Here is a 56390-nt window from a genome sequence, read left to right as displayed (position 1 = left end):
TGGCCGCCGTGGACGCGGTGTTCGCCGAGCCGGCCCTGGCCCGCGCCCTCAGCCCCGGCCGGGGCGAGGCGGGCGAGGACGCCGCCGCCCTGATCCGGCATCAGGCCGCGCGCGCCGACGGGCTGGCGGGGACCATCGACCTGTGGCCGCCGCTGCAGGACGAGACCGACGAAGAGCGCCGCGCCTGGGACGAACCGCTGGACGCCTCGACCGCGCGGGGCGCGCGCCGCCGGGTGGCCGAGCGCATCGCCGACGAGATCAGGACCTCGGTGGAGGCCGGGCACGCGGTGCACGACAAGAAGGCCGGCCTCCGCCCGATGGACTGGGGCGATGTGCTCATTCTGGTGCGCAAGCGCGGACCCATGTTCGAGGAGGTGCTGCGGGCGCTGAAGCAGCGGGGCGTGCCGGTAGCGGGAGCCGATCGGCTGACCCTGTCGGCCCATCCGGTGTTCCAGGACCTGCTGGCGCTGGGGCGGGTGGCCCTGCAGCCCGCCGACGGTCTGACGCTGGCGGGGGTGTTGCGTTCGCCCCTGTGCGACCTGTCGGAAGACGCGCTGTTCGATCTGGCTCATGGCCGCGAGGGCTCGCTGTGGGGCGTGCTGAACGCGCGGGCCGGGCAGGATCCGACGCTGGCGGAGGCGCGGGACCTGATCGCCGATTTCCGCGAGGCGGCGCGCGTCATGACGCCGTTCGACCTTTACGGCCGCCTGCTGAACCGGCTGGACGGGCGGGGCCTGAGCGTGCGGCAGCGGTTCCTGACCCGGCTGGGGTCCGAGGCGGCGGACGCCATGGACGCCTTCCTTGATCAGGCGCGCGCGGCGGAGGGGCGAGGTCCGGCCGATCTGGAACGGTTCTGCCACCTGCTGGCCTCGCTGGACCAGACCATCAAGCGCGAGATGGATGAGCCGCGCGGCGAGGTGCGGGTGATGACAGCGCATTCGTCCAAGGGGCTGGAGGCGCCGGTGGTGATCCTGCCCGACGTGATCTTCGAGGAGCCCCGGGGCGACGCCCTGCTGGAGACGGAAGGCGGCGCCTTCCTGTGGTGCGGCTCGTCCGGCGAGGACTGCGCCGCGTCGCAAATGGCGCGGGACGCGCGCAAGCGGCGGGGCGAGGAGGAGTCGCTGCGACTGCTCTACGTGGGCCTGACCCGGGCGCGGGACCGGCTGATCGTCACGGGACGCTACGCCTCCAACCGCAAGCTAGAGAACCTGAAGGCGTGGTGGGCGCCGATCCTGTCCGCCTTCGAGCGGCTGGAGGGGGTGCGCGAGGTGAAGACCGCCACGGGCGAGGCCCGGCGGTACGGCGCTGATCCGGTGGCCATGGCGCGGACCGCCGCGCCGGCCGACGCCGTCCCGCCGCCGCCGGCCTGGCTGACCACCGCGCCTCGGGCCGAGGCGCCGGAGCGTCGCATGGCCCCGGGCCGGATGGAGGACGCCGCGCGCACGCCCGCGCCATCGCCCCTGTCGCGGGTCGGCGGCGGGCTGGGCCGCTGGCGGCGCGGGGAGCTGATACACCGCCTGCTGGAGCGGTTGCCCGACGTGGCGCCCGATCGGCGGGGCGCGGCGGCAGTCGCCCTGCTGGCGGGGGAGCCCGATCTGGAGGCGGCGCAGAAGGCCGAGATGGCCGCGGCGGCGCTGGGGGTCCTGGACGATGCCCGCTTCGCCGAGGTATTCGGCCCGGCCTCCCGGGCGGAGGTGGCGCTGTCCGGTTCGGCGCCGGAGCTGCCTGCGGGCGTGGTGGTGTCGGCACGGCTGGACCGGCTGGTGGTGACGCCCCGGCGGGTGCTGGTGATCGATTTCAAGACCAACCGCCCGGCGCCGGACCGCGTCGAGGACGCCGATCCGGCCTATGTGCGCCAGTTGGCGATCTACTGGGCCGTGCTGCGGCGGCTGTATCCCGAGCGGACGGTCGAGGCCGCGCTGGTGTGGACCGACGGGCCACGCCTGACGCCGGTTCCCGAAAGCCTGATGCGGCAGGCGCTTCACGCGCTTGTGCCCGCCCTGTAGTCTTCACCTTGAACGGGACGGGATTCGTCCCACATCCGATAGCCGAGGGGCGCCCGCCGCCCCGCCTGCAGAGAGCCTCCCCATGACGACGATCAAGGTCACCGACGACAGCTTCGAGACCGATGTGCTGAAGGCCTCCACCCCCGTGCTGGTCGACTTCTGGGCGGAATGGTGCGGCCCCTGCAAACAGATCGGCCCGGCCCTGGAACAGATCGCCGACGAGATGGCCGGTCAGGTCACCGTCGCCAAGCTGAACATCGACGACAGCCCCATGACCCCGTCGAAACTGGGCGTGAAGGGCATCCCGACCCTGATGCTGTTCAAGGACGGCCAGATGACCTCGATGAAGGTCGGCGCCATCCCCAAGGGCAAGATCGCCGAATGGCTGGCCGAACAGGGCATCGGCACCGCCGCAGCCTGAGGGCTAGACCGGCCAGGTGTCCTCGGACGCGGCCAGCACTTCCCCCGCCAGGTAGAGCGAGCCGCAGATGATGATGCGGCCGGCGCCGAGGTCGAGCGCGCGGCGGACCGCCTCGTCCACGCTGTCGGCGGGCAGCGCGCCCAGCCCCTGACCCCGGGCCACAGCCGCCAGCGCTTCGGCGGGGACGGCCGCGCCCTCGAAATCGACGGTGATGACTGGTGCATCCAGCAGGCGCAGGGTCTGGAAAAAGCCGCCCGCATCCTTTGAGGCCAGCAGGGCGACGATCAGGGCCATGGGCCGGGGATCCCGACGCTGACGCTCCAGCAGGGCCTCGGACAGGGCGCGGCCTGCGTGGGGATTGTGACCGCCGTCCAGCCACAACTCGGCCCCTGCAGCCTCTGCGCGGGTGCCATAGGGCCCGGCCTTCAGCCGCTGCATGCGGGCGGGCCAGACGGCCGAGGTCAGGCCGGCTTCGATGGCATCCACGGTCAGACCGAGGTCCAGGGCAGCGGCCACGGCCAGCCCGGCATTGTCGATCTGATGCGGCCCGCTGAGGTTCGGCAAGGGCAGGTCCAGCAGCCGGTCGGCGCCCTGGAAGACCAGCCGCCCGTGTTCGACAAAGGCGTCGATGTCCTCGCCCATGACCGACAGGGCGACGCCATTACGGGCCGCGACCCGGCCGATGACGTCGCGGGCGACCTCGGGCTGGCGGGCGACCACGGCGCGGCCCCCCCGCTTCAGAATGCCGGCCTTTTCACCCGCAATCTTTGCCAGATCGGTGCCGAGGAACTCCGCATGGTCATGGTCCACCGGGGTGATGACGGCCAGCTGCGGCACCGGCAGGACATTGGTGGCGTCCAGCGATCCGCCCAGCCCGACCTCGATCAGGGCCAGATCGGCGGGCACCTCGCTCATGGCGACAAAGGCTGCAGCCGTGGTGCTTTCGAACACGGTCGCCTCGCCCGGGATGGCCTCGATCCGGTCGAGGATGGCCTCCAGCGCCGCATCGCTGATGAGCGCCCCGGCCAGCCGGATACGCTCATTGAACCGCACCAGATGCGGCGAGGAATAGACGTGGACGCGCAAGCCCGCCGCCTCGGCCATGGCGCGCAGGAAGGCGATGGTCGAGCCCTTGCCATTGGTCCCGGCCACATGGACCACGGGCGGCAGTCTCAGCTGCGGGTCGCCCAGCGCCGCGCACAGGGCGGTCATCCGCTCCAGCGACAGGTCGATCCGTTGGGGATGCCGGGCCCGCAGTCGCGCGGAGATCGGGTCCACGGCGGTCAGGCCGCCTTGCGGCCGTCCATCAGCATGGACAGGATCTGGCCCAGCACGCGGGGCAGGTCGGCGCGGGGGACGACCCGGTCGACCATGCCTTTTTCCTGCAGATATTCGGCGCGCTGGAAGCCGGGGGGCAGTTTCTCGCGGATGGTGGCCTCGATTACGCGCGGACCGGCAAAGCCGATCAGGGCGCCCGGCTCGGCCAGATGGACATCGCCCAGCATGGCATAGCTGGCCGTCACCCCGCCGGTGGTGGGGTCGGTCAGCACGACGATGAAGGGCAAGCGCTGGGCCTTCAGGTCCTGGATGGCCAGGGTGGTGCGGGCCATCTGCATCAGGCTGAGCGCGCCCTCCTGCATGCGGGCGCCGCCGGCGGCGGTGTAGCAGACCAGCGGCACCTTGCGTTCGATGGCGGCCTCGGCGGCGGCGATAAACGCCTCGCCCGCGGCCATGCCCAGTGAACCGCCCATAAAGGTAAAGTCCTGAACGATGACCACGGCGGGGCTGCCCCCGACCTCGCCATAGCCGATGGCCATGGTGTCCCGTCGGCCCGAGGCCTTGCGCGCCGCAGCCAGACGCTCGCGGTAGGGCTTGCCGTCCGAGAAGTTCAGCGGATCTTCGGGCACTTCGGGCGTGTCGATCGGCTCATACTCGCCATCATCGAAGGTGAAGCGCAGCCGCGTCGGCGCATTGATGCGCATGTGACGGCCCGACGGCGTGACCCACAGACTGGTTTCCAGCTCCGAGCGATAGAGCATCTCGCCTGTGTCCGGGTCCTTGACCCAGAGATTGTCGGGCGTGTCGCGGCGGCCGACGATCTTGCGCACGCCGGGGGCGAAGCGGCTCAGCCAGCCTCCCCGGTTTGGGGTCTGGGGACGGGCGGGCGGTTGCGGACGGTCTGGGGTCTTGCGGTCAGCCATGGGCGGTCTTCTACACGATTTCGGCGGCGTGGGCGTTATGCACAGCGTGCGACAGGTCCCGCGCAAGGGACAGAACGTCGGCCACCGGGTCACGGTTCTCGGTCACGGCGGCCTCGATGCGGTCGACCAGCGCCGAGCCGACCACCACCGCATCGGCGACGCGGGCGATCTCGGCGGCACGTTCGGGGGTCTTGACGCCAAAGCCGACCGCGACGGGCAGGCCGGTGGCAGAGCGCACGCGGTCCACGGCAGGCGCGACATCGCCGGCCACGGCTTCCTTGACCCCGGTCACACCGGCGACCGAGACATAATAGACAAAGCCCGACGTGCCGCGCGCAATGACCTTCAGCCGGTCATCGTCCGAGGTCGGGGTGGCCAGCCGGATCATCGACAGGCGCGCGGCATCCAGCGCTTCGACCAGATCGGCGGATTCCTCGGGCGGACAATCGACGATGATCACGCCATCCACGCCTGCCGCATCGGCCGCCTCGGCGAACGCCGGATAGCCCATCTGTTCGACCGGATTCAGATACCCCATCAGGATCAGGGGGGTGTCGGCATTCCCCTCGCGGAACCGGCGCGCCAGCTCCAGCGTGCCCTTCAGCGTCAGGCCCGACTTCAGCCCGCGCAGGGCGGCGCGCTGGATGGTCGGCCCCTCGGCCATGGGATCGGAGAAGGGAAAGCCCAGCTCCAGCACATCGGCCCCGGCCTCGACCAGACCGTTCAGGATGTCGAGCGTGGCCTCGGGCGACGGATCCCCCGCCATGACATAGGCGACAAAACCCGCCCGACCCTCGACCTTCAGCGAAGCAAATCGGGCGTCAATACGGGCGGTGGTCATTGGGCCTCCGCCACTGGAAATTCTATGCGGACACGAAGCGTGCTCAGCGGCACGACGACCAGCAACACCACTGCTGCGACAAGCGTCAAAGCCAGCAGCGGACGTCGGGATGCGAACTCACGAAACGCCCTCACAGCTCCACCCCCAGGTGCTTGGCGACCGAGAAGATGTCCTTGTCGCCGCGACCGCACAGGTTGAGCACGACGTTGCCGCCCTTGCCGACCTCGGCTGCGATCTCGCCGACGCGGGCCAGGGCATGGCTGGGTTCCAGCGCGGGGATGATGCCCTCCAGCTTGGAGCACAGCTGGAAGGCCTCCAGCGCCTCGGCGTCGGTGGCGGCGCGGTATTCGGCGCGGCCGGTCTGGTGCAGCCAGGCGTGCTCGGGCCCGATGCCCGGATAGTCGAGGCCCGCCGAGATCGAGTGCCCCTCCAGGATCTGGCCGTCGTCGTCCTGCAGAAGGTATGTGCGGTTGCCGTGCAGCACGCCGGGGCGACCGCCCTGCAGCGAGGCCGCGTGGGAATTGCCTTCCAGCCCGTGGCCGGCGGCCTCGATGCCGATCAGGCGCACGCCTTCGTCACCGATGAAGGGGTGGAACAGGCCAATCGCGTTCGAACCGCCGCCGATGGCCGCCACGCAGGCGTCGGGCAGGCGACCGGTGCGGGCCAGCATCTGTTCCCTCGCCTCGCGCCCGATGACGCTCTGGAAGTCGCGAACCATGGCCGGATAGGGGTGCGGACCCGCGGCCGTGCCGATGATGTAGAAGGTGTCGCCGACGTTCGAGACCCAGTCGCGCATGGCCTCGTTCATGGCCTCCTTCAGCGTCGCGCGGCCATTGGTGACGGGCCGCACCTCGGCCCCCAGCAGCTTCATGCGGAAGACATTGGGCGCCTGACGCTCGATGTCGGCGGCGCCCATATAGACGATGCAGGGCAGGCCGAAGCGGGCACAGACGGTGGCGGTCGCCACCCCGTGCTGGCCGGCGCCGGTCTCGGCGATGATGCGGGTCTTGCCCATGCGGCGGGCCAGCAGGATCTGGCCCATGCAGTTGTTGATTTTGTGCGCGCCGGTGTGATTCAGCTCATCGCGCTTGAACCAGATGTTGGCGCCACCGTGATGCTCGGTCAGCCGCTCGGCGAAATAGAGGGGGCTGGGCCGCCCGACATAGTGGGTCAGGAAGTCGTCCAGCTCGGCCTGGAACGACGGATCGGCGCGCGCAGCGTCCCAGGCCGCTTCCAGCTCGTGGACGGCGGGCATCAGGGTCTCGGCGACGAACCGGCCGCCGAACGGACCGAACCGGCCCTCGGCGTCGGGCCAAGCGTAAGCGTTTGAGAGCGAAGCGTTCACGATGACTGTTTCCCGGGGAGGGTACCTACGGCCTCAAGAAAGGCACGGATGAGGGCGGGTTCCTTAACACCCGGCGCGCGCTCGACGCCAGAGGACACATCGACCATGGGTGCGCCGGACAGCCGCACCGCCTCAGTGACATTGTCGGGGGTAAGCCCCCCCGCGAGGAACCACGGACGCGGCAGATCCACCCCCCTGAGCAGCGTCCAGTCAAAGCTCAATCCCATCCCGCCGGGCAGGGCGGCGTCGGCCGGGGTACGGGCGTCGAACATCAGGTGATCCGCCACCCCCGCCCAGTCGGTGACCCGCTTCAGGTCATCGGGGCCGGAGACCGGCAGGCATTTGATGATCCCGGCCCCGGTGCGTGCTCGCACCGCCTCCGCCCGCTCGGGCGTCTCATGGCCGTGCAGCTGGATGAAGTCGGGCGCCACATGCCGGGTCAGGGCGTCCAGCAGGGCGTCATCCGGATCAACCGTCACCACCACGACCTTCGCGCGGCGGCTCTCGACCATGCCGGTCTGATCCAGCAGGCGGCGAGCGTCTTCGGGTGCGAGGTGGCGCGGGCTTTTCTCGAACGCCACCAGACCGACGAAGGCTGCGCCGGCTTCGACAGCGACGGTCAGGGATTCGGGGGTCGTCAGCCCGCAGATCTTGGCGAGGGTCATGGCGGTCAGGTGAACCGGCCGGCCCCGACGGTCAAGCGAAGATCAGGGCGACCTGATCCGGCGTCAGCAGCCGCCATTCGCCGGGGGGCAGGTCGTCGGGCAGGGTCAGGGCGCCGACCCGTTCCCGGTGCAGGGCCTCGACGTGATTGCCGACCGCCGCGAACATGCGTCGCACCTGATGATAGCGCCCCTCGGTCACCGTCAGGGTCGCCTCGGTCGGGGTGATGACCTCGAGGATGGCGGGCGACAGGGGCTTGTCCTCGCCCTCCAGCACCAGTTCGCCCGAGGCGAACAGGGCGGCCTCCCCGCCTTCCAGCGGCCGGGCCAGGGTGGCGCGATAGACCTTGGCCACATGGCGCTTGGGGCTGATGATCCGGTGCAGCAGGGCGCCGTCGTCGGTCAGCAGCAACAGGCCGGTGGTCTGCTTGTCCAGCCGGCCGACGGTCGAAATGGCCGGGTCCCGCCGGCGCCAGCGCCCGGGCAGAAGGTCGAACACCAGCGCCCCGTCCTCCTTGTGCGAACAGGTCATGCCCAGCGGCTTGTGCATCATCATCACCAGCCCCGGCAGGGGATCGAGCGGTTCGCCGTCGATCTCCATCCGCGACGGCAGGTCGGGCGAAAGCGCGATCCGCTTCGACACATCGGTCAGGTCCGCGCCGTCCAGCACGATGCCGCCGGCCTTGGCCATCCGCGCCATTTCGGTGCGCGAGCCATAGCCCAGCGAGGACAGCAGGCGATCGACGCGGGCGGTGGGGGTCTTCACTTCTTCGCCTCGATGATCTTGTAGCCCTCGCCTTCGACCACAGCCCGCACTGCCTTGAAAGCCGACTTCAGCCCGGCCTCGTACGGCAGGTGGCGGTTGGCGACCATCCACAGGGTGCCGCCGGTACGCAGCGACTTCGCCGCCCGGTCGATGAAGGCCTGACCCAGCGCCCGGTCTTCGGCTCCGCCGTCGTGGAAGGGCGGATTGGCGACGACAAAGTCCAGATCGGTCAGGCTGTCCAGCGTGCGCACATCGGCCCACAGGTGCCGGGCGCGCGGGTCGGTCAGGTTGCGTCGCGCCGCCTCGACCGCGCGCCGATCCAGATCGATCAGGGTCAGTTCGGAGACCGTCTCCTGCGCCAGGACCACCCGGCCCAGCGCCCCATAGCCACAGCCAAAGTCCGCGCCCCGCCCCTTCAGACTCTCCAGGTGCCGGATCAGCAGGGCCGTGCCCGGATCGACCCGGTCCCAGGCGAACAGGCCCGGCTGAGTCCAGATGCCGGACTCCGGATCCTGTCGCAGGGCACCCGCCTTGATCGACACCTCGATCCCGGTCAGCGCGTCCGGTCGCGTCGCCAGACACCGCTTGTGGTGGGCCTTGGAGACGACCTTGCAGTCGACCCCGAAGCCCTTCAGCTCCTTCGCCAGCCGGGCGCCGCCCCTGATCTTGGGCGCCATGACATCGAGGCGACCGCCCGGCTTCAGGGCCCGCAGCACCAACGCCAGCGTATAGCGCCGCTCTATGGCACCGGCGGGGGCATGGACCACGGCCTGATCCGCGCTTTCGGGCGCCAGATCTTCCAGCACGGCCGCGCCGGGCACGCGGGGCGAGACCTGCACCGCATCGGTGGGCGGATCGAAGACGAGCGGCGGGCGACCGAAGATCAGGCTGTTCATAAGGCGGCCTATAGCGGCAATTGTCGCCCCGGGCACGGGTGACACGTCCGGCCCCATCCGGCAGAACTGGGCATGGCCTGTGATTCGTCCGCCAGCCGGAGCCTTCCGGACACCCGCGCCCTCCTGCAGCGTATCTGGGGCCATGACGACTTTCGCGGCCTGCAGGCCCCGGCGATCCAGGCGGTTCTGGACGGGCGCGATGTGCTGGCCGTCCTGCCGACCGGCGGCGGCAAGAGCCTGTGCTATCAGATTCCGGCCCTGATGAGGCCCGGGCTGGCGCTGGTGGTCTCGCCCCTCATCGCCCTGATGAGCGATCAGGTGGCGGCGCTGGACCAGCTGGGCGTGCCGGCGGCGCGGCTGGATTCCTCGCTCGATTCCGACGCCCGCGCGGCGCTGTGGGGCCGGATACGGGCAGGCGAGATCAAGCTGCTGTACGTCTCGCCCGAAGGCTTGGCCTCGTCCTGGCTGCTGGACCGGCTGGCCGAGCTGGACCTGTCGCTGATCGCGGTCGATGAGGCCCACTGCGTCTCCCAATGGGGCCATGATTTCCGTCCCGACTATCGCAATCTGGGGCGGCTGAAGGCGCGCTTTCCCCATGTGCCGACCGTGGCGCTGACCGCGACCGCCGATGCCCGCACCCGCGCCGACATCCTGCAGTCGCTGAACATCGGGGCGGCCGAGGTGTTCGTCGACAGTTTCGCCCGTCCGAACCTGCGCCTTTCAGCCCTGCCCAAGGCGGGCGGACAGGCGAAAACCGAGGCCCAGGTGGTCGAGCTGGTCGAGGCCCGGCGCGGCGTATCCGGCGTCGTCTATTGCGGATCGAGGAAGGGCTGCGAGCGGCTGGCCGAGGCGCTGGCTGGCGCCGGTCACGACGCGGTCGCCTATCATGCGGGCCTTGAGACGCGCGAGCGCCATGACCGGCTGACCCGATTCCTCGAGGCCGATCAGGGGGTGATGGTGGCAACCATCGCCTTTGGCATGGGGGTCGACAAGCCGGACGTCCGCTATGTGCTGCACGCCGACCCGCCCGGCTCGCTTGAGGCCTACTGGCAGGAGGTCGGACGCGCCGGGCGCGACGGCGATCCGGCCGAGGGGATCACCCTTTACGGTTCGGCCGATGTGGCATGGTCGCTGAAGCGACTGGACGGCAGCCCCATGGACGCCGAGGTCATGGCCGCCCAGCGCCGCAAGGTCTGGCAGCTGTATGGCATGCTGGACGGGGCCGTCTGCCGGCCGCAGGCGGTGCGCCACTACTTCGGGGAAGAGAGCGCCGAGCCCTGCGGTGTCTGCGACCTGTGCCGCAGCCCGCCCGAACAGGTCGCCATGACGACCGAGGCGCAAAAGGCCCTGGCCGCCGTCCACCGGCTGGAGGGCCGCTATGGCCGGGGCCGGGTCATCGACCATCTGACCGGACGCCAGAAGGACGGGGAGAGTCTGGGTCAGGGCCTGTCGACCTGGGGCATAGGGCGCGACCTGCCGGTCAGCGAATGGCGCCGCATTCTGGATCATCTGGTGTTCGAGGGCCTTCTGATCGAGGACCCGAACGACGGACGTCCCCTGATCGGCCTCGGCGATCCGGAGGCCGTGCGGGCCGTCTATCGCGGCGCCCATGAGGTGCGGCTAAGGCGCGAAGCCCCGCAGGCGGCGCGATCCGCCGGTAGGCGGGCCCCGGCGACCGACCTTGTGGCGCGGCTGCCCGCCGGGGCACGTGAGCGGTTCGAGGCGCTCCGCGCCTGGCGTCGCGAAGTGGCCCATGCCCAGGGTGTGCCGCCCTATGTCATCTTTCAGGACCGCACCCTGCTGGCGCTGGCCGAAGCGCGACCGGCCAGTCTGGATGCCCTGTCGAGCGTGCCCGGGATCGGCAAGTCCAAGCTGACCACCTATGGCCGGGCCGTGCTGGAGGTTCTGGCCCGGGCGCACGACGTCGAGGCCGCCTGAGCTCCGGATCAGGCTCAGGGGTTGCCTAAGAACTCGTCGACCGCCGCCATGAAGCGCACCGGCTGGTCGATCATCACCATGTGTTCGGCCCCCTCGATCGGCACCAGCCGCGCCGGCCGCCTGAGGCCCCGGTAGGCCTGTTGCCAGGACGATTGCAGCTGATAGCGGGGCGAGTCCTCGCGACGGCTCCAGCCATAGACCACGGTCACCGGCACATTGATGCGCGCCAGATTGGGGCGCAGATCGACGGTCATGACTTCATACAGGCTTTGCGCCAGCACCCGCGCATCGCCCCCCTGCCAGCCGACCCAGGCCTCCAGCGCGCCAGCGGTAGAGCCCATGCCCTCGGCCCAGGGCTGACGGGCCAGGGCGTCGTCGCCGAGGAACAGCACGGCCTGATAGGCGACGGCGGCGATCGGCTCCAGATCCTGTCCGGTGGCCCGGTCATCGACCAGCGATGGAAAGAAGGGCGCGGCGTCGACGATCATGATCCGTCCCAGGTCGACCCCCGGATCGGACGCCAGTCTGAGGGCGATCTGCCCCCCCATGGAATGGCCGATGACGGCCGGGTCGCGTAGACCCCGGGTGCGGATATAGCGGGCCACCTCGGCGGCGACCGGGCCTGCGACCAAGCCGCGTCCGTTGTCGCCCGCCCCCAGCTCTCCAAAGCCACGCACCGACACCAGATGCACCCGGTGCGTCCGGCTGAGCCGCTCGGCCACCGGCTCCCAGACCAGGGCAGTCGAGGCGAGGCCCGGAATCAGGATCACGTCGCACACCGGCTGTTTCGGATCAGCGGGCGTGCGAACCTCGACGACGATCCGGTCCGAGGTGAACCGCGCCTGCTGAGCGGCAGTTCTGACAGGCTGGCCGGGCACTTCGGTCGCGGGCGCAAACCGGCCAGGCGCAGGTGCCAGTTCGGGGCCGGTCGCCAGCGCAAGCATCAGACTGGTCAGGGCAAGCAGGGAGATCATGAAGCCATCCTCATCAGGAACGCGGCCCGGATGAGGCAGATCATCCGGCTCTTGCCAAATTTGCGTGATCGGCCTCTTCTGTCACCGGATCTTCTTGGGGGAGACACCGATGCTGACTTCGATCCTCACTGCCCTGGCCCTCGGCCTGATGCCCGTTGCCGACCAGGACCCGCCGATTTCAACCGCGCCCGTCACCGACTGGCATCCCTTTTCCCGCAACGCCACCACGGCCTATCTGGCCGATGCCGGCCAGATCGTGACGACCGAAGGAGGCACCCGCGTGCGGATGGCCCGCGTCCCGCTGACTGGCAGCGATTTCAGCCACGAGATCGACACCTACGCCTTCCGCTGTGGCAGCCGCGAAATCCGCTTCATCGCCACCGACACCTATGACGGCACCGGTGCGCTGACCGACCGCTATGAGGAAACCATAGAGGAGTGGGACACGGTCAATGAGGGCACCAACTATGGCTTCCTCTATGAGGTGGTCTGCAATGAAAAGCGCTCCACCCAGGGATCCTACCCGACCGTGACCGCCTTCATCGGCCAGACCCGCTAACGCCTAGACGTCGACGGCGGCGTCAAGGGCGTTTTCCTGAATGAACTCGCGGCGCGGCTCGACGACATCGCCCATCAGCTTGGCGAACAGGTCGTCGGCCTCGTCGGCCTGATTGACCTGCACCTTCAGCAGGGTGCGGGCATTGGCGTCCAGCGTGGTTTCCCACAACTGGTCCGGGTTCATTTCGCCCAAGCCCTTGTAGCGCTGGATCGACAGGCCCTTGCGGCCCGCTTCCAGCACCACCGAAAACAGGTCTAGCGGGCCCCGCACGGTCGCCGTCCGCTCCTTGCGGCGGTAGGTGGCGGGCACGTCAAAGACCCCGTCAAAGGCGTGGGCGCGCTCGCCCAGACGACGCGCATCCAGCGAACGGATCAGTGCCTCTTCCAGCACAATGGTCTCAGCTACGGCGCGGCGGACGCGATTGAAGACCACAGCCCCCTGATCCCCTGGCGCCCCGCTCCACGGGCCGTCGCCCTCTTCGGCATAGCGGTCCAGCCCGGTCGAGACCCGGTCCAGCAGGGCCTGATCCAGCGGCGCGTTCTCGTCGAACAGGCCGCCCAGCGCCGCCTGTTCGATGGCGAAGGCCGGGGCGCGCTGCGACAGGCGATCCACGCTGGCCTTGAAGGCCTTGGCCTCGCGCGTCAGTCCCTGCAGGTCCATGCCGGTACGACGTTCGCCACCTTCCAGATCGAGAGTGGCCTCGCTGACGCCCTCCTCGATCAGATAGGCGTCCATCTCGGACTGGTCCTTCAGATAACGGCCGTGCTTGCCCTTGGTCACCTTGTAGAGCGGCGGCTGGGCGATGAAGACATGGCCGCGCTCGATCAGTTCGGGCATCTGGCGATAGAAGAAAGTCAGCAGCAGGGTCCGGATGTGGGCGCCGTCGACGTCGGCGTCGGCCATCAGGATGATCTTGTGATAGCGCAGCTTGTCGGCGTTGAAATCATCGCGACCGATGCCGGTGCCCAGCGCCAGGATCAGCGTCCCGATCAGGTCGGACGACAGCATCCGGTCAAAGCGTGCCCGCTCGACATTCAGGATCTTGCCGCGCAGGGGCAGGACGGCCTGGTTCTCGCGGTTGCGCGCCTGTTTGGCCGAGCCGCCGGCGGAGTCGCCCTCGACGATGAACAGTTCGGACTTGGCCGGATCGCGTTCCTGACAGTCGGCCAGCTTGCCGGGCAGGCTGGAGATTTCCAGCGCCGACTTGCGCCGGGTCAGGTCGCGGGCCTTGCGCGCGGCTTCGCGGGCAGCAGCGGCCTCGACGATCTTGGCGACCACCAGCTTGGCCTCGACCGGATGCTCCTCGAACCAGGTCGACAACCCTTCCGAGCACAGGCCCTCGACCGCCGGACGCACCTCGGACGAGACCAGCTTGTCCTTGGTCTGGCTGGAGAATTTGGGATCGGGCACCTTGACCGACAGGACGCAGGTCAGACCTTCGCGCGCGTCCTCGCCCGAGACCGAGACCTTTTCCTTCTTCGCCTGTCCCGAGCTTTCGATATAGGCGCCCATGACGCGCGTCAGGCTGGCGCGGAAAGCCGACAGATGGGTGCCTCCATCCCGCTGGGGGATGTTGTTGGTGAAGCACAGCATGGTCTCGTGGTAGCTGTCGTTCCACCACAGGGCGAGATCGATCTCGATCCCTTCCTTCTTGCCGCGGATGACGATGACGTCGCTGAGGATCGGCGATTTCGACTTGTCGAGGTGACGGACAAAGGCCCCGACCCCGCCCTCATAGTGCAACAGGATCTCGACCGGCTCGGGATGGCGGCGGTCGATCAGCTTGATGACCACGCCCGAGTTGAGGAAGGCCAGCTCGCGCAGGCGGTGTTCCAGCGTCTTCAGGTCGAAATCGATGTGCGAAAAGGTCGTGACCGACGGATAGAAGGTGACCTCGGTGCCGGTCAGGGGCTTGCCGGTGTCCTCGCGGATCGGGGCCTCGCCGGTGACCACCAGCGGCTTGACCGTATCGCCGCGCTCAAAGCGCATCTCATGCGATTTGCCATGACGATAGATCTTCAGCTGCAGCCAGTCCGACAGGGCGTTGACGACCGACACGCCCACGCCGTGCAGACCGCCCGAGACCTTGTAGGAATTCTGGTCGAACTTCCCGCCCGCGTGCAGCTGGGTCATGATGACCTCGGCCGCCGAGACGCCCTCGCCTTCGTGGATATCGGTCGGAATTCCGCGCCCGTTGTCGGTGACCGTCACCGATCCGTCGGCGTTGAGGATGACCTGGACCAGATCGGCATGGCCGGCCAGGGCCTCGTCGATGGCGTTGTCGACCACCTCATAGACCATATGGTGCAGGCCCGAACCGTCGTCGGTATCGCCGATATACATGCCGGGCCGTTTGCGGACAGCATCCAGCCCCTTGAGAACCTTGATGGAATCGGCGCCGTATTCGGGCATGTCGGCAGTCGGATCGGTCATGAAGTCGGTCGATGAGACGCCCGTCTGGCGGGCCTGGAAAACAGGGGCGGACACGGAAGGTTGGTCAGACGAATCTGCCCCGTGTCGAACCGTCTAAATATATAGGAAATTCGGCAGGAATTGCGAGGAAAAGGGGTGGCGGAAGCTACCCTGGATTCACTCCGCGACGAGGGCGCCCCCGGCCACGCGCACGAACCGCGCCCGCCCCTCCAGACCCTCGAACAGCACGCGTTCTGTGCCGGTCATGAAGGCCTGCAGACCGCGCTCGCGGCCCAGCGCCTCGATCTCGTCGAACAGGGCGGCGCGGCGGTCGGCGTCGAGGTGGGCGGGAGCCTCGTCCAGCAGCAGCAGGGGCCGCGCCGTCTGGTCGGCCAGACGGGTGATCTGGGCCAGGATCAGGTTCAGTACCAGCGCCTTTTGCTCGCCCGACGACCCCTCGGCGGCCGGTCGGTTCTTTTCGCGGTGAAGGGCGGTCAGGTCGGTCCGGTGCGGGCCGAACAGCGAGCGGCCAGCCGCCCCGTCACGGGTACGGGCCGCCCGGAAACCGTCGCGCAAAAAACCCTCGACCGTCTCCGCCTCCTCACCCGCCCCTGTGCGCCGCTCGGCCTCACCTGCCAGACCCAGATCGGCCTGGGGGAAGGGTCGCCCGGCACGGGCATCAATGGCGTCTTGCAGCGCCGACAGGGCCGCCACCCGCGCCCCGGCCATGCGGGCCCCCGCCTCGGCCAGCCGGGCCTCCAGCGCGTCCAGCCACAGGGGGTCGGCCTCACCCCCCTCGGCCGCCTGCAGCAACAGGCGCAGCCGCTCGCGCAGGGCCTTGTCATAGGCGGCGACCGCGGCCGCATGGTCGGGCACGGCGGCGAACACCAGCCGGTCAAAAAAGCGCAGCCGGTCGGCCCGCGCATCGGAAAACAGCCGGTCCTGCTCCGGCGTGGCCCAGACGGGCCTGAGATACTCCAGCAGCCGGCCCGGCTGGGCCGTCTCGCCATTGATGCGCACAATGCGCCGCGCGGCGCCATTGCCGGGGACGCCCGTGCCCAGCCGGGTGTCGTCGTCCAACTCGACCGCCACGGCCCAGGGCCGGCCCGAGGCCTCGCCCGGTTCGCGCCGCCCCATCTCGGCCGCCGTCGCCCCACGCAACCCCTTGCCGGGCGTCAGCAGGCTCAGTGCTTCCAGCAGATTGGTCTTGCCCGCCCCGTTCGGCCCATGCAGCACCACGGGCCCCGCCCCCGGCTCCAGCCGCGCGGTCCCGTACGAACGGAAATCAGTGAGGGTGAGGGTGGTGATCACGGCTGCGCCAGTGGCGAGTGGCGAGTGGCGAGTGGCGAGAACACACGCCTGCCCAGCGAGCAGGCTGCGCGGTAGGAAATCAGTGCGGCGACGAAGGTGCGCTCGTCACTCGCCACTCGCCACTCGCCACTCAGGCTCACACCCTCAGCGGCATCAGCACATACTGGACGCCGGGGTCGCCGGGATCGAGGACCAGGGTGGGGCTGGCCGGGTCGGCGAATTTAAAGGCGGCGGTCTCGCCGGTGATCTGGCCGCAGACGTCCAGCAGATAGCGGGCGTTGAAGCCGATCTCGAACGGCTCTTCGGAATAGCCGATCTCGACCTCCTCGACGCCCTGCCCGGCCTCCATATTGCGCACCGTCAGGGTCACGCGGTCCAGCTCGAAGGCCAGCTTCACGCTGCGGCTCTTTTCGGCCGAGATGGTGGCCACCCGGTCGACGGCGGCGGCAAAGACGGCGCGGTCGATGTCGGCCTGTTTGTCATTCCCCTTGGGGATGACGCGCATATAGTCGGGGAAGGCGCCGTCGATGACCTTGGAGGTCAGGGCGGCCTGGCCGAATTCGAAGCGGATCTTCTGCGGCGAGACGATTACCTCGACTGCGCCCGAGCCGTCGTCCAGCAGGCGGCGGACCTGATCGATGGTCTTGCGCGGCACGATCACACCGGGGCTGCCGGCCGCGCCCTCGGGGGCCGGGGTCTCGGCCAGGGCCAGACGGTGGCCGTCGGTGGCCACGGTGCGCAGCAGGGGCACGCCGTCCTCGGCCACCGTGTGCAGGTAGAGGCCGTTCAGATAATAGCGGGTTTCCTCGGTCGAGACGGCGAACCGGGTCTTGTCGATCAGCCGGATCAGGTCTTCCTTGGCCAGCGAATAGCGCGACCCGCCCGCCTCGGTCGACATGACCGGAAAGTCGCCCGCCGGCAGCACCGGCAGGTTGAACTTCGACCGGCCCGCCTGGACCGTCAGGCGCGGATCGTCGCCCGAATAGACCAGCGACACCTCGGCCCCTTCGGGCAGTTTGCGGGCGATTTCGTACAGGGTGTGGGCGGGGGCGGTGATCTGCCCCTCGACCTGGACGACAGCCTCGGCCTCATCGACCATTTCCATGTCGAGGTCGGTGGCCGAGAACGACAGCCGGTCCCGGCCTGCGCTGAGCAGCACATTGGCCAGGATCGGAATGGTGTTGCGGCGTTCGACAACGCTCTGGACGTGGCTGAGAGCCCTGAGGAGCGCGGATCGTTCGATAGTCAGCTGCATGTCGTCTCGCCCGGACGCGGCGACTCACGGACGCCACGAGAAAGAAGGGCCTTGGACACTAGCGTATCGCGCGGCCAGAGCAAGAAAGGGCTTGAACATCAGACCCCGCCCCCCCGGCCAAGCCGGACGGCAGGTGTGGATAAGGGTGTGGACGGACCACACCTCGCGCCCCGCGGGCCCTAGCCGCGCAGTTTGCGGGTCAGGGTCTCGACGTCGCGGGCGATCTGTTCATCGGTGGCCAAGAGGCTGTCGATCTTGCGCACGCCGTGCAGCACCGTAGTGTGATCCCGCCCACCGAAGCGCCGGCCGATGTCGGGATAGGACCGGGTCGTATGCTGCTTGCACAGATACATGGCGATCTGGCGCGGACGGGCAACCGAACGGGTGCGGCGCTCGCTCAGCAGGTCGGCCTGTTTAAGGTTAAAGTGTTCGGACACCGTCTTCTGGATTTCGTCGACGGTGATGCGGCGCTCGGGTCCGCCGCGCAGGGCCGCTCCCAGCAGCTTTTGCGTATCTTCGACCGTCAGGGCCGACAGCCGCCCGCCCGAAACGGCGGCCAGCGTCGTGACCGCGCCTTCCAATTCGCGCATCGAGCCCGGGGTCCGGTCCACCAGATGTTCCAGCACCGCATCGCCGATCACGCCATCGACCACTCCGAGACGCGACAGGGCTTCCAGCCGGTTGCGGGCCACGGCCAGCTTCAGCGCCCGGTCACCCGGCTCGATCGGGCAGGTCAGGCCCGAGGCCATGTGCCCGCGCAGGCGCGGTTCAATCTCGGTCAGGGCCAGCGGCGGCCGGTCGGCCGACAGCACCACCCGGCGTCCGTCCTGGATCAGGGCGGTCAGGGTCGACAGCAGTTCTTCCTGGGTCGAGGTCTTGCCGCCGACGAATTGCACATCGTCGATCAGCAGCATGTCGGCATTGCGCAAGCTGTCCTTGAAGGCCGCCGTCTGGCGGTCCTGCATGGCCTTGACGAAGGTCGACAGGAAGCGCTCGGCCGTCAGATAGACCACCCGGGCCTCGGGCCGCAGGCGCTGGGCCTCCCAGGCGATAGCATTCAGCAGGTGGGTCTTGCCGAAGCCGTAAGGGCCACACAGGAAGACCGGATTGAAATGGCCGTCGGCCCAGGCCGCGACCTGTTTGGCGATCGCCAGGGCAAAGGCATTGCCGTGCCCCTCGACAAAGCCGTCAAACGTCAGGCGATCCTGCAAACCGGCGGCGCGCACGGCGCGCGGGCCGTCGGCCACGGGACCGACCGTCGGGGCCGGCATGGGCTGGAACCCGGCCGAGGGTGCGGACGGGGCGGGCGCCCCCTGCACGGCCGAGGCCGGCGGCACCGAGCCCATTTCGGCCCGGCAGCGGACCTCGAGCCTGCGCGACAGGCCGTCCAGGCCCAGCCACAGTTCATTGACGCGACGCAGGGCATTCTTGCGCACCCAGTCGCGGGCATAGGCGGTGGGCGTGACCAGGATCAGCTGGCCTGAGCTGTCCATCCGCACCGCCGAGGGCGCGATATAGGAGCTGAACGGTCCGTCGCCGATTTCCGAACGCAGCCGCACGGCCGCCTCCGTCCAGATCCGGTCCGGATCGGTCATCGCCGTCGTCTCGCTCGCCATCATTGTGCCACCCTGCATCGCGCATCCCAAGCTTCTGCCTCGCACCCCCTCCCCGATGACCCCGGAGGCGCCCCTGACTTCAGGGACGACCCCGCCCGCCCCGAAAAGCTGGTGCTTTTCGGGCCTGGTAAGGCACTCGAACAGACATCTCCCACCGACACGAAACCTTGTTCCGCGCCGCCTTCATCCGTGTTGGGATGGAAGTGCGATGGAGGTCCAAACTACTCCCGGGACGAGGAGCGTCAACGCTGATTCGCGACCCCAAACGCAGTTAAATTTGTTGACTCCGCTAAAGCCATTTCATGCTTGAGAAATTGTCGATTTCGCCACACAGGCGAGCACAGAATTCGTTGCGAACGGTTATCCGCACACATGCAAACGGCGAGACAGGAAACCCTGTCTCGCCGTTGAATTCTATTGGTTTTCGCATGACAGCTGCGTGAAGGGCCGTCAGAGTGCCGCCGAAGCGGTCGTCGTCAGGCTGCAGAAATTTTCTTCAGCTGGGCGGCCAGACGCGACACCTTGCGCGAGCCCGTATTCTTGTGAACCACGCCCTTGGACACGGCCCGCATCACTTCGGACTGGGCCTCGACGAAAGCGGTCTTGGCGGCGGTGGCGTCACCGGCCGTCACGGCTTCCTGGAACTTGCGCAGGAAGGTGCGAACGCGCGTGCGGCGCGCCTTGTTCACTTCGGTACGGGCCTCGATCTTGCGGATCGCCTTCTTGGCACCGGCGTTGTTGGCCATCAGTCAGAACCTTTGAACAGAAAGCGCCGCGGAACCCGTCCACGGCGCGGAAATCTCAAGAGCGCGCGGCTATAGCGGAAAGCTCTTGAGGGGTCAACGCGAGTCCGCAGACCCGCTCACTTCCCCCTGAACGTCGGCTTCCGCTTTTCGACAAAGGCCGCCATCCCCTCCTTCTGGTCCTCGAAGGCGAACAGGCTGTGGAACAGGCGGCGTTCGAACTGGACGCCCTGGGTCAGGGTCGTCTCCAGCGCGGCGTTGACCATCTCCTTGTTGGCCATGACGGCCAGCGGGCTCTGGGCGGCGATGCGCGCGGCGATCTTGCGGACCTCGTCCAGCAGGGTCTCGTGCGGCACGACACGGCTGGCCAGCCCGGCGCGTTCGGCCTCGGCCGCGTCCATCATGCGGGCGGTCAACACCATGTCCATGGCCTTGGATTTCCCGACCAGCCGGGTCAGGCGCTGGCTGCCACCGATGCCGGGGGCCACGCCCAGATTGATCTCGGGTTGGCCGAACTTCGCCTTGTCACTGGCCACGATGAAGTCGCACAGCATGGCCAGCTCGCAGCCCCCGCCCAGGGCAAAGCCGTTGACCGCCGCGATGATCGGTTTCCTGAACCGGGTGATCCGGTCGTGGCCGAGGGCAAAGAAATTGCCCGTATACATCTGGGCATAGGTCTGGTCGGCCATCTCCTTGATGTCGGCCCCCGCGGCGAACGCCTTGTCGCCCGATCCGGTCAGGATCAGACAGCGCACCGTATCATCGTGCTCGACCGCATCCAGAAACGCCGCCAGATCGCGAAACAGGGCCGAGTTCAGGGCATTCAGCGCCTCCGGCCGGTTCAGCGTCACCACCGCATAGCCGTCATCGTGGCGCTCGATCGCCAGGGTGTCATAGGTGTCGGTCATGGGGACTCCATCTTCTGTGCGGGCGGCTTAGCAAGCCTCGCCACCGCGCGAAAGGCGAAGCGGCCTTCACCGCTTCTGACAGGCCGGGCACCAGAAGGTCGAGCGGCCGCCCTGGACCTGTCTGCGAATGACAGGGTGGTCGGCATTGCGGCGGCAGGGCTGACCTTCGCGGCCATAGACGTCGAAACTGTGCTGGAAATAGCCCTGACCGCCCTCGGCATTGGCAAAGTCGCGCAGGGTCGAGCCGCCGGCCGCAATGGCCTCGGCCAGCACATCGCGCGCCGCAATGGTCAGCCGTTCCAGCCGCGCCTGTGACAGGCTGCCGGCGGCGGCCCCCGGCGAAATGCCGGCCCGCCACAGCGCCTCGCACACATAGATATTGCCCAGCCCCGCCACATGGCGCTGATCCAGCAGGGCCACCTTGACCGGCTGACGGCGGTCTTTGAAGCGCGCCTTCAGATGATCGGCGGAGAAGGCATTGCCCATCGGCTCGGGCCCCAGCCCGGCAAACCAGGGGTGGGCCTCGATCTCATCGGTCGGGATCAGGCCCATGAAGCCGAACCGGCGCGCGTCGGCATAGCCCACCCGCGTGGCGACGCCCTTGCCCGTGGCGTACAGGCTCAGGTGCTCATGCGGCCCCCTCGCCGGGGCGTTGGTCTCAAACTCACCCAGCATCTCGCCGTCCAGGGTGAACCGCCCGGTCATGCCCAGATGGGTCACCCAGGTCTCGCCGGTCGACAGCGGCATCAGCAGATATTTGGCCCGCCGCCCGACCGACAGGACGGTCGCCCCCTCCAGCCGGTCCACGAACCGGTCGGGAAACGCAAAGCGCAGGTCGGCGCGGTTCTGGCGCACCCGGTCGAGGGTGGCGCCGGCCAGCACCGGCTCCAGACCTCGCCTGACGGTTTCAACCTCGGGAAGTTCGGGCATGGCGCTGCTGTAGACCGACGGAACGGCACCGCCAAGCGACCATGGCTGGCCTTTCGTCGCGCGGCCCTGTATGAGGCGCGCGCTCCCCGCACCGTCGCCCTCACCCTGCGGCCCGCCTCTGCCGGCCGCCCTGCACGTCTGATATTCCAATGAACCTTCGCAACGTCGCCATCATCGCCCACGTCGACCACGGCAAGACCACGCTCGTCGACCAGCTGCTGGCCCAGTCCGGTGTCTTCCGAGCCAATGAGGCGACCACCGAACGCGCGATGGACTCCAACGACCAGGAAAAAGAGCGCGGCATCACCATCCTGGCCAAGTGCACCTCGGTGCTCTGGAACGGCAAGGCGGGCGAGACCCGTATCAACATCATCGACACCCCCGGCCACGCCGACTTCGGCGGCGAGGTGGAGCGGATCCTGGGCATGGTGGACGGCTGCGTCATCCTGGTCGATGCCGAAGAGGGGGTCATGCCCCAGACCAAATTCGTGCTGACCAAGGCACTGAAGATGGGCCTGCGTCCCATCCTGTGCATCAACAAGGTCGACCGCGCCCACGCCGATCCCGACCGGGTCCACAACGAGACCTTCGACCTGTTCGCGGCCATCGGCGCGACCGACGAGCAGCTGGACTTCCCCCACATCTACGCCTCGGGCCGCAACGGCTGGGCGACGCTGGATCTGGACAAGCCCAATGACGACCTGTCGCCGCTGTTCGACCTGATCGTCGACCACGTCCCGCCGCCCAAGGTTCAGGAGAACAAGGACAAGCCGTTCCAGATGCTGAACGTGCTGATCGAGTCGGACCCGTTTCTGGGCCGAATCCTGACCGGCCGGATCGAGAGCGGCAAGGCTGTCCCCGGCATGGCGATCCACGCCCTCGACCGCGAAGGCAAGGAAATCGAGCGCGGCCGCATCACCAAGGTTCTGGCCTTCCGCGGCCTGAAGCGGACGGCCCTGGACGAGGGCTCCGAGGCGGGCGACATCGTCGCCATTGCAGGCATGTCCAAGGCGACCGTGGCCGACACCCTGTGCGCCATGGAAGTCACCGACGCCCTGCCCGCCCAGCCGATCGATCCGCCCACCATCTCCATGACCGTGTCGGTCAACGACAGCCCGCTGGCCGGCCGCGAAGGCGACAAGGTCCAGTCGCGCGTCATCCGCGACCGCCTGCTGAAAGAAGCCGAGGCCAATGTCGCCATCCGCGTCACCACCACCCAGGGCGGCGACGCCTATGAAGTGGCCGGCCGCGGCGAACTGCAGCTGGGCGTTCTGATCGAGAACATGCGCCGCGAAGGCTTCGAGGTGTCGATCTCACGTCCGCGCGTGGTCTTCCAGGAAGGTCCGAACGGCGAGAAGCTGGAGCCGATCGAGGACGTCATGATCGACGTCGACGACGAGTTCTCGGGCATCGTCATCGAGAAGCTGTCGGCGCGTAAGGCCGAGATGACCGACATGGGTCCCTCGGGTGCCGGCAAGACCCGCATCCAGCTGAAGTGCCCGTCGCGCTCGCTGATCGGCTATCAGGGCGAATTCCTGACCGATACGCGCGGCTCGGGCGTGCTGAACCGCGTGTTCAGCCACTATGAAGCCTTCAAGGGCGAGATCGCCGGCCGCCTGAAGGGCGTGCTGATCTCGAACTCGGACGGTGAGACCGCCGCCTTCGCCCTGTGGAACCTCGAGGATCGCGGCGTCATGTTCGTCGGCGCCGGCGAAAAGACCTATCAGGGCATGATCATCGGCGAGAACAGCCGCTGGGACGACCTGGACGTCAACCCGATCAAGGGCAAGCAGCTGACCAACGTTCGCGCCTCGGGCAAGGACGAGGCCGTGCGCCTGACGCCGCCGCGCGTCATGTCGCTGGAACAGGCCATCGCCTATATCGACGAGGACGAACTGGTCGAGGTCACGCCCAAGTCGATCCGTCTGCGCAAGCAGACCCTGAACCCCTCATTCCGCAAGAAGCGCATCCGCCCCGAATAGGGTTTGCGCTCAACCGGACATGAAAAAAGGGCGGCCCCGCAAGGAGCCGCCCTTTCTCTTTTCAGTCCGTCACCCGTATCAGGCGCGGCGCTTCACCAGTCCCAGCAGGAACAGCAGGATGATGGCGCCGATGGTGGCGACGATGGTCGAACCGATCCAGCCACCCCAGGCAAAGCCCAGAGCGTTGGCCAGGAAGCCACCGATCACGGCACCGACGATGCCGACGATCAGATTGGTCAGCAGGCCGTGGCTGCGGCCCATGATCTGTTCAGCCAGCCAGCCGGCAATGATACCGACGATGATCCAGAAAATGATGTTCATGTGTGCATCCTTCCATATGTGTCCAAGCTGAACCTTAAATGCGCTCCGTCGCGCCGGGTTGCATGAAGGACGGGATTCCGACGCAATCGCCGAACGCTGTCATTCCCTCGTGACGCGATACCGGCATGAGGTTTGCCGCGTGGAGGGCGAGCCGTTCCGTTTCGGGACAGGTCGCAACACGGGGAAACTGGCCATGGCCACTGACATCGATCTTCACCTGGGGCGCCGTCTGCGCCGCCGCCGCCGCCTTCTGGGCCTGACGCAGCAGCAGCTGGCCACCCAGGTCGGCATCCGCTTTCAGCAGATCCAGAAATACGAATGCGGCGCCAATCGCATCTCGGCCGCCCGCCTGTGGCAGCTGTCCGAGGCGCTGGAGACCCCCGTCAGCTATTTCTATGACGGCCTGACCGAGGCGCTGGAGCGCAGCGAGACCGCCGGGGGTGCGGGGGGTGAGATGTTTTCCCGCAAGGAAACCCTCGACCTGATCCAGGCCTATTACCAGCTGGGCGAGCGGCCGCGCCGTCGCCTTCTGGATCTGGCCAAGTCGCTGCACTCGGAAGGCGACGCCATCGCTTAAATGAGTGACGACGGGCGGCGGCGTCTGTATGCCGCCCACCCATGACCGCACATGAAGCCTTCGCCCTCGAGCTTGCCCGCGTCGCCGCAGGCGTGACCCTGCCCCTGTTCCGCACGGGCGCTGTGGCCGAGGACAAGGGCGAACCGGGCGCCTTCGACCCGGTGACCGAGGCCGACCGGGGGGCCGAGGCGGCCATGCGCCGCCTGATCGAGTCCACCTTTCCCGATCACGGCGTGGTCGGCGAGGAGTATGGCGCCGACCGGCCCGATGCCGAATGGGTCTGGGTTCTGGATCCCGTCGACGGCACCCGCGCCTTCGTCGCCGGCCTGCCGCTGTGGACCACCCTGATCGGCCTGACCCATCAGGGACGCCCGGTCGTGGGCGCCGTCGCCCAGCCGTATCTGGACGAGGTGTTTCTGGGCGGCCCGTCGGGCGCCCGCTGCGTCGCCCGTGGAACAGACACGCCGATCGCCACCCGCGCCTGTCCCAGGCTCAATGACGCCGTGATCTCGACCACGGACCCCGACATCTTCACCGGCGCCGAACTGGGCGCCTGGCGACAGGTGCGCGCCACCGCCCGCCTCGCCCGGCTGGGCTGCGATGCCTATGCCTATGCCATGCTGGCCTCGGGCCATATCGATCTGGTCGCCGAGACCGCGCTCAAGCCCTGGGACTGGACCGCACTGGTCGCCCTGGTCGAGGCCGCGGGCGGCACGGTGACCGACTGGCTGGGCAACACCCCCAAGGACGACGGCCGCATTCTGGCGGTCGGCGATGACGCTTTGACCGAGCAGGCCCTGCTGACCCTTCGCCGCGCGGTCAGCTAGACCGGTTCAGCCTGGGACTCCAGCGCCTTGCGGGCCAGTCGCGCCCGGCGCCAGGCCGCCCACAGGAAGACGGCGGCCCCCAGCCAGATGAAACCGAACGACACCCCACGCAGCCAGGTGAATTCCTCGCCCTGGCTGACCCCGATGACAAAGCTGATGGTCGGGGCGACGAACTGCAGAAAGCCGATGGTGGTCAGGGGCAGGCGCCGCGCCGCCCACGAGAACAGCACCAGCGGCCCGACCGTCACCGGCCCGGCCATGGCCAGCCAGAAGGCGGCATTCGGACTGTCGAAAAACACCCCCGCCCCCTGACTGTGCAGCCAGATCAGCCAAGCCAGGCCGAACGGCGCCATGATCAAACATTCGACGAACAGGCCCGCCTGGGCATCGGCGCGCACGCGTTTGCGGATCACCCCATAGGCGGCGAACGACACTGCCAGCGTCAGGGAGATGATCGGCAACCGCCCCAGCGCCACGGCCTGCAGGGCCACGCCTGTGGCGGCCAGGGCAATGGCCACGAGGCCTGCGCGACTGATCCGCTCGCGGAACAGCCAGGCCCCCAGCGCCATATTGAACAGCGGGTTCAGATAATAGCCGAGGCTGGTCTCCAGCGTGTGGCCGTTGTTGACCGCCCAGACGAACAGGCCCCAGTTCAGGGCGATAAGGCCGGTCGAGAGTATCAGCCAGCCCAGCGTCCGGCGGTCGGCAAAGGCGGCCTTGACCTGGTCCGACTGGCGCGCCCACAGGACCAGCACGGTGGCCCACAGCAGGCCCCAGACTGCCCGGTGGCCCATGATCTCAAAGGCATCCGCCCCCGCCACCCCCATCGGCTGATAGATCAGCGGCGACAGACCCCACAGCACATAACATCCCAGCCCCGCCAGCAGGGCCGCGCGGGCGTCGGGCGCGGAAGCCGTCACCTCAGACCGTCAGGGTGCGATAGCCACCGGCAGGCTTGATCATGCCGGTCTCGTCCAGCAGCTGGGCGATCTGGACGGCGTTCAGCGCCGCGCCCTTCCTCAGATTGTCCGAGACCACCCACAGGTTCAGGCCGTTCTCGACCGTCGGGTCCTTGCGGATGCGGCTGACGAAGACGGCGAATTCGCCCGCTGCGTCGATCGGCGTGACGTAACCGTCGGCCTCGGCCTTGTCGACGACCAGCACACCGGGCGCCTCGCGCAGGATCTCGCGCGCCTCGTCGGGCGAGATCGGACGGTCAAACTCCAGATTGACGGATTCGGAGTGGCCGACGAACACGGGCACCCGCACGCAGGTGACGGTCAGCTGGATGTCCGGATCGAGGATCTTGTGGGTCTCGGCCCACATCTTGGCCTCTTCCTCGGTATAGCCGTCGTCGCGGAAGGCCCCGATCATCGGGATCAGGTTAAAGGCGATCTGCTTGGGGAAATGCTTGGGACGGGCGTCGCCGAGGCCATAGATGGCCTTGGTCTGGGTCCACAGCTCGTCCATGCCCGCCTTGCCCGCGCCGGACACCGACTGATAGGTCGAGACCACCGCCCGCTTGATCTTCGCCGCGTCATGCAGGGGCTTCAGCGCCACCACCAGCTGGGCGGTCGAGCAGTTGGGGTTGGCGATGATGTTCTTCTTCGTCGCCAGCTTGATCGCGTCCGGGTTCACCTCGGGCACGATCAGCGGCACGTCCGGATCCATGCGGAAGGCCGAGGAATTGTCGATCACCATCGGACCGGCCTTGCCGATCTTTTCCGACCATTCGCGGCTGGCATCGCCGCCGGCGCTCATCAGCACCAGATCGACGGTCGAGAAGTCAAAGCTGTCGATGCTCTCGCATTTGACCGTCCGGTCACCAAAGCTGACCTCGATGCCCTTGGACTTGCGCGACGCAACCGCGTGCATCTCCGTCACCGGGAAGTTCAGTTCCTCGAGGATGTTCAGCATTTCCCGGCCGACATTGCCGGTGGCGCCTACGACGGCGACGCGATAGCCCATAATGGTCATGTCCTTCGGACGCCCTACGCTCGCGCCGCGGGCGCTCGCTACTTGAGGGCTGTTGGGGAAAGCGGGTGCAGGCCCTGCATGTAGTCATTCCCCCGGGCCACGCAATCGCTTTTCAGTCGCGGCGACGCCCGCTATCCCCGTCGCATGGTCTCCCGTATCGAACGCGTCCACGCGAAAAAGCTGAAAGACGGCTCCCTGAAGCCCGATCCGGGTCAGGACGCGGCCCTGAAAGCCCTCGCCCGGCTGGAAAAGGATCTGAAGCGGCGCGGCCTGTTCGGCGGCGTGCCCGAGGTGCGCGGCATCTATCTGTATGGCCCGCCCGGACGCGGCAAGTCCATGCTGATGGACCTGTTCTTCGCCAATATTCAGGAGCCGCGAAAGACCCGCGCCCACTTCCACGCCTTCCTGTCGCGCGTTCACATCCTGATGCGCCGCTGGCGTGAGGGCGACAAGCGGGCGCGCAAGGCCACCTTCGGACAGTGGAAGGGCGACGACCCGATCGGCCCCGTCGCCGCCCTGATCGCCTCGGAGGCCCGCCTGTTGTGCTTCGACGAGCTGCAGGTCACCGACATTGCCGACGCCCTGATCCTCGGCCGGCTGTTCCAGGCCCTGTTCGAGCACAAGGTGGTGCTGGCCGTGACCTCGAACCGCCGACCGCAGGACCTCTATCTCAACGGCGTCAACCGCGAGCTGTTCGTGCCCTTCATCGACATTGTCGAGGCCCGTTGCGAGACGGTCGAGGTGGCGGGCTCGAGGGACTGGCGCATCGACACCCTCGCCTCCGCCCCCGCCTGGTATGACTCCACGCGCCCCGACGGTCGCGAGGGATTCGACGCCCTGTGGCAGCGGCTGCGCGGGGACGAACCCGAGGAGCCCGCGACACTGGACGTGCTGGGCCGCGCCATCGAGGTCGAGCGCACCGTGGGCGGCATGGCTCGTGCGCCCTTCGCCGCGCTGTGCCAGAGGGCGCTGGGCGCCAATGACTACCTCGCCCTCGCCGAACGCTTCCACACCCTGTTCCTCGAGGATGTGCCGGTACTCGGCCCCGACGACCACGCCGCCGCCCGCCGTCTGGTGACGCTGATCGATGCCCTGTATGAAGCCCGCACACGGCTGGTGGTTCTGGCCGCCGCCCCGGCCGAGGACCTCTATCCCGAAGGGCAGGAGACCTTCGAATTTGGCCGCACCGTATCGCGCCTCAAGGAAATGACCGGCAAGGCCTGGTTGTCCGCCACAGGATCGCCCCCCTCGCCCCCCACAGATAAATGAACCTCAAAGGGAGATATTGATGTTTCGTCGTTTGAGTGCCCTTGCGCCCCTGATCGCCGCCCCCGCCCTGCTGATGGCGATGCCCGCCCTCGCCGCTGCCGATCCGGGCGCGGCGTCCCTGGCCGTCCCGGTCGCAGCCCCGACGCAGGAGGCCGTCGTTGGCCTGACCCCCGCAGAGGTTCGCGCCTGGCTGATGGAAAAGGGCGCCACGGTCGAGGAGCCGCAGACCATCGAGGGCCAGACCCTGCTGCGGGTCAATGACGGCAGCGCCAACTGGTTGATCTTCTTCTACGGCTGCGACGCTGCGGGCCGCTGTCAGGACATCCAGTTCGCCGCCAACATCGTGGCCGACGGCCTGTCGCTGGACCGGATCAATGCCTGGAATCGCGAGCAGCGCTTTGTGAAGGCTTATCTGCAGTCGAACGTCGATGGCACGCCGTCCGCGGTGCTGCAGTTCGACGTGCTGCTGCTGGCTGGTCTGGGCGTCGATCAGCTGAACGACCCGACGGTCGTCTGGCTGGAACTGCTGGCCCGCTTCATCGAAGGCCTGATCGCCCCCACGACCGAGACCACGGCCCCGGCCCCGGTGACCCTGCCCACGAACTGATCGCGGGCAGGATCACGAGGGATCAGGTTCAGGCCAGCGAGGCGTCGATGTCCTTGCAGGCCTGGATCAGGCCCTGGACGGATTCGACCGACTTCTTGAACATCGCCTTCTCATCGTCATTGGTCGAGAATTCGATGACCTTTTCGACGCCGTTCGCGCCGATCAGGGCCGGCACGCCGACATACAGGTCCGACAGACCGTATTCGCCCGACAACCAGACGGCGCAGGGCAGGACGCGCTTCTGGTCCAGCAGGTACGACCGCGCCATGGCGATGGCCGATTCCGCCGGGGCATAGAAGGCCGAGCCGGTCTTCAGCAGGGCCACGATCTCGCCGCCGCCCTTCCTCGTGCGCTCGACGATGGCGTCCAGCTCGCCCTGCGACAGCATTCCGGCCGACACCGCGTCCGGCAGGGACAGACCGCCGACGGTCGAGTGGCGCACCATCGGCACCATGTCGTCGCCGTGACCGCCCAGGGTCCAGGCGTGGATGTCCTGGATCGACACGCCGGTCTTTTCAGCGAGGAAATAGGCAAAGCGGGCCGAGTCGAGCACGCCGGCCATGCCGACGACCTTCTCCTTGGGCAGGCCCGAGAATTTCTGCAGGGCCCACACCATGGCGTCCAGCGGGTTGGTGATGCAGATGACGAAGGCGTTGGGGGCATGCGCCTTGATGCCCTCACCCACAGCCTTCATGACTTTGAGGTTGATGCCGATTAGGTCGTCGCGGCTCATGCCGGGTTTGCGCGGCACACCGGCGGTGACGATGCAGACGTCGGCGCCGGCGATGTCCTCATAGGCATTGGCGCCCTTCAGCGAGACGTCGGTGCCGATCACGGCGGTGGCCTCGGCGATGTCCAGCGCCTTGCCCTGCGGCATGCCCTCGGCGATGTCGAACAGGATCACGTCGCCCAGCGCCTCGCGCGCCGCAACGTGGGCCAGGGTGCCGCCGATCATTCCGGCACCGATAAGGGCGATCTTGGCGCGAGCCATGGGCAGTCTCCAGTCAGCGATGGGGAGGTAAAAAGTCTGGGCGGCGGTCTAGACCCGGGCGCACCGCACTGCAAGGCTGGGGCATGACCGCCTTTGCTGCCGACCCGGCCTTTGACGCCGGATCCCTTGCCGTCACCGACTGGCCGCTGTGTCAGGTGCGGCTGCAGGACGACGCGCGCTTTCCGTGGCTGATCCTGATCCCGCGCGTGCCCGGCAGGGTCGAGATCGAGGACCTGTCGCCGGAGGACCGGACCCGGTTTCTGGACGAGGGGCTGCGCGCCGGGGCGCTGGTCCGGCAGATGGGCGAGGTGCTGGAGCGACCGGTCGACAAGTTGAACCTGGCGGCGCTCGGCAATGTCACGGCCCAGCTGCATCTGCATGTCATCGGGCGCAGGCGCGATGATCCGGTCTGGCCCGATCCGGTCTGGGGACGCGGCACACCTCAGCCGTGGCCAGATGTCGAGCGCGAGACCCTGATGGCGATCATCCGCGCAGCCTAGTCCGGTTTCGGGACCAGGCTGACTCTCAGGCGACGGCGCTCGCCCTGAAGCGTGCCGGACCAGCCGCGCCCGACCCGTTGCAACTCCAGCCGCCCGCCCTCGGTCGGCCCCTCCCCGATCAGCAGCAGGCTGACGGTGTCTCCGTCCCGGCTTCCGGACGTCAGGGTGCCCGCCGCGGGTGTGGTGCGCGACATCCATGCCCCCTCGATCGGCTGCCCCGGCCCATAATCGACCAGCACGATCGACATCAGCACACCACCCTCGGGATCGACCAGCTGCCAGGCGCCGTCCATCGGGCCCATGCGCTGATCCATGCGCATCTCGGCCGAGATCACGCCCTGGTCATAGGCCAGCGCCGCATCGGTCGGTCCGGCCTCGAACTGACCTTCATAGGCATTGATCGTCACCATGCCGCGGATCGGTCCGCGCCAGGTACCGGTGCTGTTGTCACCCTCCGCACCGTCATCTCCGAAGCCCGCAGGTGGCTCGAACGGGCGGATGGCCGGGGCCTCATACAGGGACTGGCTGGGCAGGGGCACCGGATCCTGCAGCGGCGGGCCGGGATCCTGCAGGCCGGACAGGACGATCAGAAAAGCAGGGACAGTCGCGATCATGGTCCAACCCTAACGCGCGACTGCGGCAGATGGCCACCCCGCCTGCCCGGCGCGTTTCCGGTCTCGTAACTTCCCCTGTGACACGGCGTTTCGTTGACAGGGGCTCGCGCGGCTCTCTAAAGCCTTGGCCGTTCCCGTCCGTTGATTTGTCCCGGGTTTTTTGAGAACCATTCGCATGTCGGAACCCCTTTCGGGCAGCCCCGCCGATCAGGCCGGACCGCCCCAGTTCTACACTCCCCAGCCGAACGGCCGCGTCCGTCCGACTTCGCCCCACCTGCAGATCTGGCGCTGGCATGTGACCATGCTGGGATCGATCCTGCACCGCATCACCGGCTCGGGTCTGGCAGGCGGCGTCGTGCTGGTGGCCCTGTGGCTGGGGGCGCTGGCCTTCGGGCCCGAGGCCTATGAGACCTTTGTCGGACTGGCCGGGTCGCCGCTGGGGCTGATCGTCTGGTTCGCCCTGTCGCTGGCGGGCTTCTATCATCTGGCGTCCGGGGTCCGGCACCTGATCTGGGACACCGGCGCGGGCCTGTCGCCCAAGGGCGCCTCGACCCTGACGACGATCACCCTGGTGTTCGCCGTCGTCGCCACCCTGACCTTCTGGGGCTGGCTGTTCGCTTCCGGAAAGGTGACGCTGTGAGCGCGCACAGGTCTGTCTATCGCAAGAACGTCAAGGTCGCCGAGCGCAAGGGCGCGGGCGGCTGGCTGGCCGAGCGGCTGTCGTCGCTGGTGCTGGTGCCCCTGACCCTGTGGGCCCTGTGGTCCGCCGCCATGATCGCCGGCACCGGCTATGAAGGCGCGCTCGACTGGTTCGTCCAGCCCTTGAACGCCTGGCTGCTGGCCGCCACCTGGCTGGTCACCCTGTGGCACATGAATATGGGCATTACGGTCATCGTCGAGGACTACATCCACAAGCGCTCGACCCTGGGCCTGCTGCTCGGCCTCAACACCCTGCTGTGCCTGTCTCTGGCCGTCATCGGCCTGCTGTTCATCACACGACTGGCACTGGGCTCTGACCCGCTGCCGGCCGGCTTCGGAGTCTAGTCGTTTGGCCTCTTACGAATTCGTCGATCACGAATATGACGTCGTTGTCGTGGGCGCCGGGGGCTCGGGCCTGCGGGCGGCGCTGGGTGCCGCGCGCGAGGGGCTGAAGGTCGCCTGCGTGACCAAGGTCTTCCCGACCCGCTCGCACACGGTCGCGGCCCAGGGCGGCATCTCCGCCTCGCTCGGCAATATGGGCGAGGACTCGTGGAAATGGCACATGTACGACACCGTCAAGGGGTCGGACTGGCTGGGCGACCAGGACGCCATCGAATACCTGGTCCGCGAGGCCCCCAAGGCCGTCTATGAGCTGGAACACTGGGGCGTGCCCTTCTCGCGCACCGAGGAAGGCAAGATCTACCAGCGCGCCTTTGGCGGCATGACCAAAAACTATGGCGAGGGCCCGGTGCAGCGCACCTGCGCCGCCGCGGACCGCACCGGTCACGCCATCCTGCACACCCTGTACGGCCAGTCGGTGCGCCGCGAGGTGAAGTTCTTCGTCGAATATTTCGCGCTGGACCTGATCATGCAGGACCAGGCCTCGGGCCCCGCCGCCTGCACCGGCGTCACCGCGCTCCAGCTCGACACCGGCCAGCTGCACCGCTTCCGCGCCAAGATGGTCATTCTGGCCACCGGCGGATACGGCCGCGCCTATTTCTCGGCCACCAGCGCCCACACCTGCACGGGTGACGGCAATGCCATGGTGCTGCGCGCCGGCCTGCCGCTGCAGGACATGGAGTTTGTCCAGTTCCACCCGACCGGCATCTATGGCGCCGGTTGCCTGATCACCGAGGGTGCGCGCGGCGAGGGCGGCTATCTGACCAATTCCGAGGGTGAGCGCTTCATGGAGCGCTATGCCCCCTCGGCCAAGGATCTGGCCAGCCGCGACGTGGTCAGCCGCTCCATGACCATCGAAATTCGCGAAGGGCGCGGCGTGGGCCCGAACAAGGACCACATCTTCCTGCACCTCGACCACCTGGACCCCAAGGTCCTGCACCAGCGCCTGCCCGGCATCTCCGAATCGGCCAAGATCTTTGCCGGGGTCGATGTGACCAGGGCCCCGATCCCGGTGCTGCCGACGGTCCACTACAATATGGGCGGCATTCCCACGAACTATCACGGCGAGGTCCTGACCAAGGCCGGCGACGACGGCAGTGTCGTGGTCCCGGGCCTGATGGCCGTGGGCGAGGCCGCCTGCGTCTCGGTGCACGGCGCCAACCGTCTTGGCTCCAATTCCCTGACCGATCTGGTGGTGTTCGGCCGCGCCGCCGGCCTGCGCGCCGGTGAAGTGGTCGACAAGGCCTCGAAGGTGCCCGACGCCCCGGCCTCGGCGACCGACGCCCACGTCGCCCGTCTGGACCGGTTCCGCAACGCCTCGGGCTCGACGCCGACCGCCGAGCTGCGCCTCAGCATGCAGCGCGCCATGCAGTCCGACGCCGCCGTCTTCCGCACCGGCAAGACGCTGGACGAGGGCGTGGCCAAGCTGCGCGCCATCGACGATGCCATCGGCGACATCCGCGTCACCGACCGCGGCATGATCTGGAACACCGACCTGATCGAGACCCTGGAATACGACAATCTGATCGCCCAGGCCGCCGTCACCATCGAAAGCGCGGCCAACCGCAAGGAAAGCCGCGGCGCCCATGCGCGTGAGGACTTCCCCGACCGCGATGACGTGAACTGGATGAAGCACACCCTGGCCTGGAAGACCCCGGGCCAGCGGGTGAAGATCGACTATCGCGCCGTTCACGACTTCACCCTGACCGACGAGATCGACTACATCAAACCCAAGGCGCGGGTGTATTAAGCATGGCTGAACTGACCCTCCCCCGTGCGTCGCAGCCCCAGCGTGGCAAGGTGCACAAGGCCCCCAAGGGGGCGAAGAACGTCAAGACCTACAAGGTCTATCGCTATGATCCCGAGGTGGACGCCAATCCGCGCTGGGACGTGTTCGAGGTCTCGGCCGACGACCACGGCCCGATGCTGCTGGACGCGCTGATCCACATCAAGAACACCATCGACCCGACTCTGGCCTTCCGCCGCTCCTGCCGCGAGGGCATCTGCGGCTCCTGCTCGATGAACATCGACGGGCGCAACACCCTGGCCTGCACCAAGGGCTGGGACGAATGCTCGTCGTCCAACATCTCGATCGGCCCCCTGCCGCACCAGCCCGTGGTCAAGGATCTGGTCACCGACCTGACCCTGTTCTACGCCCAGTACGACTCGATCCAGCCCTACCTGCAATCGGACGAGCCGGACCCGACCACCGAACGGCTGCAGACCCCGGCCGACCGCGAGAAGCTGGATGGCCTGTACGAGTGCATCCTGTGCGCCTGCTGCTCGACCTCCTGCCCCAGCTACTGGTGGAACCAGACCGAATACCTCGGCCCGGCCGCCCTGCTGCAGTCCTACCGCTGGATCGCCGACAGCCGCGATGACGCGACCGACAAGCGCCTCGACGACCTTGAGGACCCGTTCAAACTCTATCGCTGCCACACGATCATGAACTGCGCCCAGGTCTGCCCCAAGGGCCTGAACCCCGCCAAGGCCATCGCCGAAACCAAGAAGCTGATGGTTGCCCCGGGCCGCAAGAAGGCCAAGGCTCCGGCCTGATGGCGAAGATCACCTATATCGAGCATGACGGCACCGAGCATGTCGTGGAGGTCAAGAATGGCCTCAGCGTCATGGAAGGCGCGATCCGCAACAATGTGCCGGGCATTGACGCGGACTGCGGCGGGGCCTGCGCCTGTGCCACCTGTCACGTCTATGTCGATGAGGACTTTGCCGCCGAGACCGGCCGGGCCAGCGCCATGGAGGAATCCATGCTGGACTTTGCCGAGAACGTCGAGCCGAACTCGCGCCTGTCCTGCCAGATCCGGGTGTCGGACGATCTGGACGGGCTGATCGTACGCCTGCCCGAAAACCAGCACTGAGGTGTCCGGTCCCCGGATCGCGCCGGACCTTCTCGCCCTCGTCGGGCGGTTGATCGAGGCGGCACCTGCCGGACGCCCGGCCCGCATCGCCATTGTGGGGGCGCAGGGGTCGGGCAAGACCACGCTCGCCCGTGCCGCCGCCCACGCGTTCAATGCCGCCCAGATCTCCATCGACGATGTCTATCTGACCCGGGCCGAGCGCGAGGCCATGGCCCGCGACGTCCACCCGCTGTTCCTGATGCGGGGGCCGCCCGGCACCCACGACCTCGGCCTGCTGAACGACCTGATGGACCAGCTGTCGGCGGCCGGGCCCGACGACACCACCTGGCTGCCCGATTTCGACAAGCGCGGCGACGACCGCCTGCCCACGGATCGCTGGCGTCCGTTTCGCGGGCGGCCCTCGGCCATCCTGATCGACGCCTGGTGTCTCGGCGTCGTGGCCGAGGATGCAGCGGCGCTTGAGGCGCCCGTCAATGCGTTGGAACAGACCCGCGACGCCGACGGCCGTTGGCGGTCTGCCATCAATGAGTTCGTCGCCGGGCCGTACCGGGCCTTCGCCGACAGCCTCGACGCCATCCTGTTCCTTCAGGCCCCGTCGTTTGACGTCGTGCTGGACTGGCGCTGCCAGCAGGAAGCCGACCTGCTGGGCATCGACCCCGCCGACCTGCCCGACGAAGAGCGCACCCGTCTGGCCGACTTCATCCAGTATTTCGAGCGCATCACCCGGCGCATGCTGGCGGGCGGCGTGACCGCCGATGTCACCGTTAAACTGGATCGAAACCGTGTGCCGGGCCCTATATCGGCATGAGTATCGAGCGTCGACTTGAGCCCCGCAGCGCGATCGAGGGACGCGCCCTGATCGTCGCTCCTGCGGTCGAGCACACCTGCCGGCTGATCGACCAGTCGCGCTCGGGCCTGCGCATCCGGCTGGACCGCTCGGTCAGCCTGCCGCGCGAGGGCTTCATCGTCGACCTGCCGACCGGCATCGCCACCCCGGTCCAGATCGTCTGGCAAAAGGGCATGGAGGCCGGGCTGAAGCGCACCGGCGAGGGCGCCACCCTGCGTGGTCTGGTCCCCTCACGCCTGATCGCCGTCCGCGACGCCTGGCAGCGCGCCGGCGGGCGCTGACCCCTTACGGCTTAAGATGCCGGGCGAGGAAGGCCACCACCTGCGGCCAGGCCTCGGCCCGGGCGGCGGCATTGGCCTCGGGCGTGCCGCCGCTGCGGTGCGCGTCACGCGGGCCGCCGTCGCCGATCAGGTCGTGCCCCGCCTCGGCATAGATGAGCGCGTCGGTCTCCAGACCCGCCGCCTCGCGCGAAGCCACGATGTTGCGGGCCTGACGGGCCGAGTTCCACTGAGCGTCCAGCTCTCCGGCAATCAGCATCAGCGGCCCGGCATAGGCCTCGACCGGGATGCGGGCCGCGGCCTCGCGCTCGGGATGATCGGCCCGCCCGTTCTCATGGATGGCGCGCAGGTCCGCCGCATCCCCGGCCAGCAGCCCATCGACAAAGCCGCGATAGGGCATGAAGGGCAAGGCCTCGCCGTCAAACGAGAACGACGACCGCGTGCCCTCGGACTCGACAACCTCCAGCCCCCAGCCCTCCCAGACCACGTCCGACGGCGTATAGGCGACCACGGCGTCGATCCACGGATAGCGGCTGGCGGCGATCAGGGCGAACTCCGACCCCTTGGACCCGCCGAACAGGGCGAACCGCTCAACATCCACGCCCGGTATCGTCCCCAGCGCCTGACGCAGGTCGTCCAGCTGGTCGACGCGGATGTCGAGGAAGCTGCCCGGCAGATCGGGGAACTGCGGCGGCGGTCCATAGTCGCCCCAGTCCGGCGAATAATAGGGCAGGCCGACGGCCGCATAGCCCAGGCGCGCCAGCACCGGCCCCATCACCCGGCCCGCCTCATCGCCGCCGTCGGCGCCGTGCAGGATGACGACCACGGGCCGCGCCTCAGCCCCCGCCAGCCGCCAGACCTGCGCATGCGGAATGCCGGGCACGGCCATAACCTCGATGGCGGCATCGGCCACCGCCTCCTGTGCCCGGACGGGCGGCGCGGTCACCGTCAGTGCCAGCATGCCGATACAGACGGCGAAAGCCCGCAGAAGGGGGATCAGCATGAGCAACGCTCCAAAAACCGGGCCCGGACGACCACCGCCCGCATACCCTTTCACCCATTAGTCGCCGCCGTAGCCCGGATCGGATGCAGACCCTCAGCCCGCCGGCATGGTCCCGGCGTTGACGGCGATCCGGCCGACCAGTCCCTTGACGATCAGGTCCAGCGGCGAGCCCTCGCGGTAGTCCGCCGCCGCCACGAAATTCACCCGGTCCTCGCTGATCAGCGAATAGATCTTCTGCTGGTCGCGATCCGAATTGCGCGGGTCATAGACAGCGATCGAGAAGCCGCCCTTGGTGTGCATCATCTTCATGGTCGGCACATCGGTATCGCCGTCACCGAGGAAGATCATCCGCTCGAACGGCACCGGGCGCTCGGCGTCCGGGATGAAGCGGTTGATGCGGTCATGCTCATAGTGGTTGAGCACGCCCTTGTTGATGCGGAACAGATACTGGGTCTTGGTCGTGTAGTTGACGCCGACCGCCGGCCAGACGGCCACACCGTCCTTGTCATAGACGAATTTCGACGCGAACACGTGATGGAACTGGTCGCGGATCGGACAGCCGTCGATCATCTCCTCCAGCCCGGCCGAGATGATATAGTGCTCGATATCCAGCCCGTAGTGGCGGCCGAAGGCGTTCATCCGGTCGAACCAGCCGGGGCCGGTCAGATCGGTCTTCAGCCCGTCGAACAGCTTCACATCATGGCCGTGGTCGCGCAGCGTCCGCCGGGTGATCGGCGCATCGTTTTCGCGCGCCCGCTGCAGCATCAGCTGCATATACATCAGGATGCCGTCGCCGTCGGCCTGGCGGGTCAGGGTCTCCGCCTCTTCCCAGAAGGCGCCCTTCTCCATCCCGACCGAGGGGATGAAGCTGACCTCCTGCATGTTTCCACGGGCAAGGGTGCCGTCGAAATCATAGATCAGGGCGGTCTTCAGCAGCGGTCTGGCCATGGTCTTTCCCTCGGCAGCGGTGCCGCGACGGGTTAGTGAGCCGGGCCCGCCGTGTCAAAGCGTTCCAGATCGTCGGCCGGGGCCGCTGCCACCATGCGCGGCAGGTGCAGGCTGAAGGTCGCCCCCTCGCCCGGCACGCTCTCGACCTCGGCCCAGCCGCCGTGCAGCTCAACCAGCGCCTTGGTCAGGGCCAGACCGACGCCCGGCCCCCCGCGCTCGCGTCGCACGAACCGGTCAAACACATGGGGCTGCAGGTGATAGGGGATGCCACGCCCGGTATCGGAAACGCGCAACCGCACCTCGCCCTCGCCGGCCACCGCCTCCAGCGTCACCAGCCCGCCTTCGGAGACCGCCCGGGCGGCATTGTCCAGCAGGTGATCCAGCGCCTGGGCCACGCGGGTGCGATCGGCCTCAATCTCGCCAATGCCGCGCGGGATATTGACCGTCAGCCGCGCCCCGCGTCCCTCGATCCGCGCCCGCACAGCCTCGGCCGCCTCGGTCAACAGGTCCGCCAGACGGATCGGCTGGATCGACAGGTCCATCTCGCCCGCATCGATCTGGGCCATGTCCAGCACATCGTCGATCGAGCGCGCCAGCTGGGTCGCGGCGATGCGGATGGCCCCCGCATGCTGGCGGCTGCGATCCGGCAGCTCGCCCGAGGCCTCCAGCAGCTCGGAATAGCCGACAATGGTCGTCAGCGGCGTCCGCAGTTCGTACGAGACACTGCCGACGAACTCCCGCTTCAGCGCCTGGCTCTCGGCCAGCGCCGCTTCGCGCTCGGCCAGGGCCTGCTCCAGCGCCCGCTGGGCCGTCACATCGGAAAAGGCCACCAGCGTCGCCCCGTCCGGCAGGGGCCGGGTTTGCCAGGCGGCGATGCGCCCGTCGACCGTCCGACCCTCGCCCGAGACGGCCACGCGGCTCTCGGGATCGGGGTCGGCGACGCGCGCCTTCAGCCCCAGCCACAGCCCGGCATCGGGCAGCACCTTGCGACAGGTCTCGGCCACCGTCTCGAAATCGGCCTGCGGGTCGAACCGGTGCGCCGACGGCCCCCAGAAGGTGGAAAAGGCCTCATTGTGCAGCCTCAGCCGCCCGTCCGAGCCGAACACCGCCACCGCATCGTTCAGCTTGTCCAGCGTCGCCCGCTGCACCTGGAGCTGGCCGTTGAAGAGGCTGCGCAGGTTCAGCTCATCGGTGATGTCCGAGAAGATCAGCAATATGCCGCCCAGCGGGTGCGGCTGGCGCACCACCCTGAGCGTCCGCCCGTCGGGCAGGGACCAGCTGTCGTCGGGCGTGGCCTCGGTCGCGCCATAGAATTCCAGCTCGCGCGCCCGCCAGCCGGCATAGTCGATCACCTCGGGCAGCAGCCGACGCTGGCGTAGCCGGTCCAGCAGCTCCGCATGGGTCGGCCGCTCGTCCAGCCACGCCGGGTCCAGATCGAACAGGGTCTGGAAGGCCGTATTGTGAAAGGCCAGCCGCTTGGACGGGCCAAAGATGGCCACCGCATCGGCCAGATGGTTCAGCGTCTCGTCATGGGCCTCGACGTGGCGACGCAGGGTGTCGCGCGTCTCCTCGGCCTCGGTCATTTCGATGGCAAAGGCGGTGACCGCCCCGCCGCCGACGCTGGGCTCGGCCAGCACGCGCCAGGCCTTGCGGCGCCCGTCGGTGGCGGTCCAGCGGAAGCCTTCCTGCCGGGTTCCCTGCCGCAGGGCGTCGGCGACGATGGCGTCGGCCCCCCGGTCAAAGGTCAGTTGCCGTTGCAGGGCGTCTTCCAGACTGCCGGCCTTGACCGCCGCCAGCCAGGCCCGGTTGGCCCAGGCCAGACGTCCGGTGGAGTCCACGACCCAGGTCGGCACCGGTGAGGCATCGGCCAGCAGGCCCGCGGCACTCTCGCCGGTGCCCAGACCGGCCGAAATCTCGGCATCGGTGAACCGCAGCCAGGCCGAGCCGGCCAACGCCCGGCCCTCGATCCGCCAGACTCCGGCGTCGGTCTGAAGCGCCAGATCAAAGGCCACACCCGACTGGACCAGCGCCTTCAGCCGCGCGGCATCGGCGTCCCGCACCCGCGCGATCAACACATCGCCCGCCGCCTGATCGGCCTGGGTCAGGGTCGCGATCAGGTCGGGATCGCCGAACACCTGACCGGCCCGCAGTTCACCGTCGGCATTGCCCAGAATCTGGACCCGGACCTCGCGCATCAGCGCCAGACAGGCATCGCGGGTGGCAATCAGGTCGGCGCGGGCCTCAAGCTCGGCTTCCAGCGCGGCCTCGCTGCGACGGGCGCGGGCATCCAGACGCCACGCCCAGGCACTGACCGCCAGCGCCAGACCGGCAGCCCCCACGGTGGCCACATAGGCGATGTCCGCACCGGCGATCACGCTTGCCATTCCTCCCTCCGCCAAAGACCCGACCCGGCGGCTTGATTCGCTCGTTCACCATACCCCAAGATGGCCCGCTTGCACCGCCATGCCCGTGCGGTCCGGAGACCACCCCCTGTCCCCTGCCAAATCCTCCCCCACCTCGCTCTGGAGCGACAATCCCGTCGCCCCCTCGCTCGACGATTTCGCCGCCGTGGCGCGCGCGGCGCTGGACGCCCTGCCCGAGCCGTTTCGCGGCCTGTCGCAGGACGTCGTCCTCCGGGTCGATGACTTCGCCGATGCCGAAACGCTCGAGGCGCTGGGCATGGAGGAACCCTTCGAGCTGACCGGTCTCTACTTCGGCGTCGATGTCGGACGGCGCGACGAGATGGGACCGGCGGCCGAGCCCTCGCGCATCTTTCTTTACCGGCGGCCCATTCTGGATGAGTGGTGCGAGCGCGGCGACGTCGGCCTCTCCGACCTGATCGCCCATGTGTTGATCCACGAGATCGGCCACCACTTCGGCCTGACCGACGACGACATCGACCGCATCGAGGACGACTGACGGCACCGCGCCCGAAACCGGCTGTCCGTTCGCGTATCGCCAACCGCCGCGCGCGGATTTGACCTGTCCGTTGGCGAAGGCGGCGCGGCGGTTTCCGTAAGTGCAGTGGCGGGCCGGGCAGCACCGGCTCAGGGTCTGGTCATCCACGGAGCGCACCGCTCCTGACCTGACCGGAGAGACCGCCATGAAGATCCGTATCGCCCTGATCGCCGCCGCCCTTGTCAGCACCGCCGCCTTCGCTCCCCAGGCCCGGGCACAGGACTCCAGCGTCACCTTCCAGTTCGAAACCGGTCGCACCGGCGGCACGGTCATGGTGGCCCTGTTCAGTTCTGGCGAAGGCTACAACCGTGACCAGTCCGTCGCCTCCCGGGTGGTGCCTGTCACCGCTGAAACCGTCAGCGTCACCTTCGAAGGGCTGGCACCCGGTTCCTACGCGATGCGGTCGTTCTACGACATCAACGACGATGGTGAAATGAACACCAACCTGTTTGGCATGCCGGTCGAACCCTATGCCTTCTCCAACAATGCGCGCGGCAACATGGGTCCGGCCAGTTGGGACCGTGCCCGCTTCAATGTGAACGGCGCCGTCGTCCAGACCATCAGCCTGCGCTGATCCGAACCCCTGAAATCCGGAGACCCGCCATGATCCCGTCCCGCCGATCCTTCCTGCTGGGTGCCGCCGCCATGGGCAGCAGCGTCCTGACCCCCGATGTGGCCGAGGCCGCCCGCCTGCTGACCGCCCAGGATGCCGTCGCCACCGACTGGGGACTGGTGACCCGTGACGTCGAGGGTGACATCGCCCCCCATCGTCTGACCCGGATTCACGGCCGGGCTCCGGCGGGGCTGGAAGGCGCCCTCTATCGCAACGGCCCGGCCAAGTTCCGCCGACCGGGCGGCTCGGCTGAACACTGGTTCGACGGCGACGGCCTGATCCGCAAATTCAGCGTCTCGGATGGCGAGGCGACGCTGGCCGCCCGCTTTGCCGACACGCCCAAGCGCCGTCAGGAAACCCGGCTGGACGCCATGGTCATGCCCGGCTTCGGCACCCCGGCCGATCCGCGTGCCGAGATCGGCTCGAACGACGACGCCAATGCCGCCAATACCTCCATGCTCAAGGTGGGCGACGATGTCTGGGCCTTGTGGGAAGCGGGCTCCCCCATGGCGATGGATGCCGGCACGCTGGAGACCAGGGGCTTCGTCACCCTGCGGGACGACCTGAAGGGCATGCCCTTCCTCGCCCACCCCCGGGTCGAGCCGGACGGTCGCATCTGGAACCTCGGCATGAACGGGGCCCAGGCCATCGTCTGGCGTCTGGCCGCCGATGGCACGCTCGAGAACGCCAGCGTCGTCCCCCTGCCGCGCGCCTCTTACATCCACGACTTCACCGCCACCGCCCGTCATCTGGTGATCGTGCTCCAGCCCTGGGTGCAGGTCCGCCAGACCATGCCCTTTTCGGCCGCCTTCGACTGGCAGGCCGGAACCGGCACCCAGGTGCTGGTGCTGGACAAGGACAACCTCGACAGCCGCCGCCTGTTCGACCTGCCCGACTTTGGCTTCTTCCATCTGGGCGACGCCTGGGAAGAGGCGGGCGGCACGATCCGCTTCGATGTGTGCGCCCATGCCGACATGCGCTTTGCCGCGACCGGCGCGACCGAGATCCTGAACGGCGTGCCGTTGGGCGGAGAGCCTGCCCGCCTCGCCCTCGCCGTCCTCTCACCGGATGGCAGCGCCCGTCTGGATCGCACCACTGTGGTCGCCGAATTCCCGCGCAGCGACCCGCGCCGCGCCGGCCAACCCCGCCGCTTCAGCCTGCACACGGCGGGCGAGAGCCCCGACCGCCCGTTCGCCACAGCCATCGGCCTGCACGACTGGTCGACCGGTCAGGCGCACCAGTACGACTTTGGCCCCGATCACGTCGTCGAGGAGATGGTGGTGGTGCCCAAGCCGGGTCAGGACGCCGAGGATGCCGCCTGGCTGGTCGGCCCGACCATCAATCTCAAGGCCCGCACCACCGAACTGCATGTGCTGGACATGGCCCGCCTGTCGGACGGCCCGGTGGCCAGCTGGCGCTCGCACACGGCCCTGCCCGCCGGCTTCCACGGCATCTGGGCGGACTGACTCAGTACCAGCCGGCGGCCCTGAGTGCGCGGGCATGGCGGCGGCTGACGGGCACGCTCAGCCCGCCGTCCAGCGTCAGGGTCGCCCGCCCGTCCCCGCGCGCCACGTCCCGGACGGCATCGCGGGCCACCCACCAGCTGCGATGGGTCTGGGCCCCCTCCAGCCCCTCCAGCTCGGAAAGCGCATCGGCCAGCCGCATCAGGATCAGGTCCGAGCCCCGGTCGGTGTGCAGGCGCAGATAATGGTCCTCGGACTGCACCGCGATCAGCCGCGCGCCCCTCAGCCTGGACGGCAGGCGATCGAGGAACCGCGCCGGCACCTGGCCGGCCGCGGCCTCGTGCGTCTGGACCGTGCGGGCCCGGGTGATGAAGACATTGATGGCACTCATCGCTCCCGTGATGCTCAGCACCGGCGCCACCAGATAGAGCATGGCCGATAGCGGATAGATCCGCCCCTCGAAAAACAGGCCGGTGGCCAGCCACACCATCAGCAGGATCGGCCCGAACATCAGGGCCGTCAGCACCCCGACCATTACCCACGGCCGGTCATCCAGATCGAGGAACCGCTCGACCAGGTAGCCACAGACGTGGCCCCACAGCCCGCCCAGCACCATCAGCGGCACCCAATAGGCAATCCGGTGCCACAGCGACAGAGCAGGGTCGCTGAACGCCCCGCTCAGCGCCAGCACCAGCCCCGCCAGCGCGGCAATGCCCAGTCCGCGCAGGAAGTCGCGCAGCGTATCGGCCGTCATCTGTCCATGCCCCTCATGCTGCCCCCGTGGCCCCCTGAATGCGGTCTCGGGCCCCGCCCTGCAAGCGATCCCGGCGAAACCGCCACGAAATTACCGCTTTACATGACACTGCGTTTTCCCCATATCGCGGGTTCCGGCGGACCCCGTAGGTCCTATGCTTGCGCCGCTAACGCCGGTCTGGGTTAACAATTTGCAGGGGGTTACGTGAATTGCGCACGTACCAAATTCCCCTGGACCTGGTCCGTGAGCGGTCCCCTGAACGTCCCGTCGCCCTCGTGCGGCCGCGTTCAGTTTCCGTAGCGGCGCGCTGGTTCCAGGACAATCTAAAGGCTGACGTCTTCTATGCGGTGAAGGCGAATCCGTCGCGCTGGGTCATCGAGACCCTGGTCGAGGCGGGCGTCACCGCCTTTGACGTGGCTTCGCTGGCCGAGATCGAACTGGTCCGTTCGGTCAGCCCCGACGCACGTCTGGCCTTCATGCACCCGGTCAAGAGCCGCGCGGCGATCACCCGTGCCTATTTCGACCACGGCGTCCGCACCTTCTCGCTGGATTGCGTCGAGGAGCTACACAAGATCCTGGACGCCACCGGTCAGGCCGCCGACCTCAACCTGATCGTGCGCATGGCCGTCTCGGCCGATGGCGCCGCCTATACCCTGTCGGGCAAGTTCGGCGTCTCGCCGGATCAGGCCCCGTCCCTGCTGCTGGCTGTGCGTCAGGCGGTCAAAGACGGGCTGATGGGCGTCAGCTTCCACGTCGGCTCGCAGTGCATGCGCCCGTCCGCCTATGAGGCCGCCATGGCCCAGGTCGGCCGCTCGATCAGCCGCGCCGGCGTGTTCGTCGACATCGTCGATGTCGGCGGCGGCTTCCCCTCGGTCTATCCGGGCATGGTCCCGCCGGACATGCAGGAATACGCCGACGCCATCCACCGCGGCTTCAACGAGATGCCGGTCTCCGAGACCACCGAGCTGTGGTGCGAACCCGGCCGGGCCCTGGTCGCCGAGTCCAGCTCGATCCTGTGTCAGGTCGAACTGCGCAAGGGCGATGCCCTGTATCTGAACGACGGCTCCTACGGCTCGCTGTTCGACGCGACCCACTCCCGCTGGCCCTTCCCGGTCAAGCTGGTGCGTGACGCATCGGCCTCGACCGACCTCAAGCCGTTCCGCTTCTACGGCCCGACCTGCGATTCCATCGACCACATGCCCGGGCCCTTCTATCTGCCCGCCGATATCCGCGAAGGCGACTATATCGAGATCGGCATGCTGGGCGCCTATGGGGTGGCCATGTCGACCGGCTTCAACGGCTATGGCGTGCACGACATCGCCATGGTCGAGGACGCCCCCATGGCCTCGCTCTACGGTCTGGCGCCCCGGTCGATCCCGACCGTGCGCACCTCGGCCGAGGAACAGGCCCGCAAGGTCGTTCGTTTCAGCCGTCCCAAGGGCAAGGCCGGACAGCGCAAACAGCGGCGACGCTGAACTGCCACACAGACACTGGTATAAGCAGCGGCCCGTCGCTCCGTCCGGGCCGCTGTTTCCTATTCGCGGACGGGCGCTCAAATCATGAGGGAAACCGCTGAAATGAACGCATCCGTCACGCCGAACACCAAGGCCCAGCTGCTGCAGAACACCGTCGAGCACATCGACATCACGTCCTTCGACGCCCGGCCGATCATCGACGCCATGCGCAAGATGAGCTTCTCGTCGCGCGACACGGCCCGCGCCGCCGACATCTTCAACATGGCGCTGGAAGACAAGGACTGCTCGCCGTGGCTGATCCTGGCCGGCTCGACCTCGGCCGGCGGCTGCATGCATGTGTACCGCGACATGGTGAAGTTCGGCATGATCGACGCCGTGGTCGCCACCGGCGCCTCGATCGTCGACATGGATTTCTTCGAGGCGCTCGGCTTCAAACACTATCAGGCCGCCGGCGAGGTGGACGACAACGTCCTGCGCGACAACTACATCGACCGGATCTACGACACCTATATCGACGAGGAAGAGCTCCAGGCCTGCGATCACACCATCCTCGAGATCGCCAACCGCCTCGAGCCGCGCGGCTATTCCTCGCGTGAGTTCATCTGGGAAATGGGCAAGTGGCTCAGCGAAGGGAACGCCAAAAAGCCCGGCTCGCTGATCCAGACCGCCTATGAAGAGGGCGTGCCGATCTTCTGCCCGGCCTTCGTCGACAGCTCGGCCGGCTTTGGTCTGGTCAAGCACCAGAAGGAACGCGCGGCCGCCGGTCAGCCCTATATGATGCTGGACGCCATCGCCGACTTCCGCGAACTGACCGACATCAAGATCGCGGCGGGCGTCACCGGCCTGTTCATGGTGGGCGGCGGCGTGCCCAAGAACTTCGCCCAGGACACGGTCGTCTGTGCCGAAATCCTCGGCGTCGAGGCCGAGATGCACCGCTATGCCGTGCAAATCACGGTCGCCGATGTCCGCGACGGCGCCTGCTCGTCCTCGACCCTCAAGGAGGCCGCCAGCTGGGGCAAGGTCCAGACCACCCACGAGCAGATGGTCTTTGCAGAAGCGACCACCGTCGTGCCCTTGATCGGCTCGGACGCCTGGCACCGCGGCGCCTGGAAGAACCGCGAGAAGCGCCGCTGGCAAAAGCTGTTCGAGGCCTGATCGGCCCCGACTGCTGCCCCCGAGCGATTCCGGGAACCTTGGCCGTCTGCTGGCGCTTATCCTCTGCAATGGAGGCAAGACCGCAGATGGCCGATCCCGACCAAACTCCCGAGACCGACGAGGGCCGTGAGGCCAAGGCCATGGGCGAGCGCACCGATCTGGGCCACCAGCCCGACGCCCTGTCCGACAGCCTCGATCAGGCCCATCTCGACAATGCCCTGAGCGGCAGCGATTCCGGCTCGGATACCCGGGCCGGGTCGCTGCGGGGCGGCTCGGCCTCGGGCTCGGACATTGACCCGGACTCCGACGCGATCAATGCGGACCTCACCCGCATGGGTCGGGATGCTGCGGGTGCAAAACAGCCTGCCGCCCTGCCGGGAAACGGCCCCGTCAAGAACACCGGAGACGACCGGTCGTCCGGCGATGGCGCCAACGCTCCGACTGGCTGAACAATCGCCTTGATGGCGCCCCCGTCCTGCGCCAACGTGCCTTTCGGCATCTGCCAGAAGGCTGATTCCGCGACCCAACCCAGGAACGGGACCATGAGATTGCAACCGATCCCGCGCCGTATGTCTGCGCGTCTTGCTGTTACGACGGCGCTTGCTGCCAGCCTGACGCTGGCCGCCTGCGGTCAGGGCCCGGCAGAAGACGACACCCCGCCCGCCGAGGCCGAAGCCGCCGCCCCGGAAACGCCCGAAGCACCCGCGGATGGCGCGGAGGTCGCAGAGGTTACGTCCTCCGGCCCCCCCGCCTATGCCGCCGCCTATCCGGGGGCCCAGCCCAGCCCGTCGGACGCGCCCACCACGGACCTCGGCGGAACGGCCACCTTCACCACCTCTGACAGCCCCGAGGCGGTCATCGACTTCTATCAGACCAGGGCCCGCGACAGTGGCCTGTCGACCGTCTCCGCCCTCAAGCAGGGCCAGACCCAGGCCTATGCTGCGGTCGACCCCGAGGGCCGCGGCGCCACCCTGCAGGTCGTGGCCGAGCCCTCCGAGGCGGATGACAGCCAGACCCGCGTGTCCGTCACATGGACGGCGGGCCAGTGACAGTGAGGAGGCGGGGCCTGCCCCTTCTCCTGCTCATGCCGCTGCTGGTCGCCGGCTGCAGCCTGTCCGAGCGCCGACCGGACCCTCGGTCGCTGTCCGCCCCCTCGCCCCCTCAAGGCTTCGTCACGGCGGGTCAGATCGACGCCATTGCGGGTGCACATCGCCCGGCCCCCGGTCCGACCTCCGCCGATCTCGCTGCCGACCGCGGAACGTGGGAGCGTGAAGGTCAAACCCCCGGCACGGACCGCTGGTATCTGGCGATCCGCCATGTCGAGCTGCGCCCGGCCTTCGCGCCCCAGCATTTCGACTGCGCGCTCGGCACCCGACTCGGCGCGGCCGAGACCCCCGCAGTAATTGACCTGTTCACCAGGCTGGGCCGCGACGTCGAGGCTGTCTGGCAAAAGCTGCGGGCCGCCCGTCCCCGCCCCATCGACATCGGCACCGACCGCACGGCCTGTATCCGTCTACCCGAAGGCGACAGCGGCCACGGCTGGTCGCCCTCCGGCGGCGCTGCCCTGGCCACCGTCTGGGCCGAGGCGGTCGCCGACCTCGCCCCGGACCGCGCCGAACAGACACGCCGCATCGGCCGGGAAATCGGCCTCAGCCTGTCGATCTGCGGTCTCGCCTGGCCGCAGGATGTGGCAGCGGGCGAACGGTTGGGTCAGGCCGTCTGGCAGGCCGCCCGCACCGATCCGGCCTACCGCGCCCTCGCCGAGGCCGCCCGCGCCGAACTGGTGACCGCCCGCACCGATCCCCTCGAAAACCCCGCATGCGCGGCGGAGCGGCTGGCCCTGCGCTCTTAGGGACGGGCGCTGACCAGCGGGCCGTACAGGTCCGTGCGCCGGTCGCGGAAAAAGCCCCAGGCCGCGCGGTGCCGATCCAGAAAATCGAGGTCGAAACTGTGCACCAGCACGCCCTCGTCCTCGCGGCCCAGACTCTCGACCAGATCGCCCCGGTGATTGGCGATGAAGGAATGCCCGTAAAAGGTCTGGCCCTTGTCGGTCACTGTCTCATGGCCGATGCGGTTGGCGCCGACCACCGGCACGACGTTCGACACCGCATGGCCCTGCATGGCCCGCCGCCAGGGCTCGGCCGTGTCCAGCTCATCGTCATGGGGCTCGGTGCCGATGGCGGTCGGATACATCAGCACCTCGGCGCCCTGCAGCATCATGGCGCGCGCGGTCTCCGGGTACCACTGGTCCCAGCAGATGCCCACGCCGATGCGGCCAAACCGGGTGTCCCAGACCTTGAAGCCCGTATCGCCCGGCCGGAAATAGTATTTCTCCTGATACCCCGGCCCGTCCGGAATATGGCTCTTGCGATAGACGCCCAGCGCCCGGCCGTCCGCGTCCAGCATCACCAGGCTGTTGAAATAGTGCGGCCCCTCGCGCTCAAAGATCGACACGGGGATCGCCACCCCCAGCTCCGCCGCCACCGGCGCCAGCGCCACAACGCACGGATGCTCGCGCCACGGCCAGGCCGTGCCGAACCAGTGCTCCTCCTGGCTCACACAGAAATACGGCCCCTGGAACAGCTCCGACGGTAGGATCACCTGCGCACCCTTGCCCGCCGCCTCCCGGATGAAGCCGATGGTCTTGTCGATATTGGCCTGCAGGTCCTCGCCATACGAGGTCTGGATGGCAGCGACGGAGAGGGTGCGGGTCATGAGTGGGTACTTGGGTGAAGAGTGCTGGTGGGTAGTGAGTAGTATGTCGAGCTCTGTGTCATCGCGCCTGCCTGTCACGCAACGAGTGCATGAGACCGGTCAGCATCCGTCCGACCTCAGCAATGTCCATCAGAAGATGTTCCAAGGTGCGCTCATCAAGGTATCCGAGCCTGCCCGCCAGAACGAGCAGTGTTTCGACTTCGGCCAGCGAACCGCGCGCAATCCCGACGAAGTGTGCGAACTCTCCGGTACTGCGCCTGCCCGCTCCCTCCGCGATGTTCGCGGGAACGGAAACAGAGGCCCTGCGCGCCTGAGAGACCAGCCCATACAGTTCGTGGTTCGGCCAATCACGCGAGAGCCTGTAGACAGTTTCAACGAGATCCATAGAGATCTGCCAGACCTTCAGATCTCGATGATTGTGCGTCTCGCCCAAGCTCCGTCCCCTCTACTCACTACTCACTAGCACTTTTCACCAAGCCTCACGCTGGTTCCTGCTGTGAGATGCAGTGGAACGAGCCTCCGCCGGTGAGGATCGCAAGCGACGGCAGGGCGATAATCTCGCGATCGGAAAGGACGACCCGCAAGGCGTTGCAGGCGGCTTCGGTCGCCGCTTCGTTCCCGTAGCTCGGCACAATGACCGCCCCATTGGCGATCAGGAAATTCATGTGGCTGGCGGGGATGGGTTCGCCGTCCTCGTTCTCGATCCGGCCGGGCGAGGGAATGCGGATGACCGTCAGCCCCTCGGCCGTCAGCGCCCGGGCTGTGGCGTCATAGACCTCGTCATTGGGATCGTCCGCGCCCCAGCCCACCGGACAGACGACCACCCCCGGGCCGACGAACCGCGCCAGATTGTCGACATGGCCGTCCGTATGATCATTCATCAGCCCGTCGCCCAGCCAGACGACCCGCGTTGCCCCCAGCGCCTCGGTCAGCGCCGACTCGGCCAGAGCCTCGGTCCAGCCCGGGTTGCGGTTGGGGTTCAAAAGGCACTGGCGCGTCGTCAGAATCGTGCCCCGCCCGTCATGATCCAGCGCCCCGCCCTCAAGGATAAAGTCGTGCCGGTCGAGCGGCGTGCCGGAGGCCGCGCCGATCTGCGTCGCGACCGTGTCGTCATGCTCCAGCTCATATTTGCCGCCCCAGCCGTTGAACCGGAAGGCGGCCGCCCGGGCGGAGCCCTGACCGAAGATCGGGCCCGTGTCCCTCAGCCAGATGTCGCCGAACCGGCCATCGACCACGGTCACACCGTCCACGCCGGCAAACCGGGCCTGCGCGGCCTCCAGCGCCTCGCGCTTGCCGACCAACAGCCGCACCTGCTCGCGCCCCGGTCCGGCCAGCGCCCGCACCAGTCCCTCGACCTCGGCCTGTGCGGCCTCAAGGTCGTCTTCCCACAGCTCGGCATGGCTGGGCCATCCGACCCACATGGCGCGGTGCGGAGCCCATTCGGCCGGGACGGGAACAGCGGTCATGCCGGGATCATCCTTCATAGGGGCAGGCCGCACCAGATAGGCACGAACCGCCTCCCCCTCAAGCCAACCCCTCAAGTAGCGAGCGACCGCGTCGCGAGCGGTAGGGAAAATACATGCCCTCAAGTAGCGAGCCACCGCGCGGCGAGCGTTAGGGCAAAAACGCCTGCCCTCAAGTAGCGAGCGACCGCGTCGCGAGCGATAGGGCCAATAACGAAAAAGGGCGGACCGTTTCCGGCCCGCCCTCGATCTTTGGTCTGCAGCTAAAGCTTAGAAGCTGTAGCGCAGGCCCACACGCACTTCCCAAAGCGACGCACCGGTCACGCGGGACTGGCCAGCGGGCTGGAGGAACTGCTGGAAGACGTACTGGCCGGCACCGTTGCGGTCCACGTCCACCACGCCCTGCGATTGCGGGAAGGAAGCCTCACGCAGGATGCCCCATTCGTCGTTCAGCAGGTTGCCGAGGTTTTCCACGACCACGAAGGCCGCAGTGCGGTGACCCGACATCAGGCCCGGCAGCTCCTGCTCGATCCGCAGGTCGAACTTGCTCCACCAACCGCTCTGGACGGCGTTGCGGGGCATGGTCGAACCGGCAAACTCACCCAGACCGTATTCATCGATGAAGTCGAAGAAGGCGGCCTGGTCGAAGCCCGGCTGGAACACCACGTTGGGATCCGACGGACCGGTCGGGATGTACAGCAGGTGACGGTTGTCGATGATGTCGCCGAAGATGTCGCCGTCGTCGCCCGAGAAGGCGAAGCCGAACGGACGGCCCTCGTTCGCACGACCGAACAGGGTGAAGCGGGTCATGTAGTCGCCGAAGATTTCCCGCTCATAGTTCATTTGCAGGGTGATCCGGTGCGGGATCTCATAGTTCGAGGTCGCCACGTTCGGGTTGTTCGGATCAAACACCGCCACGTTGGCATAGTTCGAGAAGGCCACCGACGAGGTCATCGGATTGACGTCTTCGGCCTGGGTGAAGGCATAGCCCAGGGTCCAGTCCAGGCCCCAGTCGTAGGACTGGGTCAGGCTGGCCGAGAACACCGTTTGATGTCCGCCATCCGTATTGGTCAGCACGAAGTCATTGTTGAAGTTCCGGCTGGAGCAGGCGGCCGCAGTCGGATTGACGCAGTCGGGGTCGCTGCGGTCGATCGAGCGATAGATCGGGCGACCGTCAACCATGGTGCCGATCTGGGCCAGCGTCAGATCCTTGATGATGGCCGCATCCTGGGTTTCCGAGTGCAGGAGGTCGAGGTCAAGGCGGACGCCTTCACCCAGAACCGGCGCATCGAACCAGTAGGTGGCACCGATGGCGAACTTCCAGGCCGACGGCAGGTCGAAGTCGGGGTCCAGCGCATTGACGCCAACATTCGGCGTACCGGTGGTCACGGCGGTGACCAGCGAGTCCGGAATGTCGAACAGCGGCTGACCGGTCGTGTTGGTGAAGATGTTGAAGTTGCGGCGGTTCACCTGGATGTTGGTCACACCGTCGTTCGAATAGTTGTTCGACAGCCAGACGTTGGGATTGCCGCCCGAATAGAGGCCGAAACCACCACGGAACTGCAGATTGTCGGCGAAGTCATAGCGGAAGCCGAAGCGCGGCTGCAGCAGCCCCTTGCCGTCCAGGTTCGACGTGTTGGCAAAGCCGTTGCGCGCCACGAAGTTGGCGTTCAGGGCCGGCTCGTCGTTCGAGTCGTACCAGTCATAGCGCAGGCCGAAGGTCAGGGTCAGGTCGTTCGAGAAGACCCACTCGTCCTGCGCATACAGGGTGTTGGTGCCGTAGGCGAAGCTGGCCGCCGCATCGTTCGGGTCCAGCGAGGCCGCGTTGCCGTAGAAGACCTGCGAGGCGTTGCCGTTGCGGAAGTCGTTGATGCTGTTGAAGCGGAACTCGCCCTGGCTGTGCTGGACGAAAAGGTTGAAGATTTCAAGGTCCTCGCGCTCGTAGCCGAAGGTGAACAGATGGTCACCCCAGATGTACGATCCGCCGAGCTTGTAGCTCATCGTCTCATAGCTGAGCACGTTCGAATGACGCGAGTCGTCGGCACCCAGATAGACGGTGGCGCGCGAGTCGACGCTGTCGCCATCATGGTCGTTGAGAGTCCGGATCTGGACTTCCCCGACGTCGAGGCCGCCTTGCGGGATCTGGCGGTTGTCCAGGGTCGAATAGGCGACGCGGAACTCCGTCGAGAAATTGTCCGTCCAGTCCGAAAAGACCTGCAGGACATAGGCGTTCAGCTCGGCACCGCGCTCATACAGGTGACCCGAAAATTCGAATTCATCCGAGCCGCGGTCCGACTCCGTGATGTTGAAGCCATCATTGTAGTTATAGGTGAAGGCCGCGCGGTGCTGATCGCTGATGTTCCAGTCCAGCTTGATGAGCAGCTTTTCATCTTCATTCGGCTGCGGGGCCGGAATGCCACCCGGGTCAAAGCCGTACACGGTGCGGGCGATATCAAGGATCTCGTTGTACTGGGCCATCGACAGGCCCTGCACTTCGGCGCCACCGCCGCCGGCCGGCGAACGGTCAAAGAAGTTGACGCCGTCCAGCTTCTCGTAGGCGGCGAAGAAATACAGGCGATCCTGAATGATTGGGCCACCGACGTTGATGCCCCAGCGGGTCTCCTCGAACTCGCCCAGGTCAACCGAACGGCCTTCCAGCGAGGCGCCGGTCAGCTCGTGGTCGCTGTAGTCGTAGAAGAAGCCGCCCGACAGGCTGTTGCCGCCCGACTTGGTCACGGCGTTGATGTTACAGGCGGTGAAGTTGCCGTATTCGACGTCGAACGGGGCCAGTTCCACAGCCACCTGCTGGATGGCGTCGTAGGAGAAGGGCATGCGCTCGGTCGGATAGCCCGACGAGTTCAGGCCGAAATTGTCGTTCAGGCGGACGCCGTCGACGGTCAGGCTGTTGAAGCGCGGGTTGGCGCCGCCGCACTGCACGGCATCGACAAAGGCTTCGTCGACATAGACGCGCGGGTCGATCGCGATCACGTCGCGGATGTCGCGGTTGATGGCCGGGGCGTTGGCCAGGTCTTCGGCGGTGAAGACGGCGTTCGGGCCGATGGCGGTCTGCACGACGCCGCCGGCGGTGCCGATCACGACCACTTCGTCCAGCTGGGTGCCGCCCTGCGAGACATAGACGTCGGCAACGGTCGCGTCGCCAATGCCGATGGCCGCGACTTCACGGGTGCCCGAGACGCCGGCGGCGTCAACCTGGACCGTGTAGGGGCCGCCGACGCGCAGGCCGCGGGCGTTGTACTGGCCGTTCTCGCCGGTGACGGCAACCGAGCGGGTGCCCGACGGCACGTGGGTCACAGTGACCGTGGCGTTGGCGACCGGCTGGCCGCTGTCGCCCAGCACGGTGCCACGGATGGCGCCGGTGGTTTCCTGGGCATGAACCGCGGTAGCCGCGGTCATCATGAGTACGGCGACCGAGGCCCCGTAGGCGAACTTCTTCAGCATGTCTGGCGTATCCCCGCTGACTCGCCACGAAATGGCCCGGAATGGGACTCAAACGCGACGAAAGATGACAAGTGGGCTCCCTCTAGGCCGGACGTGGGAAGCTCCGACGACACTAATATGACAATGACGTGACAGGGCTCTGGGGGTGGCGCGAGAGCCACACCTTGCCGGATTGGCCGTGCTCAGACGCGGGGGCCGGCCCTGAAGTCGAGGGCAAACCGCTGAACCACCGCCCGGGCGGTCTCGCGCCGCACAGCCGGTCCGTGAAACCCGCCGTTTATCTGGGTATTATCGATCACCCAGGTGCGAAACCGCGCGAACAGGTCCGGATCGGGCGCGCGCGGCGCGCTCCAGAACTGGTCAAGCGGGCGGGGGTCCGTCAGACCCTCCATGTCGAAAAAGGCCTGTCCCAGAACCTTGACCGGCGTGCCAAACCCGAGCGCGGATAGCGCCGCGCTGGAGTTGTTGACCACCAGCCCCCGCGAGGCCCGACACAGATCGGCCAGGGTCCCGCCATCCAGATAATGCACCCGGGCGCTCACACCGCAGGCTTCAGCCAGCCGTCCGGTCTGCGCTTCCATGTCGATGACACCGGCATCCAGCGGGTGCCCCTTGACCACCAGATGCAGCTCCGGCGGCGCATGGGTGGCGAAACTGTCCAGCACGCGCGCCAGAAACGCCGCATTGGTCGGCAATGAGGAATGGCGCACCAGTTGGCTGTCTCCATCCCGCTGCAGACAGACCAGAACAAAAGGAAGACCGCCCTTCAGGACCGTCCTTAGCCGCTTGCGGGTCGCGGCCCTCCGGCTCTTCAGCGCCCGACCAACATGGCCAAAGGCCTGCCGCCAGGGCGGAGGGTCATACTCGGGCCGAAAGTGTGGAAAGGCCCTGCGGCCTATCAGTTCGATGAAATAGTAGAGGCTGATGTGGGTGACGTGCCACGGCAGGATGCGCCCGACCGGGACCGGTCGGGGTTCCCGGGCCTGCACATTGGCATAGGCCTCGGGGTCCGCCGGACTGCAGCCCTCGGCGTTGACGCCAGTGCGCTCGAGCGTGATCCAGTCCGGACGAAAGTATCCATTCTCCAGAACCCAGGTGTCCAGCCCTCGTATGCGGGCCGCAGCCAGAACCGCCCGCGCATGGGGGCTGGTATCCCCGAACACGATGACGTCGGTAAATTCCTCAATCCAGTCGGGAAGCGCCGTCCGGAACGCGTCGAAGGGTTCGCGGTGGGTCCGACCTCCGCCGCGCCGCCAGTCGAACCGATCGCCCATGTTGAGAATCAGGCGCCTCACCTCGCCTCCTGAGGCCTCGATCGCGGCGGCAAGGTCCCCGGAGAACGGCCCGAAGGGCGCGCTGGCAATCAGAAATCGACGACGGACAAGGGCATCCGGCTCAGGCAACGGCGCAGGAAAGGAGCGATGGGAAACGAACACAATCCTCCCTTTGACCGGTCCGGCCCGCCTGTCCAGTCGCGGGCAGGAAAACCTCGTCTCCCACCCGAAACGACACCACCGCCGTGACCGGGGGCCACGGCGGTGGGTTGAAGTCTATCGACCCTCTGGTCAGGCCCGGTTCGGCCCGGTCTCTCGCGGGGAGAGGCCGGACCGGTCCGGAAGCCGGATCAGAAGTTGATGTCGATGGTCGCGCGCCGGTTCAGCGGCTCACGGACACCGTCAGCGGTCGGACGGGCCAGGTCGGTTTCACCGCGACCTTCGACGGCCAGGGCGCCACCGGGGACGCCGCGGGCCACGAGGGCATCGGCGACCGTGCGGGCACGGCGGTTCGACAGGCCGACGTTGTAGCTGGCCGAGCCCGAGGTGTCGGCGTGACCGA

At 67.7% G+C, this 56390-nt stretch carries 55 protein-coding genes (1 of these 55 running past the window's edge); 25 read left to right on the top strand and 30 right to left on the bottom strand.

From position 1 onward, the window contains the following. Together addA and trxA are read left to right on the top strand one after the other, a co-directional pair. A protein-coding gene (addA, locus tag EG854_RS10105) for a double-strand break repair helicase AddA (RefSeq protein WP_123288003.1) crosses the window boundary here: on the top strand, positions 1-2006 show its 3' portion. Its footprint begins 1456 nt before the window's first position; 2006 of the gene's 3462 nt are visible here — the last part of the coding sequence; its start codon lies beyond the left edge, outside the window; it ends in the stop codon at positions 2004-2006. 82 nt (positions 2007-2088) lie between these two features. Next, entirely contained in the window at positions 2089-2427 is a 339-nt protein-coding gene (gene trxA, locus EG854_RS10100; RefSeq protein ID WP_123288002.1) for a thioredoxin TrxA, read from the top strand. 3 nt (positions 2428-2430) lie between these two features. Here trxA and EG854_RS10095 read toward each other — a convergent pair whose 3' ends face one another. From EG854_RS10095 to EG854_RS10065, 7 genes are all read right to left on the bottom strand, one after another. Continuing rightward, positions 2431-3705: a bifunctional folylpolyglutamate synthase/dihydrofolate synthase gene (locus EG854_RS10095; protein ID WP_123288001.1), complete on the bottom strand. Its 1275-nt coding sequence runs from the start codon at positions 3703-3705 to the stop codon at positions 2431-2433. A gap of 5 nt (positions 3706-3710) precedes the next feature. Beyond that, a complete protein-coding gene (accD, locus tag EG854_RS10090) occupies positions 3711-4628 on the bottom strand; it encodes an acetyl-CoA carboxylase, carboxyltransferase subunit beta (protein WP_123288000.1) in 918 nt (305 codons plus the stop codon). 10 nt (positions 4629-4638) lie between these two features. Continuing rightward, positions 4639-5469 (bottom strand): tryptophan synthase subunit alpha, encoded by an 831-nt coding sequence (gene trpA, locus EG854_RS10085; protein ID WP_123287999.1) that lies wholly within the window; start codon positions 5467-5469, stop codon positions 4639-4641. 130 nt (positions 5470-5599) lie between these two features. Then, positions 5600-6814, bottom strand: a complete 1215-nt coding sequence (trpB, locus tag EG854_RS10080) for a tryptophan synthase subunit beta (protein WP_123287998.1) — start codon at positions 6812-6814, stop codon at positions 5600-5602. Further along, entirely contained in the window at positions 6811-7479 is a 669-nt protein-coding gene (locus tag EG854_RS10075; RefSeq protein WP_123287997.1) for a phosphoribosylanthranilate isomerase, read from the bottom strand. Before EG854_RS10075 ends, trpB begins: the two co-directional genes overlap by 4 nt. A 31-nt stretch (positions 7480-7510) precedes the next feature. Continuing rightward, on the bottom strand, positions 7511-8242 hold the full coding sequence (locus tag EG854_RS10070; protein WP_164461997.1) for a 16S rRNA pseudouridine(516) synthase: 732 nt from the start codon (positions 8240-8242) through the stop codon (positions 7511-7513). Further along, on the bottom strand, positions 8239-9138 hold the full coding sequence (locus tag EG854_RS10065; RefSeq protein ID WP_123287996.1) for a class I SAM-dependent methyltransferase: 900 nt from the start codon (positions 9136-9138) through the stop codon (positions 8239-8241). Before EG854_RS10065 ends, EG854_RS10070 begins: the two co-directional genes overlap by 4 nt. Positions 9139-9210: 72 nt before the next feature. Between EG854_RS10065 and recQ the strand changes: the two genes are divergently transcribed. Continuing rightward, positions 9211-11076, top strand: a complete 1866-nt coding sequence (gene recQ / locus EG854_RS10060) for a DNA helicase RecQ (protein WP_123287995.1) — start codon at positions 9211-9213, stop codon at positions 11074-11076. Positions 11077-11090: 14 nt separating this feature from the next. Here the strand turns inward: recQ and EG854_RS10055 are convergent, their stop codons facing one another. Further along, a complete protein-coding gene (locus EG854_RS10055) occupies positions 11091-12050 on the bottom strand; it encodes an alpha/beta fold hydrolase (RefSeq protein ID WP_241153203.1) in 960 nt (319 codons plus the stop codon). Between the two features lie 109 nt (positions 12051-12159). Between EG854_RS10055 and EG854_RS10050 the strand changes: the two genes are divergently transcribed. Next, a complete protein-coding gene (locus EG854_RS10050) occupies positions 12160-12609 on the top strand; it encodes a surface-adhesin E family protein (RefSeq protein WP_164461996.1) in 450 nt (149 codons plus the stop codon). A gap of 3 nt (positions 12610-12612) precedes the next feature. Here the strand turns inward: EG854_RS10050 and gyrB are convergent, their stop codons facing one another. The 7 genes from gyrB to mutM form a co-directional block, all read right to left on the bottom strand. Continuing rightward, entirely contained in the window at positions 12613-15042 is a 2430-nt protein-coding gene (gene gyrB, locus EG854_RS10045) for a DNA topoisomerase (ATP-hydrolyzing) subunit B (protein WP_123288079.1), read from the bottom strand. Between the two features lie 156 nt (positions 15043-15198). Next, on the bottom strand, positions 15199-16332 hold the full coding sequence (gene recF / locus EG854_RS10040; RefSeq protein ID WP_123287993.1) for a DNA replication/repair protein RecF: 1134 nt from the start codon (positions 16330-16332) through the stop codon (positions 15199-15201). Positions 16333-16468: 136 nt separating this feature from the next. Further along, positions 16469-17587, bottom strand: coding sequence for a DNA polymerase III subunit beta (gene dnaN, locus EG854_RS10035; RefSeq protein ID WP_123287992.1), 1119 nt, complete (start codon positions 17585-17587; stop codon positions 16469-16471). Positions 17588-17766: 179 nt separating this feature from the next. After that, positions 17767-19221: a chromosomal replication initiator protein DnaA gene (gene dnaA / locus EG854_RS10030; protein ID WP_123287991.1), complete on the bottom strand. Its 1455-nt coding sequence runs from the start codon at positions 19219-19221 to the stop codon at positions 17767-17769. A gap of 458 nt (positions 19222-19679) precedes the next feature. Continuing rightward, a complete protein-coding gene (gene rpsT, locus EG854_RS10025) occupies positions 19680-19949 on the bottom strand; it encodes a 30S ribosomal protein S20 (RefSeq protein WP_123287990.1) in 270 nt (89 codons plus the stop codon). A gap of 116 nt (positions 19950-20065) precedes the next feature. Further along, positions 20066-20854, bottom strand: a complete 789-nt coding sequence (locus tag EG854_RS10020) for an enoyl-CoA hydratase-related protein (protein WP_123287989.1) — start codon at positions 20852-20854, stop codon at positions 20066-20068. 66 nt (positions 20855-20920) lie between these two features. Then, positions 20921-21784 carry a bifunctional DNA-formamidopyrimidine glycosylase/DNA-(apurinic or apyrimidinic site) lyase gene (mutM, locus tag EG854_RS10015; RefSeq protein ID WP_123287988.1) on the bottom strand — a complete coding sequence of 288 codons (864 nt, stop codon included), beginning with the start codon at positions 21782-21784 and terminating at the stop codon, positions 20921-20923. A 149-nt stretch (positions 21785-21933) separates the two neighbouring features. Here mutM and typA point away from each other — a divergent pair, with 149 nt between their 5' ends. Further along, complete coding sequence (gene typA, locus EG854_RS10010; protein WP_123287987.1) at positions 21934-23766, top strand: translational GTPase TypA; 1833 nt, start codon at positions 21934-21936, stop codon at positions 23764-23766. A gap of 78 nt (positions 23767-23844) precedes the next feature. Here the strand turns inward: typA and EG854_RS10005 are convergent, their stop codons facing one another. Beyond that, positions 23845-24087, bottom strand: coding sequence for a GlsB/YeaQ/YmgE family stress response membrane protein (locus EG854_RS10005; RefSeq protein WP_123287986.1), 243 nt, complete (start codon positions 24085-24087; stop codon positions 23845-23847). 193 nt (positions 24088-24280) lie between these two features. Between EG854_RS10005 and EG854_RS10000 the strand changes: the two genes are divergently transcribed. Together EG854_RS10000 and hisN are read left to right on the top strand one after the other, a co-directional pair. After that, the gene (locus EG854_RS10000) at positions 24281-24664 is read left to right on the top strand and encodes a helix-turn-helix domain-containing protein (RefSeq protein WP_123288078.1); all 384 of its coding nucleotides are present in this window, start codon (positions 24281-24283) and stop codon (positions 24662-24664) included. A 41-nt stretch (positions 24665-24705) separates the two neighbouring features. Further along, positions 24706-25491 carry a histidinol-phosphatase gene (hisN, locus tag EG854_RS09995; protein WP_123287985.1) on the top strand — a complete coding sequence of 262 codons (786 nt, stop codon included), beginning with the start codon at positions 24706-24708 and terminating at the stop codon, positions 25489-25491. On the opposite strand, the gene rarD is transcribed toward hisN, so the two are convergent. After that, the gene (rarD, locus tag EG854_RS09990) at positions 25488-26411 is read right to left on the bottom strand and encodes an EamA family transporter RarD (RefSeq protein WP_123287984.1); all 924 of its coding nucleotides are present in this window, start codon (positions 26409-26411) and stop codon (positions 25488-25490) included. The genes hisN and rarD overlap by 4 nt on opposite strands. 1 nt (position 26412) lies before the next feature. Beyond that, a complete protein-coding gene (locus EG854_RS09985) occupies positions 26413-27459 on the bottom strand; it encodes an aspartate-semialdehyde dehydrogenase (RefSeq protein WP_123287983.1) in 1047 nt (348 codons plus the stop codon). Between the two features lie 153 nt (positions 27460-27612). On the opposite strand from EG854_RS09985, the gene zapE reads away from it, so the two are divergent. Together zapE and EG854_RS09975 are read left to right on the top strand one after the other, a co-directional pair. Continuing rightward, positions 27613-28737, top strand: coding sequence for a cell division protein ZapE (gene zapE / locus EG854_RS09980; protein ID WP_123287982.1), 1125 nt, complete (start codon positions 27613-27615; stop codon positions 28735-28737). A 19-nt stretch (positions 28738-28756) separates the two neighbouring features. Further along, positions 28757-29344 carry a YbjN domain-containing protein gene (locus tag EG854_RS09975; RefSeq protein ID WP_123287981.1) on the top strand — a complete coding sequence of 196 codons (588 nt, stop codon included), beginning with the start codon at positions 28757-28759 and terminating at the stop codon, positions 29342-29344. Between the two features lie 28 nt (positions 29345-29372). Here the strand turns inward: EG854_RS09975 and mdh are convergent, their stop codons facing one another. Further along, positions 29373-30335, bottom strand: coding sequence for a malate dehydrogenase (gene mdh / locus EG854_RS09970; protein ID WP_123287980.1), 963 nt, complete (start codon positions 30333-30335; stop codon positions 29373-29375). Between the two features lie 83 nt (positions 30336-30418). Here mdh and EG854_RS09965 point away from each other — a divergent pair, with 83 nt between their 5' ends. Next, positions 30419-30835 carry an HIT domain-containing protein gene (locus tag EG854_RS09965; RefSeq protein WP_123287979.1) on the top strand — a complete coding sequence of 139 codons (417 nt, stop codon included), beginning with the start codon at positions 30419-30421 and terminating at the stop codon, positions 30833-30835. Here the strand turns inward: EG854_RS09965 and EG854_RS09960 are convergent. Next, positions 30832-31449, bottom strand: a complete 618-nt coding sequence (locus tag EG854_RS09960) for a hypothetical protein (RefSeq protein WP_123287978.1) — start codon at positions 31447-31449, stop codon at positions 30832-30834. The two genes, EG854_RS09965 and EG854_RS09960, sit on opposite strands and share 4 nt — an antisense overlap. 175 nt (positions 31450-31624) lie before the next feature. Between EG854_RS09960 and sdhC the strand changes: the two genes are divergently transcribed. From sdhC to EG854_RS09925, 7 genes are read left to right on the top strand one after another with little or no spacing between them, the layout of a single operon-like run. Next, on the top strand, positions 31625-32089 hold the full coding sequence (gene sdhC, locus EG854_RS09955) for a succinate dehydrogenase, cytochrome b556 subunit (RefSeq protein WP_123287977.1): 465 nt from the start codon (positions 31625-31627) through the stop codon (positions 32087-32089). Continuing rightward, positions 32086-32493, top strand: a complete 408-nt coding sequence (sdhD, locus tag EG854_RS09950; protein WP_123287976.1) for a succinate dehydrogenase, hydrophobic membrane anchor protein — start codon at positions 32086-32088, stop codon at positions 32491-32493. The genes sdhC and sdhD overlap by 4 nt, the downstream gene beginning before the upstream one ends. A gap of 4 nt (positions 32494-32497) precedes the next feature. Continuing rightward, the gene (gene sdhA, locus EG854_RS09945) at positions 32498-34297 is read left to right on the top strand and encodes a succinate dehydrogenase flavoprotein subunit (RefSeq protein WP_123287975.1); all 1800 of its coding nucleotides are present in this window, start codon (positions 32498-32500) and stop codon (positions 34295-34297) included. A 2-nt stretch (positions 34298-34299) separates the two neighbouring features. Then, positions 34300-35103 carry a succinate dehydrogenase iron-sulfur subunit gene (locus EG854_RS09940; RefSeq protein ID WP_123287974.1) on the top strand — a complete coding sequence of 268 codons (804 nt, stop codon included), beginning with the start codon at positions 34300-34302 and terminating at the stop codon, positions 35101-35103. Next, the gene (locus tag EG854_RS09935) at positions 35103-35423 is read left to right on the top strand and encodes a 2Fe-2S iron-sulfur cluster-binding protein (RefSeq protein WP_123287973.1); all 321 of its coding nucleotides are present in this window, start codon (positions 35103-35105) and stop codon (positions 35421-35423) included. Before EG854_RS09940 ends, EG854_RS09935 begins: the two co-directional genes overlap by 1 nt. A 1-nt stretch (position 35424) precedes the next feature. Further along, positions 35425-36231 (top strand): kinase, encoded by an 807-nt coding sequence (locus EG854_RS09930; RefSeq protein WP_123287972.1) that lies wholly within the window; start codon positions 35425-35427, stop codon positions 36229-36231. Further along, a complete protein-coding gene (locus tag EG854_RS09925; protein ID WP_123287971.1) occupies positions 36228-36551 on the top strand; it encodes a PilZ domain-containing protein in 324 nt (107 codons plus the stop codon). The genes EG854_RS09930 and EG854_RS09925 overlap by 4 nt, the downstream gene beginning before the upstream one ends. A gap of 4 nt (positions 36552-36555) precedes the next feature. Here EG854_RS09925 and EG854_RS09920 read toward each other — a convergent pair whose 3' ends face one another. The 3 genes from EG854_RS09920 to EG854_RS09910 form a co-directional block, all read right to left on the bottom strand. After that, a complete protein-coding gene (locus tag EG854_RS09920; RefSeq protein ID WP_123287970.1) occupies positions 36556-37551 on the bottom strand; it encodes an alpha/beta hydrolase family protein in 996 nt (331 codons plus the stop codon). A gap of 93 nt (positions 37552-37644) precedes the next feature. Continuing rightward, entirely contained in the window at positions 37645-38499 is an 855-nt protein-coding gene (locus EG854_RS09915; protein ID WP_123287969.1) for a haloacid dehalogenase-like hydrolase, read from the bottom strand. Between the two features lie 32 nt (positions 38500-38531). Beyond that, the gene (locus EG854_RS09910) at positions 38532-40883 is read right to left on the bottom strand and encodes a sensor histidine kinase (protein ID WP_123287968.1); all 2352 of its coding nucleotides are present in this window, start codon (positions 40881-40883) and stop codon (positions 38532-38534) included. 79 nt (positions 40884-40962) lie between these two features. On the opposite strand from EG854_RS09910, the gene EG854_RS09905 reads away from it, so the two are divergent. From EG854_RS09905 to EG854_RS09895, 3 genes are all read left to right on the top strand, one after another. Continuing rightward, the gene (locus EG854_RS09905) at positions 40963-41418 is read left to right on the top strand and encodes a metallopeptidase family protein (RefSeq protein ID WP_123287967.1); all 456 of its coding nucleotides are present in this window, start codon (positions 40963-40965) and stop codon (positions 41416-41418) included. 184 nt (positions 41419-41602) lie between these two features. Continuing rightward, positions 41603-42031 (top strand): DUF2141 domain-containing protein, encoded by a 429-nt coding sequence (locus tag EG854_RS09900; protein ID WP_123287966.1) that lies wholly within the window; start codon positions 41603-41605, stop codon positions 42029-42031. A 29-nt stretch (positions 42032-42060) separates the two neighbouring features. Then, the gene (locus tag EG854_RS09895) at positions 42061-43536 is read left to right on the top strand and encodes a carotenoid oxygenase family protein (protein ID WP_123287965.1); all 1476 of its coding nucleotides are present in this window, start codon (positions 42061-42063) and stop codon (positions 43534-43536) included. A 1-nt stretch (position 43537) separates the two neighbouring features. Here the strand turns inward: EG854_RS09895 and EG854_RS09890 are convergent, their stop codons facing one another. Beyond that, on the bottom strand, positions 43538-44287 hold the full coding sequence (locus EG854_RS09890; protein WP_123287964.1) for a LytTR family DNA-binding domain-containing protein: 750 nt from the start codon (positions 44285-44287) through the stop codon (positions 43538-43540). A gap of 209 nt (positions 44288-44496) precedes the next feature. Here EG854_RS09890 and EG854_RS09885 point away from each other — a divergent pair, with 209 nt between their 5' ends. The 5 genes from EG854_RS09885 to EG854_RS13170 all read left to right on the top strand — a co-directional run bounded on the left by EG854_RS09885 (position 44497) and on the right by EG854_RS13170 (position 48769). After that, on the top strand, positions 44497-45762 hold the full coding sequence (locus tag EG854_RS09885; protein WP_123287963.1) for a type III PLP-dependent enzyme: 1266 nt from the start codon (positions 44497-44499) through the stop codon (positions 45760-45762). 102 nt (positions 45763-45864) lie between these two features. After that, positions 45865-46917 carry a 1,9-bis(guanidino)-5-aza-nonane synthase gene (locus EG854_RS09880; RefSeq protein ID WP_123287962.1) on the top strand — a complete coding sequence of 351 codons (1053 nt, stop codon included), beginning with the start codon at positions 45865-45867 and terminating at the stop codon, positions 46915-46917. Between the two features lie 86 nt (positions 46918-47003). Next, positions 47004-47366, top strand: a complete 363-nt coding sequence (locus EG854_RS09875) for a ribonuclease (protein ID WP_241153202.1) — start codon at positions 47004-47006, stop codon at positions 47364-47366. 93 nt (positions 47367-47459) lie between these two features. Next, positions 47460-47966 (top strand): hypothetical protein, encoded by a 507-nt coding sequence (locus tag EG854_RS09870; RefSeq protein ID WP_164461995.1) that lies wholly within the window; start codon positions 47460-47462, stop codon positions 47964-47966. A 35-nt stretch (positions 47967-48001) separates the two neighbouring features. Beyond that, the gene (locus EG854_RS13170; RefSeq protein ID WP_164461994.1) at positions 48002-48769 is read left to right on the top strand and encodes a phosphatase PAP2 family protein; all 768 of its coding nucleotides are present in this window, start codon (positions 48002-48004) and stop codon (positions 48767-48769) included. Here the strand turns inward: EG854_RS13170 and aguB are convergent. From aguB to EG854_RS09835, 6 genes are all read right to left on the bottom strand, one after another. Next, complete coding sequence (gene aguB, locus EG854_RS09860) at positions 48766-49632, bottom strand: N-carbamoylputrescine amidase (RefSeq protein ID WP_123287959.1); 867 nt, start codon at positions 49630-49632, stop codon at positions 48766-48768. The genes EG854_RS13170 and aguB overlap by 4 nt on opposite strands. Positions 49633-49690: 58 nt before the next feature. Then, a complete protein-coding gene (locus tag EG854_RS09855; protein ID WP_123287958.1) occupies positions 49691-50065 on the bottom strand; it encodes a four helix bundle protein in 375 nt (124 codons plus the stop codon). Between the two features lie 46 nt (positions 50066-50111). Then, a complete protein-coding gene (locus tag EG854_RS09850; RefSeq protein ID WP_123288077.1) occupies positions 50112-51098 on the bottom strand; it encodes an agmatine deiminase family protein in 987 nt (328 codons plus the stop codon). A gap of 267 nt (positions 51099-51365) precedes the next feature. Continuing rightward, on the bottom strand, positions 51366-54554 hold the full coding sequence (locus tag EG854_RS09845) for a TonB-dependent receptor (RefSeq protein ID WP_123287957.1): 3189 nt from the start codon (positions 54552-54554) through the stop codon (positions 51366-51368). Between the two features lie 182 nt (positions 54555-54736). Then, positions 54737-55849: a capsular polysaccharide export protein, LipB/KpsS family gene (locus tag EG854_RS09840; protein ID WP_241153201.1), complete on the bottom strand. Its 1113-nt coding sequence runs from the start codon at positions 55847-55849 to the stop codon at positions 54737-54739. 329 nt (positions 55850-56178) lie between these two features. Further along, the coding region (locus EG854_RS09835) for an OmpA family protein (protein WP_164461993.1) at positions 56179-56390 on the bottom strand (212 nt) is incomplete at its 5' end.

The organism is Brevundimonas halotolerans (genome assembly GCF_003730275.1).
Classification (GTDB): domain Bacteria; phylum Pseudomonadota; class Alphaproteobacteria; order Caulobacterales; family Caulobacteraceae; genus Brevundimonas; species Brevundimonas halotolerans.
The sequence above is the reverse complement of the archived record's forward strand: the minus strand, read 5'-3'. Positions and strand labels throughout refer to the sequence as shown.

Bases quoted from the DNA above. Each gene is read 5' to 3' on its own strand.
- trxA (WP_123288002.1), top strand. From the start codon at position 2,089: ATGACGACGATCAAGGTCACCGACGACAGCTTCGAGACCGATGTGCTG.
- accD (WP_123288000.1), bottom strand. From the start codon at position 4,628: ATGGCTGACCGCAAGACCCCAGACCGTCCGCAACCGCCCGCCCGTCCC.
- trpA (WP_123287999.1), bottom strand. From the start codon at position 5,469: ATGACCACCGCCCGTATTGACGCCCGATTTGCTTCGCTGAAGGTCGAG.
- EG854_RS10075 (WP_123287997.1), bottom strand. From the start codon at position 7,479: ATGACCCTCGCCAAGATCTGCGGGCTGACGACCCCCGAATCCCTGACC.
- EG854_RS10065 (WP_123287996.1), bottom strand. From the start codon at position 9,138: ATGAACAGCCTGATCTTCGGTCGCCCGCCGCTCGTCTTCGATCCGCCC.
- recQ (WP_123287995.1), top strand. From the start codon at position 9,211: ATGGCCTGTGATTCGTCCGCCAGCCGGAGCCTTCCGGACACCCGCGCC.
- EG854_RS10055 (WP_241153203.1), bottom strand. From the start codon at position 12,050: ATGATCTCCCTGCTTGCCCTGACCAGTCTGATGCTTGCGCTGGCGACC.
- EG854_RS10050 (WP_164461996.1), top strand. From the start codon at position 12,160: ATGCTGACTTCGATCCTCACTGCCCTGGCCCTCGGCCTGATGCCCGTT.
- gyrB (WP_123288079.1), bottom strand. From the start codon at position 15,042: ATGACCGATCCGACTGCCGACATGCCCGAATACGGCGCCGATTCCATC.
- dnaN (WP_123287992.1), bottom strand. From the start codon at position 17,587: ATGCAGCTGACTATCGAACGATCCGCGCTCCTCAGGGCTCTCAGCCAC.
- dnaA (WP_123287991.1), bottom strand. From the start codon at position 19,221: ATGCAGGGTGGCACAATGATGGCGAGCGAGACGACGGCGATGACCGAT.
- rpsT (WP_123287990.1), bottom strand. From the start codon at position 19,949: ATGGCCAACAACGCCGGTGCCAAGAAGGCGATCCGCAAGATCGAGGCC.
- EG854_RS10020 (WP_123287989.1), bottom strand. From the start codon at position 20,854: ATGACCGACACCTATGACACCCTGGCGATCGAGCGCCACGATGACGGC.
- mutM (WP_123287988.1), bottom strand. From the start codon at position 21,784: ATGCCCGAACTTCCCGAGGTTGAAACCGTCAGGCGAGGTCTGGAGCCG.
- typA (WP_123287987.1), top strand. From the start codon at position 21,934: ATGAACCTTCGCAACGTCGCCATCATCGCCCACGTCGACCACGGCAAG.
- EG854_RS10005 (WP_123287986.1), bottom strand. From the start codon at position 24,087: ATGAACATCATTTTCTGGATCATCGTCGGTATCATTGCCGGCTGGCTG.
- EG854_RS10000 (WP_123288078.1), top strand. From the start codon at position 24,281: ATGGCCACTGACATCGATCTTCACCTGGGGCGCCGTCTGCGCCGCCGC.
- hisN (WP_123287985.1), top strand. From the start codon at position 24,706: ATGACCGCACATGAAGCCTTCGCCCTCGAGCTTGCCCGCGTCGCCGCA.
- EG854_RS09985 (WP_123287983.1), bottom strand. From the start codon at position 27,459: ATGGGCTATCGCGTCGCCGTCGTAGGCGCCACCGGCAATGTCGGCCGG.
- zapE (WP_123287982.1), top strand. From the start codon at position 27,613: ATGGTCTCCCGTATCGAACGCGTCCACGCGAAAAAGCTGAAAGACGGC.
- EG854_RS09975 (WP_123287981.1), top strand. From the start codon at position 28,757: ATGTTTCGTCGTTTGAGTGCCCTTGCGCCCCTGATCGCCGCCCCCGCC.
- mdh (WP_123287980.1), bottom strand. From the start codon at position 30,335: ATGGCTCGCGCCAAGATCGCCCTTATCGGTGCCGGAATGATCGGCGGC.
- EG854_RS09965 (WP_123287979.1), top strand. From the start codon at position 30,419: ATGACCGCCTTTGCTGCCGACCCGGCCTTTGACGCCGGATCCCTTGCC.
- EG854_RS09960 (WP_123287978.1), bottom strand. From the start codon at position 31,449: ATGATCGCGACTGTCCCTGCTTTTCTGATCGTCCTGTCCGGCCTGCAG.
- sdhC (WP_123287977.1), top strand. From the start codon at position 31,625: ATGTCGGAACCCCTTTCGGGCAGCCCCGCCGATCAGGCCGGACCGCCC.
- EG854_RS09940 (WP_123287974.1), top strand. From the start codon at position 34,300: ATGGCTGAACTGACCCTCCCCCGTGCGTCGCAGCCCCAGCGTGGCAAG.
- EG854_RS09935 (WP_123287973.1), top strand. From the start codon at position 35,103: ATGGCGAAGATCACCTATATCGAGCATGACGGCACCGAGCATGTCGTG.
- EG854_RS09925 (WP_123287971.1), top strand. From the start codon at position 36,228: ATGAGTATCGAGCGTCGACTTGAGCCCCGCAGCGCGATCGAGGGACGC.
- EG854_RS09920 (WP_123287970.1), bottom strand. From the start codon at position 37,551: ATGCTGATCCCCCTTCTGCGGGCTTTCGCCGTCTGTATCGGCATGCTG.
- EG854_RS09915 (WP_123287969.1), bottom strand. From the start codon at position 38,499: ATGGCCAGACCGCTGCTGAAGACCGCCCTGATCTATGATTTCGACGGC.
- EG854_RS09910 (WP_123287968.1), bottom strand. From the start codon at position 40,883: ATGGCAAGCGTGATCGCCGGTGCGGACATCGCCTATGTGGCCACCGTG.
- EG854_RS09905 (WP_123287967.1), top strand. From the start codon at position 40,963: ATGCCCGTGCGGTCCGGAGACCACCCCCTGTCCCCTGCCAAATCCTCC.
- EG854_RS09900 (WP_123287966.1), top strand. From the start codon at position 41,603: ATGAAGATCCGTATCGCCCTGATCGCCGCCGCCCTTGTCAGCACCGCC.
- EG854_RS09895 (WP_123287965.1), top strand. From the start codon at position 42,061: ATGATCCCGTCCCGCCGATCCTTCCTGCTGGGTGCCGCCGCCATGGGC.
- EG854_RS09890 (WP_123287964.1), bottom strand. From the start codon at position 44,287: ATGACGGCCGATACGCTGCGCGACTTCCTGCGCGGACTGGGCATTGCC.
- EG854_RS09880 (WP_123287962.1), top strand. From the start codon at position 45,865: ATGAACGCATCCGTCACGCCGAACACCAAGGCCCAGCTGCTGCAGAAC.
- EG854_RS09875 (WP_241153202.1), top strand. From the start codon at position 47,004: ATGGCCGATCCCGACCAAACTCCCGAGACCGACGAGGGCCGTGAGGCC.
- EG854_RS09870 (WP_164461995.1), top strand. From the start codon at position 47,460: ATGAGATTGCAACCGATCCCGCGCCGTATGTCTGCGCGTCTTGCTGTT.
- EG854_RS13170 (WP_164461994.1), top strand. From the start codon at position 48,002: ATGCCGCTGCTGGTCGCCGGCTGCAGCCTGTCCGAGCGCCGACCGGAC.
- aguB (WP_123287959.1), bottom strand. From the start codon at position 49,632: ATGACCCGCACCCTCTCCGTCGCTGCCATCCAGACCTCGTATGGCGAG.
- EG854_RS09850 (WP_123288077.1), bottom strand. From the start codon at position 51,098: ATGACCGCTGTTCCCGTCCCGGCCGAATGGGCTCCGCACCGCGCCATG.
- EG854_RS09845 (WP_123287957.1), bottom strand. From the start codon at position 54,554: ATGCTGAAGAAGTTCGCCTACGGGGCCTCGGTCGCCGTACTCATGATG.